At 71.6% G+C, this 54804-nt stretch carries 58 protein-coding genes, 1 tRNA gene and 1 pseudogene (1 of these 60 only partly in view); 23 read left to right on the forward strand and 37 right to left on the reverse strand.

What is annotated here, in order from left to right; all coding sequences use genetic code 11:
* Positions 1 to 491 precede the first annotated feature (491 nt).
* Complete coding sequence (locus NLX94_RS15175) at positions 492 to 1601, reverse strand: ROK family transcriptional regulator (protein ID WP_254383237.1); 1110 nt, start codon at positions 1599 to 1601, stop codon at positions 492 to 494.
* A 56-nt stretch (positions 1602 to 1657) separates the two neighbouring features.
* Between NLX94_RS15175 and NLX94_RS15180 the strand changes: the two genes are divergently transcribed.
* Complete coding sequence (locus NLX94_RS15180; protein ID WP_254383238.1) at positions 1658 to 2758, forward strand: Gfo/Idh/MocA family oxidoreductase; 1101 nt, start codon at positions 1658 to 1660, stop codon at positions 2756 to 2758.
* 109 nt (positions 2759 to 2867) lie between these two features.
* Here the strand turns inward: NLX94_RS15180 and NLX94_RS15185 are convergent, their stop codons facing one another.
* From NLX94_RS15185 to NLX94_RS15210, 6 genes are all read right to left on the reverse strand, one after another.
* Positions 2868 to 3725, reverse strand: coding sequence for a fumarylacetoacetate hydrolase family protein (locus NLX94_RS15185; protein WP_254383239.1), 858 nt, complete (start codon positions 3723 to 3725; stop codon positions 2868 to 2870).
* A 122-nt stretch (positions 3726 to 3847) separates the two neighbouring features.
* Positions 3848 to 4648 carry a YidC/Oxa1 family membrane protein insertase gene (locus NLX94_RS15190; protein ID WP_254383240.1) on the reverse strand — a complete coding sequence of 267 codons (801 nt, stop codon included), beginning with the start codon at positions 4646 to 4648 and terminating at the stop codon, positions 3848 to 3850.
* 118 nt (positions 4649 to 4766) lie between these two features.
* Complete coding sequence (locus NLX94_RS15195; RefSeq protein WP_254383241.1) at positions 4767 to 5117, reverse strand: DUF6412 domain-containing protein; 351 nt, start codon at positions 5115 to 5117, stop codon at positions 4767 to 4769.
* 50 nt (positions 5118 to 5167) lie between these two features.
* Entirely contained in the window at positions 5168 to 6724 is a 1557-nt protein-coding gene (locus NLX94_RS15200) for a sodium:solute symporter (protein ID WP_254383371.1), read from the reverse strand.
* A 38-nt stretch (positions 6725 to 6762) separates the two neighbouring features.
* Positions 6763 to 6960, reverse strand: a complete 198-nt coding sequence (locus tag NLX94_RS15205) for a DUF3311 domain-containing protein (protein WP_254383242.1) — start codon at positions 6958 to 6960, stop codon at positions 6763 to 6765.
* Positions 6961 to 7020: 60 nt separating this feature from the next.
* Positions 7021 to 7821, reverse strand: a complete 801-nt coding sequence (locus tag NLX94_RS15210; protein WP_254383243.1) for a class E sortase — start codon at positions 7819 to 7821, stop codon at positions 7021 to 7023.
* A gap of 56 nt (positions 7822 to 7877) precedes the next feature.
* Here NLX94_RS15210 and NLX94_RS15215 point away from each other — a divergent pair, with 56 nt between their 5' ends.
* The gene (locus NLX94_RS15215) at positions 7878 to 8882 is read left to right on the forward strand and encodes an SEC-C metal-binding domain-containing protein (RefSeq protein WP_254383244.1); all 1005 of its coding nucleotides are present in this window, start codon (positions 7878 to 7880) and stop codon (positions 8880 to 8882) included.
* Positions 8883 to 8896: 14 nt separating this feature from the next.
* On the opposite strand, the gene NLX94_RS15220 is transcribed toward NLX94_RS15215, so the two are convergent.
* From NLX94_RS15220 to NLX94_RS15230, 3 genes are all read right to left on the reverse strand, one after another.
* The gene (locus NLX94_RS15220) at positions 8897 to 9271 is read right to left on the reverse strand and encodes a very short patch repair endonuclease (protein ID WP_254383372.1); all 375 of its coding nucleotides are present in this window, start codon (positions 9269 to 9271) and stop codon (positions 8897 to 8899) included.
* Positions 9272 to 9398: 127 nt separating this feature from the next.
* Positions 9399 to 10493 (reverse strand): hypothetical protein, encoded by a 1095-nt coding sequence (locus NLX94_RS15225; protein ID WP_254383245.1) that lies wholly within the window; start codon positions 10491 to 10493, stop codon positions 9399 to 9401.
* Positions 10494 to 11772: 1279 nt separating this feature from the next.
* Positions 11773 to 12315: a GNAT family N-acetyltransferase gene (locus tag NLX94_RS15230; RefSeq protein WP_254383246.1), complete on the reverse strand. Its 543-nt coding sequence runs from the start codon at positions 12313 to 12315 to the stop codon at positions 11773 to 11775.
* Between the two features lie 202 nt (positions 12316 to 12517).
* On the opposite strand from NLX94_RS15230, the gene NLX94_RS15235 reads away from it, so the two are divergent.
* Positions 12518 to 12694 (forward strand): hypothetical protein, encoded by a 177-nt coding sequence (locus NLX94_RS15235; RefSeq protein ID WP_254383247.1) that lies wholly within the window; start codon positions 12518 to 12520, stop codon positions 12692 to 12694.
* A 64-nt stretch (positions 12695 to 12758) separates the two neighbouring features.
* On the forward strand, positions 12759 to 13058 hold the full coding sequence (locus NLX94_RS15240; RefSeq protein WP_254383248.1) for a hypothetical protein: 300 nt from the start codon (positions 12759 to 12761) through the stop codon (positions 13056 to 13058).
* A 187-nt stretch (positions 13059 to 13245) separates the two neighbouring features.
* Here the strand turns inward: NLX94_RS15240 and NLX94_RS15245 are convergent, their stop codons facing one another.
* The 5 genes from NLX94_RS15245 to NLX94_RS15265 all read right to left on the reverse strand — a co-directional run bounded on the left by NLX94_RS15245 (position 13246) and on the right by NLX94_RS15265 (position 18252).
* Positions 13246 to 14607: a DUF445 domain-containing protein gene (locus NLX94_RS15245; protein WP_254383249.1), complete on the reverse strand. Its 1362-nt coding sequence runs from the start codon at positions 14605 to 14607 to the stop codon at positions 13246 to 13248.
* Between the two features lie 80 nt (positions 14608 to 14687).
* Complete coding sequence (locus NLX94_RS15250; RefSeq protein WP_254383250.1) at positions 14688 to 15455, reverse strand: DUF1707 domain-containing protein; 768 nt, start codon at positions 15453 to 15455, stop codon at positions 14688 to 14690.
* A gap of 111 nt (positions 15456 to 15566) precedes the next feature.
* Positions 15567 to 16544 (reverse strand): ATP-binding cassette domain-containing protein, encoded by a 978-nt coding sequence (locus NLX94_RS15255; protein WP_254383251.1) that lies wholly within the window; start codon positions 16542 to 16544, stop codon positions 15567 to 15569.
* A gap of 6 nt (positions 16545 to 16550) precedes the next feature.
* Entirely contained in the window at positions 16551 to 17444 is an 894-nt protein-coding gene (locus NLX94_RS15260; protein WP_374683953.1) for an ABC transporter permease, read from the reverse strand.
* Positions 17437 to 18252, reverse strand: a complete 816-nt coding sequence (locus tag NLX94_RS15265; protein ID WP_254383252.1) for an ABC-2 family transporter protein — start codon at positions 18250 to 18252, stop codon at positions 17437 to 17439. The genes NLX94_RS15260 and NLX94_RS15265 overlap by 8 nt, the downstream gene beginning before the upstream one ends.
* Positions 18253 to 18480: 228 nt before the next feature.
* On the opposite strand from NLX94_RS15265, the gene NLX94_RS15270 reads away from it, so the two are divergent.
* Positions 18481 to 20919: a transglycosylase domain-containing protein gene (locus tag NLX94_RS15270; RefSeq protein ID WP_254383253.1), complete on the forward strand. Its 2439-nt coding sequence runs from the start codon at positions 18481 to 18483 to the stop codon at positions 20917 to 20919.
* 13 nt (positions 20920 to 20932) lie between these two features.
* On the opposite strand, the gene NLX94_RS15275 is transcribed toward NLX94_RS15270, so the two are convergent.
* The 3 genes from NLX94_RS15275 to NLX94_RS15285 form a co-directional block, all read right to left on the reverse strand.
* Positions 20933 to 21253, reverse strand: a complete 321-nt coding sequence (locus tag NLX94_RS15275; RefSeq protein WP_030026576.1) for a multidrug efflux SMR transporter — start codon at positions 21251 to 21253, stop codon at positions 20933 to 20935.
* 180 nt (positions 21254 to 21433) lie between these two features.
* On the reverse strand, positions 21434 to 21775 hold the full coding sequence (locus NLX94_RS15280) for a co-chaperone GroES (RefSeq protein ID WP_250741151.1): 342 nt from the start codon (positions 21773 to 21775) through the stop codon (positions 21434 to 21436).
* Positions 21776 to 21821: 46 nt separating this feature from the next.
* Positions 21822 to 22190 (reverse strand): DUF3618 domain-containing protein, encoded by a 369-nt coding sequence (locus NLX94_RS15285; protein ID WP_254383254.1) that lies wholly within the window; start codon positions 22188 to 22190, stop codon positions 21822 to 21824.
* A gap of 64 nt (positions 22191 to 22254) precedes the next feature.
* Here NLX94_RS15285 and bcp point away from each other — a divergent pair, with 64 nt between their 5' ends.
* From bcp to NLX94_RS15305, 4 genes are all read left to right on the forward strand, one after another.
* Positions 22255 to 22722, forward strand: coding sequence for a thioredoxin-dependent thiol peroxidase (gene bcp / locus NLX94_RS15290; RefSeq protein WP_250741149.1), 468 nt, complete (start codon positions 22255 to 22257; stop codon positions 22720 to 22722).
* Between the two features lie 145 nt (positions 22723 to 22867).
* Positions 22868 to 23521, forward strand: a complete 654-nt coding sequence (locus NLX94_RS15295) for an HNH endonuclease signature motif containing protein (protein ID WP_254383255.1) — start codon at positions 22868 to 22870, stop codon at positions 23519 to 23521.
* A complete protein-coding gene (locus tag NLX94_RS15300) occupies positions 23518 to 24210 on the forward strand; it encodes an HNH endonuclease (protein WP_254383256.1) in 693 nt (230 codons plus the stop codon). Before NLX94_RS15295 ends, NLX94_RS15300 begins: the two co-directional genes overlap by 4 nt.
* A 42-nt stretch (positions 24211 to 24252) precedes the next feature.
* Positions 24253 to 24336: transfer RNA gene (locus NLX94_RS15305), tRNA-Leu, on the forward strand.
* 62 nt (positions 24337 to 24398) lie between these two features.
* Here NLX94_RS15305 and rdgB read toward each other — a convergent pair.
* The 4 genes from rdgB to NLX94_RS15325 all read right to left on the reverse strand — a co-directional run bounded on the left by rdgB (position 24399) and on the right by NLX94_RS15325 (position 26740).
* Positions 24399 to 25031: an RdgB/HAM1 family non-canonical purine NTP pyrophosphatase gene (gene rdgB / locus NLX94_RS15310; protein WP_254383257.1), complete on the reverse strand. Its 633-nt coding sequence runs from the start codon at positions 25029 to 25031 to the stop codon at positions 24399 to 24401.
* 40 nt (positions 25032 to 25071) lie between these two features.
* The gene (locus tag NLX94_RS15315; RefSeq protein ID WP_308402431.1) at positions 25072 to 25524 is read right to left on the reverse strand and encodes a hypothetical protein; all 453 of its coding nucleotides are present in this window, start codon (positions 25522 to 25524) and stop codon (positions 25072 to 25074) included.
* Positions 25525 to 25571: 47 nt separating this feature from the next.
* Complete coding sequence (gene rph, locus NLX94_RS15320; protein ID WP_243337256.1) at positions 25572 to 26303, reverse strand: ribonuclease PH; 732 nt, start codon at positions 26301 to 26303, stop codon at positions 25572 to 25574.
* 116 nt (positions 26304 to 26419) lie between these two features.
* Positions 26420 to 26740: a PTS glucose/sucrose transporter subunit IIB gene (locus NLX94_RS15325; protein WP_308402432.1), complete on the reverse strand. Its 321-nt coding sequence runs from the start codon at positions 26738 to 26740 to the stop codon at positions 26420 to 26422.
* 165 nt (positions 26741 to 26905) lie between these two features.
* Here NLX94_RS15325 and NLX94_RS15330 point away from each other — a divergent pair, with 165 nt between their 5' ends.
* On the forward strand, positions 26906 to 28207 hold the full coding sequence (locus NLX94_RS15330) for a PTS transporter subunit EIIC (RefSeq protein ID WP_254383258.1): 1302 nt from the start codon (positions 26906 to 26908) through the stop codon (positions 28205 to 28207).
* A gap of 428 nt (positions 28208 to 28635) precedes the next feature.
* Positions 28636 to 29907, forward strand: a complete 1272-nt coding sequence (locus NLX94_RS15335; RefSeq protein ID WP_254383259.1) for a PTS transporter subunit EIIC — start codon at positions 28636 to 28638, stop codon at positions 29905 to 29907.
* Between the two features lie 94 nt (positions 29908 to 30001).
* On the opposite strand, the gene NLX94_RS15340 is transcribed toward NLX94_RS15335, so the two are convergent.
* Entirely contained in the window at positions 30002 to 30754 is a 753-nt protein-coding gene (locus tag NLX94_RS15340) for an MBL fold metallo-hydrolase (RefSeq protein WP_254383260.1), read from the reverse strand.
* 227 nt (positions 30755 to 30981) lie between these two features.
* Between NLX94_RS15340 and NLX94_RS15345 the strand changes: the two genes are divergently transcribed.
* Positions 30982 to 31410, forward strand: coding sequence for a hypothetical protein (locus NLX94_RS15345; RefSeq protein WP_254383261.1), 429 nt, complete (start codon positions 30982 to 30984; stop codon positions 31408 to 31410).
* A gap of 44 nt (positions 31411 to 31454) precedes the next feature.
* Positions 31455 to 31748: a DUF488 domain-containing protein gene (locus tag NLX94_RS15350; RefSeq protein ID WP_254383262.1), complete on the forward strand. Its 294-nt coding sequence runs from the start codon at positions 31455 to 31457 to the stop codon at positions 31746 to 31748.
* A gap of 384 nt (positions 31749 to 32132) precedes the next feature.
* On the opposite strand, the gene NLX94_RS15355 is transcribed toward NLX94_RS15350, so the two are convergent.
* From NLX94_RS15355 to clpS, 7 genes are all read right to left on the reverse strand, one after another.
* Positions 32133 to 33083: a PLP-dependent cysteine synthase family protein gene (locus NLX94_RS15355; protein ID WP_254383263.1), complete on the reverse strand. Its 951-nt coding sequence runs from the start codon at positions 33081 to 33083 to the stop codon at positions 32133 to 32135.
* Positions 33083 to 33370, reverse strand: a complete 288-nt coding sequence (locus NLX94_RS15360) for a MoaD/ThiS family protein (RefSeq protein ID WP_254383264.1) — start codon at positions 33368 to 33370, stop codon at positions 33083 to 33085. The genes NLX94_RS15355 and NLX94_RS15360 overlap by 1 nt, the downstream gene beginning before the upstream one ends.
* A gap of 88 nt (positions 33371 to 33458) precedes the next feature.
* Positions 33459 to 33566 carry a putative leader peptide gene (locus NLX94_RS39605; protein WP_323182362.1) on the reverse strand — a complete coding sequence of 36 codons (108 nt, stop codon included), beginning with the start codon at positions 33564 to 33566 and terminating at the stop codon, positions 33459 to 33461.
* Between the two features lie 99 nt (positions 33567 to 33665).
* Positions 33666 to 34088 carry a Mov34/MPN/PAD-1 family protein gene (locus NLX94_RS15365; RefSeq protein ID WP_254383265.1) on the reverse strand — a complete coding sequence of 141 codons (423 nt, stop codon included), beginning with the start codon at positions 34086 to 34088 and terminating at the stop codon, positions 33666 to 33668.
* 156 nt (positions 34089 to 34244) lie between these two features.
* Positions 34245 to 35666 (reverse strand): amino acid permease, encoded by a 1422-nt coding sequence (locus NLX94_RS15370; protein WP_254383266.1) that lies wholly within the window; start codon positions 35664 to 35666, stop codon positions 34245 to 34247.
* Between the two features lie 342 nt (positions 35667 to 36008).
* Positions 36009 to 36623, reverse strand: a complete 615-nt coding sequence (locus tag NLX94_RS15375) for a DUF2017 domain-containing protein (protein WP_254383267.1) — start codon at positions 36621 to 36623, stop codon at positions 36009 to 36011.
* Positions 36623 to 36937 carry an ATP-dependent Clp protease adapter ClpS gene (clpS, locus tag NLX94_RS15380; RefSeq protein WP_254383268.1) on the reverse strand — a complete coding sequence of 105 codons (315 nt, stop codon included), beginning with the start codon at positions 36935 to 36937 and terminating at the stop codon, positions 36623 to 36625. Before clpS ends, NLX94_RS15375 begins: the two co-directional genes overlap by 1 nt.
* Positions 36938 to 37018: 81 nt before the next feature.
* Here clpS and NLX94_RS15385 point away from each other — a divergent pair, with 81 nt between their 5' ends.
* Positions 37019 to 38347, forward strand: coding sequence for a nicotinate phosphoribosyltransferase (locus tag NLX94_RS15385; RefSeq protein WP_254383269.1), 1329 nt, complete (start codon positions 37019 to 37021; stop codon positions 38345 to 38347).
* Between the two features lie 259 nt (positions 38348 to 38606).
* Entirely contained in the window at positions 38607 to 39215 is a 609-nt protein-coding gene (locus NLX94_RS15390; protein ID WP_254383270.1) for an isochorismatase family protein, read from the forward strand.
* Here NLX94_RS15390 and NLX94_RS15395 read toward each other — a convergent pair.
* Together NLX94_RS15395 and NLX94_RS15400 are read right to left on the reverse strand one after the other, a co-directional pair.
* A complete protein-coding gene (locus NLX94_RS15395) occupies positions 39196 to 39519 on the reverse strand; it encodes a hypothetical protein (RefSeq protein ID WP_254383271.1) in 324 nt (107 codons plus the stop codon). The genes NLX94_RS15390 and NLX94_RS15395 overlap by 20 nt on opposite strands.
* Positions 39520 to 39630: 111 nt before the next feature.
* On the reverse strand, positions 39631 to 42036 hold the full coding sequence (locus NLX94_RS15400) for an immune inhibitor A domain-containing protein (protein WP_254383272.1): 2406 nt from the start codon (positions 42034 to 42036) through the stop codon (positions 39631 to 39633).
* Between the two features lie 544 nt (positions 42037 to 42580).
* On the opposite strand from NLX94_RS15400, the gene NLX94_RS15405 reads away from it, so the two are divergent.
* The gene (locus NLX94_RS15405; protein WP_254383273.1) at positions 42581 to 42895 is read left to right on the forward strand and encodes a hypothetical protein; all 315 of its coding nucleotides are present in this window, start codon (positions 42581 to 42583) and stop codon (positions 42893 to 42895) included.
* Positions 42896 to 42989: 94 nt separating this feature from the next.
* Here the strand turns inward: NLX94_RS15405 and NLX94_RS15410 are convergent, their stop codons facing one another.
* From NLX94_RS15410 to NLX94_RS39355, 3 genes and pseudogenes are all read right to left on the reverse strand, one after another.
* On the reverse strand, positions 42990 to 43766 hold the full coding sequence (locus NLX94_RS15410; protein WP_254383274.1) for an RDD family protein: 777 nt from the start codon (positions 43764 to 43766) through the stop codon (positions 42990 to 42992).
* 78 nt (positions 43767 to 43844) lie between these two features.
* On the reverse strand, positions 43845 to 45146 hold the full coding sequence (locus NLX94_RS39350; protein WP_254383375.1) for an RDD family protein: 1302 nt from the start codon (positions 45144 to 45146) through the stop codon (positions 43845 to 43847).
* A gap of 783 nt (positions 45147 to 45929) precedes the next feature.
* A pseudogene (locus NLX94_RS39355) lies at positions 45930 to 46064 on the reverse strand (DUF2510 domain-containing protein); the annotation flags it as partial.
* Positions 46065 to 46382: 318 nt separating this feature from the next.
* Between NLX94_RS39355 and NLX94_RS15425 the strand changes: the two are divergent.
* Positions 46383 to 46862: an SsgA family sporulation/cell division regulator gene (locus NLX94_RS15425; RefSeq protein WP_254383275.1), complete on the forward strand. Its 480-nt coding sequence runs from the start codon at positions 46383 to 46385 to the stop codon at positions 46860 to 46862.
* Between the two features lie 36 nt (positions 46863 to 46898).
* Here the strand turns inward: NLX94_RS15425 and NLX94_RS15430 are convergent, their stop codons facing one another.
* The gene (locus tag NLX94_RS15430; RefSeq protein WP_254383276.1) at positions 46899 to 48293 is read right to left on the reverse strand and encodes an FAD-binding oxidoreductase; all 1395 of its coding nucleotides are present in this window, start codon (positions 48291 to 48293) and stop codon (positions 46899 to 46901) included.
* Positions 48294 to 48389: 96 nt separating this feature from the next.
* Here NLX94_RS15430 and NLX94_RS38940 point away from each other — a divergent pair, with 96 nt between their 5' ends.
* On the forward strand, positions 48390 to 49904 hold the full coding sequence (locus NLX94_RS38940; protein ID WP_302169438.1) for a tetratricopeptide repeat protein: 1515 nt from the start codon (positions 48390 to 48392) through the stop codon (positions 49902 to 49904).
* Positions 49905 to 50024: 120 nt separating this feature from the next.
* On the opposite strand, the gene hppD is transcribed toward NLX94_RS38940, so the two are convergent.
* The gene (hppD, locus tag NLX94_RS15440; protein ID WP_254383277.1) at positions 50025 to 51176 is read right to left on the reverse strand and encodes a 4-hydroxyphenylpyruvate dioxygenase; all 1152 of its coding nucleotides are present in this window, start codon (positions 51174 to 51176) and stop codon (positions 50025 to 50027) included.
* A gap of 133 nt (positions 51177 to 51309) precedes the next feature.
* Between hppD and NLX94_RS15445 the strand changes: the two genes are divergently transcribed.
* The 5 genes in view from NLX94_RS15445 to NLX94_RS15465 are tightly spaced (at most 21 nt apart) and all read left to right on the forward strand, a layout consistent with a single transcriptional unit that may run on beyond the window.
* A complete protein-coding gene (locus NLX94_RS15445) occupies positions 51310 to 51780 on the forward strand; it encodes an Lrp/AsnC family transcriptional regulator (protein WP_112448141.1) in 471 nt (156 codons plus the stop codon).
* 21 nt (positions 51781 to 51801) lie between these two features.
* Complete coding sequence (locus NLX94_RS15450; RefSeq protein ID WP_254383278.1) at positions 51802 to 52449, forward strand: ABC transporter permease; 648 nt, start codon at positions 51802 to 51804, stop codon at positions 52447 to 52449.
* Positions 52442 to 53716 carry an ABC transporter ATP-binding protein gene (locus NLX94_RS15455; RefSeq protein ID WP_254383279.1) on the forward strand — a complete coding sequence of 425 codons (1275 nt, stop codon included), beginning with the start codon at positions 52442 to 52444 and terminating at the stop codon, positions 53714 to 53716. Before NLX94_RS15450 ends, NLX94_RS15455 begins: the two co-directional genes overlap by 8 nt.
* Entirely contained in the window at positions 53713 to 54579 is an 867-nt protein-coding gene (locus NLX94_RS15460) for an ABC transporter permease (protein WP_254383280.1), read from the forward strand. Before NLX94_RS15455 ends, NLX94_RS15460 begins: the two co-directional genes overlap by 4 nt.
* Positions 54580 to 54804, forward strand: the 5' end (the start) of a protein-coding gene (locus NLX94_RS15465) for a glycine betaine ABC transporter substrate-binding protein (RefSeq protein ID WP_254383281.1). It continues 759 nt past the right edge of the window; only the first 225 of its 984 coding nucleotides appear in the window; it begins with the start codon at positions 54580 to 54582; its stop codon lies off the right edge, out of view.

The following is a 54804-nucleotide window of genomic DNA, read 5'->3' on the forward strand; positions in this document are numbered from 1 at the left end:
GGGCTCCGGGCGCAGCCCGAAGGTCCGGGCAGAGCCCGAGCACCCTTCCAGCCGTCCGGCGCTTGAGGACCGGGGTCTGGGGCGGAGCCCCAGGGGCCACCGCCAGGCACAGCCCGCCCCCATCCCAGCCCGTCCGGCGCTTGAGGACCGGGTCCGGGCAGAGCCCGGGGAACGGGCGAAGGGCGGGTAGGGGACAGCCCCGCAGGGCCCCCGACCCTCAGCCACACCTCGGGCGGAGGCAGGCGGCGCCGCAGCACTCACGAGCCACGACTCGCCGCCGGCGAAAGCCCGAAGGCCAGGGCCGGGGCCGGGGCCAAGGGCTGCGACTGGGCCGGGGCCGGAGCCAGGACCGGGGCCGGAGCCGAGGCCGGAGCCAGGGCCAGGGCCAGGGCCGGAGCCGAGGCCGGAGCCAGGGCCAGGGCCAGGGCCGGAGCCGAGGCCGGAGCCAGGGCCAGGGCCGAGGCCGGGGCCGGAGCCAGAGCCAGGGCCCCTCAGCCGCCGCGGCCGAAGAGGGGCCCGAGGGCCAGTTCCGCCGCCCCCTCCGCCACACCCACCTCCGCGAGTTCCACCCTCACCGCACCCCCCACGAAGGACCGCGCCCCCACCACACCCCGCACCCCCTCCAGGAACACGCCCGGCGCAGCCGCCACCACCCGCCCCCCGAGCAGCACCCGGTCCACATCCAGCAGCGCGACCAGGTTCGCCGCCGCCTCCCCCACGATCCGTGCCGCTTCCTCCAGCCGGCCCCCCGCCACCGCGTCCAGGCACAGCACCTCCGCGCAGCCGCGCCCCCCGCACCGGCAGGCCGGCCCGTCCAGCCGCAGCACCTGGTGTCCGAACTCCCCCGCCGCCGAGCGCCGCCCGCGGTAGACCTCGCCGGCGCCGGCCAGCCGGAGCCCCGCTCCGAGTCCGGTGCCGACGTGGACGTACGCCACGGCCTCCCCGAAGGCCGCCACCCCGAAGCCGGCCCCCGCCGCGACGCCCGCGTTGGTGTCCTTGTCCACCCGGACGGGAACCCCCAACCGTCCCTCCAGCACCTCCCGCAACGGGAACCCCTCCCATTCCGGGAACCCCGTCACCCGCCCCAGCACCCCGGTCCGCCCGTCCAGCGGCCCCGGCGCGGCCACGCCGACGCCCAGGAGCGGCCGGTCGCCGCCCACCCGCGCGACCGCCCGTACCGCCTCCTCCACCACCGCTTCCGGACCGGCTCCGAAGTCCAGCGGGCCGCGCCCGTCGGCGACGACGCGCCCCGCCAGGTCGACCCGTACCGCCGTGAGCTCGTCCCGGTCCAGGTGCACCCCGACCGCGTACCGCGCCTCCGGGACCAGCCTCAGCAGGGTCCGCGGTTTGCCGCCCGTGGACGCCTCGCGCCCGGCGTCGGCCACCAGGCCGTCCTCCCGGAGCCGCGCCGCGATCTTGCTGACCGCCTGCGGGGTGAGCCCCGTACGGTTCGCGAGGTCACCGCGGCCGAGCCCGGCGGGGCCGGCTCCGCGCAGGAGGTCCAGTACGAGCGCGTCGTTGTGCCCGCGCAGCACCGGCAGATTCACGCCGCTGCCGCCGCCCGTGTCGCCCCTGCTCCCGCTACCGCTACCCCTGTCCACCTGGCCATTGTCCACCCTCCTTGCACTTACGCAACAGTGTTGTCAAAGTAGATCCCATGAACGCCGCCCCCACCCCCACCCCCGCCCCCGCACCTCTCCGCGTCGGACTCGTCGGCTACGGCCTGGCCGGTTCCGTCTTCCACGCCCCACTCGTCTCCGCGACCGAGGGCCTGGTCCTGGACACCGTCGTCACCTCCGACCCGGGCCGCGCCGCCCAGGCCCGCGAGGCCTACCCGGACGTCCGGATCGCCGCCACCGCCGGCGAGCTGCTCGCCCAGAGCCCCGCCCCCGACCTCATCGTCGTCGCCTCCCCGAACAAGACGCACGTCCCGCTCGCCACGGCCGCCCTCGCGGCCGGCATCCCGGTGGTCGTGGACAAGCCGCTCGCCGCCACCGCCGCGGAAGCCCGCGAGCTGGCCGCGCTCGCCGAGCGCACCGGGACCTTCCTGTCGGTGTTCCAGAACCGCCGCTGGGACAACGACTTCCTCACCCTGCGCCGCCTCCTCGCCGACGGCGAGCTGGGCGAGATCCAGCGCTTCGAGTCCCGCTTCGAGCGCTGGCGCCCGCAACTCAAGGGCGGCTGGCGCGAGTCCGGTGCCCCCGAGGAGATCGGCGGACTGCTGTACGACCTCGGCAGCCACGTGGTGGACCAGGCACTGGTGCTGTTCGGACCCGCCGTACGGGTCTACGCGGAGACCGACGTGCGCCGCCCGGGCGCCGAGGCCGACGACGACACCTTCATCGCCCTCACCCACGCGAGCGGGGTCCGCTCCCACCTGTACGTCAGCGCCACCACGGCCCAGCTGGGCCCGCGCTTCCGCGTACTGGGCTCCCGCGCGGGCTACGTCAAGTACGGACTGGACCCCCAGGAGGGGGCCCTGCGCGAGGGCCTGCGCCCCGGCGACCCCGACCGGACCTGGGGCGAGGAGCCCGAGCACCTGTGGGGCCGGCTCGGCTCCGGCGAATCGCCGCTGACGGGCGGGGGCGCGCCGGTGCGCACGACACCGGGCGACTACCCGGCGTACTACGCGGCCGTGGCGGCGGCCCTGCGCGACGGCGGCCCGGCCCCGGTCACAGCCCTGGAGGCGGCGCACTGCCTGGACGTACTGGAGGCGGCCCGCAGGTCGTCGAGGGACGGGGTGTCGGTGGACCTGTGAGCCACGGGAGCCGGGAAGAACGGGGAAGGGGCGGCGCCGTCTTCCAACGGCGCCGCCCCTTCTCTTGAGCTACGCGACTACGCGACTACGCGCCTACGCGGCTACGTGACTAGGCGTCCTTGAACTCCTGGCGCTGACGGCCGAGCCCGTCGATCTCCACCTCGACGACGTCGCCCGCCCGCAGGAACGGCTTCGGCTCCGGCTGGCCCGCGGCCACACCGCCCGGGGTGCCGGTGACGATGACGTCGCCCGGGTACAGGGTCATGAACTGGCTGACGTAGCGAACGACCTCGCCGACCGGGAAGATCTGGTCGGACGTGTTGCCGTCCTGCTTGAGCTCACCGTTGACCCACAGCTTGACGTCCAGCACCTGCGGGTCCGGGATCTCGTCCGCGGTGACCAGCCAGGGGCCGAGCGGGGTGAAGGTCTCGCAGTTCTTGCCCTTGTCCCAGGTGCCGCCGCGCTCGTTCTGGAAAGCGCGCTCGGTCACGTCGTTGACCAGCACGTACCCGCCGACGTGCGCGAGGCCCTCCTCGGGGGAGGCCAGGTAGCGGGCGGTGGCACCGATGACGACGCCGAGCTCGGCCTCCCAGTCGGTCTTGACGCTGGTGCGCGGGATCAGCACGGTGTCGTCGGGGCCGACCACGGTGTCCGGGGCCTTCAGGAACACGATCGGCTCGGCCGGCGCCTCGGCGCCCACCTCGGCCGCGTGCCCGTGGTAGTTCAGGCCGATGCCCACGACCTTGCCTATGCGGCCGACCGCGGACCCGATCCGCAGACCCTCGGCGTCGAGCACCGGGAGCTCACCGGACCCGGCCGCGTCCCGTACCCGGGACAGCACGGAGTCGTCGGCGAGCAGCGCGCCGTCCACATCCGTGATCAGGCCGGACAGGTCCCGCAGGGTCCCGTCCTGGTCGAGCAGCGCGGGGCGCTCCGACCCGACGGGTCCTACACGCAGCAGCTTCATGGGCATTCTCCCGTGGTCGAGGGTGGTCGGCCCATGGGCATGCCCCGGGCCGGACGATGGGTTGCGGCCATCGGAGGATTGGTCGATCCTCCAAGATGTTGGCCTCATCCGCAAGACCCTGTTCACATGGCGGAACGCTCAGCTCCGCTGACCGCCACCCCGGCACGCTCCGCGCGGTCCTTGCGGTACTGGAGCCAGATGCGCTCGGCGACCGACCACGCGGTGGTGGTGACCAGGTACAACCCGGCCGCCAGCGGCACCACGGCAGCCGTGATCAGCGTCCCGAAGGACAGCAGGGGCAGGACGCCGCCCAGCTTCCGCATGAGCTCCTGCTGCTCGGCGGTCACCCCGCCGGCCATGCCGGCCCCACCGACTCCACCGACTCCACCGGCGCCCGAGCCCTTGCCCGAGCCCTTCCCCCCGGCAGCCTTGGCCCTACCGGCCTTCGCCCCGCCGGAAGCCAGCACCGGCGCCACCGCTGCCGCAGCGGCAGCGGCAGCCGCAGCCGCAGCGGCCTTGCGCCCGCGCACCGCGCTCCACGCGGCCACCACCGCGACGACCGCGAACAGGCCGAGGAACACCAGCCCCGACGCACCGAAGAGGCCGCCGTCCCCGAGCGCCTCGCTCCACCGGCCCCCGAGCGGCGCGGCGAACAGCCGGTGGCCGAGCAGCTCGTTGGCGGCCCCGCCGATCTCCGCCGAGGAGAACGCGCGGTACATCAGGAAGAACACCGGCAGCTGGAGCAGCACCGGCAGGCAGCCCGCCGCCGGGGTCGCCCCGCGGAAGGCGGCCCGGCTCAGCGGATGCAGCGCGAGCCGCACGAGCACGGTGAACAGCACGATCGCGGCAGCGGTCGCGGACTCGGCCAGCACCGGCTCCAGGAGCCGGCCCAGCGCAGCAACAAGATCGATGAAAACGGACACGTGGGCCCTCCGAGGGGACTCGTCGAACGTCGAAAGGGATGCGTTTCGGCGTGACGACCCGCGAGGGGCGGCAAGGTGAGGCGATCAGAAGTGATCGGGAGGAAGGAGCTGCGCGCCCCTACGCGGCCGTCGGAAGGAGACGGCCGGGCGCCCTGGGCCGTGACCGGCCCGAAGCGTCGGGATCGCGCTGCGGCAGGAACGCCGTGCGCTGCTCGCGATCACGGATCGCGGTACGTATTCGGTGCGGCGGCACCGGCCGGACCAGCCGGGCGGCCAGGGCCGAGGCACCCACGGCGAAGGTCGTCGCGAGGACCACCACGACCGCGCCGAGCCCACCCTCCCCGGCGAACAGCCCGAGGAGCCCTCCGAGCAGTAGGAGCGAGGCCAGCAGGGCCACCAGGCGCGCGGCCGGCGCCGTGAACCGCACGGGGCGCGGCCCGCTGTGCTCTGCGATACGAACCACTGCCATACGAACCACCCCCCTCGCACTCGTACCCGTACTCGTACTTGCGATCGATACTAACCGCGTGCACTGACAACGGACGGGGCCTCGTTTTGATCCCCGTCATCTCCACGAGTTCCGGGCAGCGGATCCCGCGCCAGAACCTCCTCGTCCGGCCGGAGGTCCGGCCCCGGCCTCATCCCCTTCCCCGCCCCCGCCCCCGCCCGCTCCCGCGGGCCGAGCCAGGTCACCGTCAGCGCGACCGCCAGGTTCACCGCGAGGGCGACCATGCCCGCATTCACGCCCCCCACCGGGTCGTTGCCCGTGAAGACCAGCCCGCAGACCACCGCGACCCCCGCCGCCAGCCCGCACACCGCAGCCACCGTGGTGAGCCTGCGCCACACCAGACCCAGCAGCAGCATCGGCACCAGTTGCGCCATGCCCTCGTAGGACACGAGCGAGAGCCTGACCAGCGTGTTCGGTGCCGCGTACGTCATCACCAGCGCGATCGTCCCGGCCGCCACCACGACCACCTGCGAGGCGAGCTTCTGCCGCTCGCCCGAGCTCCAGCGCGGCAGCAGCGAGAGCACGCTGCGCCCCCACATCGTGCCGATGACCAGCATGAACACCGCCATCGGCACGATCGACGACAGGGCCGCCGCCACCCCGATCACCCCCACCGCCCAAGCCGGCAGGGAGTCCACGACCAGCTTGAACAGCGCGAGGTTGGACTCCGCGCCCGTCAGCCCCGGTACGACGAACAGCGCCGCCATGCCCAGCAGCATCGGCACGAAGAGCAGCACGTTGTAGGCGGGCAGCAGGATGGCATTGCGGCGCAGCGCGTCGGCGTTGCGCGCGCCCAGGTACCCCGCGACCGTGGTCGGGAAGATGACGACGGTCAGCGCGTTCAGCACGGTGGTGGAGGCGAACCACCCCGCCCCCAGCTCGCCCCGGCCGCCCTCGCCGCTCCCTGCGCCCGGAAGGGTCAGCCACTGCGGGCGTTCGGCCGCGAGTCGCTCGAAGAGTTCTCCGTAGCCGCCGAAGTAGTGCAGGGGAACGTAGACGGCGAGGAACCCGAGGGTGCCGATGACCAGCACGTCCTTGAGTACGGACACCCACGCGCTGCCGCGCAGCCCGCTGACGACGACGAAGCCGGTGGTGACGGCGAAGGCGATGAAGTAGGCCCATTCCAGGGAGACCGCCCCGTAGGTCACCGTCGTGACCACCACGCCCATTCCGGTGATCTGGAGCTGGATGTAGGGGAGCAGGAAGACGGTCGCGAGCACCGCGACCGCGGCGCCGAGCCAGGGGCGCCCGTACCGGTGGCTCACCATGTCGGTGATGCCGACGAGCCCGTGGCGGCGCGCGTAGTCCCACAGCATGGGCCCGACGACGTAACCGACCGCGTAGCCGCAGGACATGTACGCGACCACGTACATCACGGGGGCTCCGTAGTTGTAGCCCCAGCCGGCCGCCCCGAGATAGCTGAAGCTCGTGTACCCCTCGCCCGCCATCAACACCCAGATGAACACGGTGCCGAGCGAGCGCCCGCCCACCGACCACTCGGCGAGCCCGCCGCCGCCCCCGCCGCGCCCGCGCACGGCGAGCAGTCCGAGCGCGACGGTCGCCACCATGAACACGGCGAAGACGGTGGTCGCGACGGCTGCCGCGGTCACTTGTGATCACCGCGCCAGGTCAGCCAGACGGCGAGCGGGGTCAGGAGCGTCGCCCCGGCGAACCAGAGGAGCAGGAACGGTACGCCGCCCCACGCCGGCTCTACCCGGTTCACGAACGGCAGCACTCCGACGAACAGGACGAACGGCACGGCAAGCCACAGCAACTGCGGACGTTTCACCCATTTCTGACGCACCGCCCCACACTACGGTCCCACCGCGCGCCAGCACGTCAGGGCATCAGCACGCCCCGCAGGTCACCGCTTCAAGGTCCCCCACACCACGAGCCGGTACTTGGAGCTGTACTCGGGCGTGCAGGTGGTCAGCGTGATGTACGCGCCGGGCTCGCTGTAACCGGCCCCCGGAGAGACGATGCTGCGCGGGACAGGCGCGATCACCCCGGTGTCGCGCTCGGTCGTCTCCGCCAGCGTCTGCCCGACCAGGTACACGTACCGCTTCCCCCGCACGTCCACGATCAACTCGTCCCCGGCCCTGAGCCGGTTGATGTAACGGAAGGGCTCCCCGTGCGTGTTGCGGTGTCCGGCGAGCGCGAAGTTCCCCTCGGCCCCGGGCTGCGCGGTTCCCGCGTAGTGACCGGCGTACCCCTTGTCCAGGACGGACCGCTTGTCCACACCCTGCGCGACGGGCACGGCGACACCGAGACGCGGAATGCGCAGCACGCCGTACGCGGACGCCCGCGGCGGCGACGGTTTGACGGTGCGCGGCGGCCCTGAATTCCCCGACGACCCAGATCCACCCGACCCGCTGGACTCCCCCACGGGCTCCTCACCGGACGGCTCCCCCTCCCCCACCTCCTCGGGAACGGCGGCGGCCCACCCTCCACCTTCCTCCTCCAGCTCCCGGACCACCTCGTGCGCGGCGCGCAGCGCCTGCCGGTTGGTCCACCACACCTGGTGCACCACCAGCAACATCACCACCACGCCCACCGTGACGGCCAGTTCACCCGCCACCCAGAGCGCCCCCGCGAGACCGGCCCGGCGCGCATGCCACCTGCGCCGGCCCTTCCCCTGCACCACGACCCGCACGCGATCTCGCACGGGCGGCACCCTAAGACCTCCCCCCTCAACTGACCAGCGGCAGTACGCTGCAAACCATGCGCCCCGACACGCCTGCCGAGCACATCGCCGAAGCCGAGCGCCTCATCCGCACGGCGACCCGCTACCCCGAGGACCAGGAGCCGTTGCTCCTCCAGGCCGCGGCCCACCTCGAACTGGCCGACGAACGCGAACGGGCGAGCGCCCTCTACGACCAACTCCTGGCCGCCGACACGACGGACGACCCGTCCCTCATCAAGGCCCTCCAGGCGGCCAACCTCTGGGAGTACGGCCACGAGCCCGAGGCCCGCGCCCTCATCCAGGGCATCCGCGCGGCCGCCCCCTCGGACCCCGCCCCCTGGGAGGTCATCGCCGAGGCCCTCGAAACCCACGACGAACTCGAAGCCTCCCACGAGTGCTTCACCGAGGCGGCCACCCTCCTGGCCCCCGACAACACCCCCCTCACCCCGGCCACGACCGCGCTCCTCACGGGCCGCCACCGCGTACGCCGTCTCCTCGGACTCCCCCATGACGACTGGGACATGGTCGCGGACACCCGCCACATCGGCCCGATCCCGCTGGACGAACTCCACGACCCCAAGCGCATCTGGGCCCTCGGCTCCGACGACCCCGCCGAACTCCGCGCCGAGATCGCCCGCCTCCGCGCCGAACTGGGCGACCGCCGCGCCGCCCTCTCCCGGCCCTTCCCGGTGGCCATCCTCCACTGGCCGGCCCGCGAACTGGCAGAACTCCTCACGTCGTACCCCACCCTGTCCACGGAGTACCCCTCCCACGACGCCCACCTGGCCCAGGTCGAAGCCGCCCTCCGCACCCTGACCGCCTCGGGCACCACGAACCTGGGCATCGTCACGGCCAGCGTCCCCTCCTACGAAGCCTTCGCCGCCTCGGAGAAGACCTCCCCGTCCTCCCCGTCCCTCCTGGCGGAATACGCCACCACCCTGGCCGCCCGAGGCAAAGCCACCCCCTGGCCCCCCACCCCGACAACCCCGTGCTGGTGCACCTCAGGCAGGGCGTACGGCACCTGCCACGGATCAACAGCCTGATCTACAGGGAAAGTTCACCGACTTCCGCGCACAGCGGCGACAACCCGGGCAGCCACGGCGTCCGGCAGCTCGTGCTCCCAGAACCGCAGAACGAGCCACCCCTCGTCCTCCAGATGGGCCGTGGTCTCGAGGTCCCTGGCCCGGTTCCGCTCGAGCTTGACCCGCCACCAGTCCGAGTTCGCTTTGGGACTGGTGGCATGTTGCGGACAGCCGTGCCAGAAGCAACCGTCGATGAACACGGCGATACGACGCCCGGGGAACGCGATGTCCATCGTTCGCCGCGGCATGCCGGGCACCTTCACCTGCAACCGATAGCGCACACCGGACGCATGGAGCAATCGCCGCACGAGCATCTCCGGCGCGGTGTCCCGGCTCGCCTGCCTCCGCATGCGGCCGGAGACCGCATCACTGGAAGCCGAAATCGCTGCATTCCCACGCGCGCCACGCACTGAAGATCCTCTGCCGCACTGAACCCGCCAGAGCAATCGTCCCACGGATCCAGCGGGCGGTTTCAGATCATTGCGCCTCGAACGACGGAGCACGCCCCCACCCCGGCAACACCAGCTGCTGGTGGCCGCGGGCCAGGGCTGTGGGTGGGGTGGGGCGGGTTGTGGTCAGGGTGAGGAGGGTGCGGAGGGCTGCGATGACTTCGGACGGGGTGTCCCGGATCATCGACGGGGTGGCGCTGACCACGAGGATGCCGTGGGACTCCAGGCGGAGGCGGCGGTGGAGGGTGGCGTGCCAGGAGTCGCGGGTGTAGCGGTACTCCGCCGAGTCGATCTCCAGGGCCACGCCCTCGTCGGGCCAGTAGGCGTCCGGGCTCGCCAGGAAGACGCCGTCCGGGGTGTGGAGGCGAGCGTTCCACAGGGGGGTCGGGAGGTCCGTGGCCGAGAGGACGTCGCGGGCCTGGGCCTCGGCGACCGAGCGGACGCCGGCGAGGAGTTCCGCCGCTGCCGCGCGGATCGCGGGGCGGGTGAGGAGGCGGGCGGCGCGGAGTTCGGTGTGCAGGTCCTTCGGGTGGCACCAGCCGGACTGGACGACCTGGGCCAGGACCGAGCGGATCCGGTCCGCCGGCAGGTCGGTCCGGGCCGCGAAATCCGCTGCCGCGCGGACCGGGCGGGTGCTCGGGATGCCGGAGACGGTGATGGTGCGGGGCCAGCGGGAGGTGGGGTACGGGCGTACGTCCGGGGACCCGGCGAGCTTGCGCGGGGCGCGGATCAGGACGTCGGCGGGGGTGTACGGGGCTTCGCGGATGCCGAGGAGGGCGAGGGCCGCGCCGCCGGTGAGGGCGGCGGTGTCGCCGGAGAGCGGGTCGGAGCCGGGATCGGCGGCGTAGAGGACGGCGGCGAGGGCGCGCTGGCGGTGGTCCGGGGGGCCGGTCTGGAGGAGGTAGACCCGGGGCAACAGGCGCTGCCAGGGGCCGCCGGGGCGGGTGCGGGAGGTGATCGTGCCGGATGGGATGCCGGCGGTGGTGGTGAGTTGGTGGCGGGTGGCGAGGTTGAGCTGCCGGCGGATGGTGGGGTGCGGCGGGTTCGGGGGGTGGGGCGGGTTCGGGGGGTGGCTGGTGTGCGTCGGCTGCGGGGAGTGAGGGGTGTGCTTGGTGGGGTTCATGGGCGCGGTATGCCCCGCCAGGGGAGCGTGGACGCGTCCCGGTTGGGGTGATGTGGAGTGGTCTCCGGTGTGCGGGAGGTGTGGTCGGCGGGCCGTCGCATGTGCCCGGGGTGAGCGGGGGGGGTGGTCGGCGATGACTTGGCTGCCGCGCTCTGTTCGCCCGAGCGGGCGGCTACCGCGGCTGGAGGGAGCGGAGCGTCTCGCGCGGGATGGCTCCGGGCCTGGCCAGGGCGGGCCGTGGCGGGCCTGAGCCCGGCTGTGTGGGCCGGACTCGGCTCGTCCGCCCTGGGCAGGGCACGAGCAGAGCCAGGGGGCAGGGGTAGGCAGACGGGCCTGGCCCGGCTGGACGGGGCCAGGCCGGACAGCCTGACGGTCAGGGTGGAGCGGAGCCAGGGGGCCGGGCTCGGGCCAGGGCACGGGTCCGGAGACTGGAAAGGCGCGGGCACGACGTAGGTACGGGCACAGATGCGGATGCGGGCAAAGCCGCGACTGCGGGCCCAGATGTGGCCACGGGTCGGGCCTCGGGCACAGGTATGGGCGCGGGTGCGGGTGTGGCCACAGGCACGGGCACGCACACAACTACGGGTGCAGGCGGGCACAGATGTGGATGCGGGCATAAGCGCAGGCGGAGGCCCAGGCACGGCCATGACACAGGCACGGGTCGGGCCTCGGGCCTCGGGCCTCGGGCCTCGGGCCACAGGCACAGGCACAGGCACAGGCACGCACACAACTACGGGTGCAGGCGGGCACAGATGTGGATGCGGGCATAAGCGCAGGCGGAGGCCCAGGCACGGCCATGACACAGGCACGGGTCGGGCCTCGGGCACAGGCACGCGTACATGTGCAGGCACGGTTGCGGCCACGGGCAGACGTACAGGTGCGGGCGCAGGCACAGGTCGGGCCACGGGTACAGGAACGCCCATAGGTGCAGGCACTGGGGGTGGGCACGGGTCCGACCACGGGCAGGCGCACAGGTGCGGGCGCAGGCACAGGTCCGGCCACGCGCACAGGTGCGGGCGCAGGCACAGGTCGGGCCACGGGTACAGGCACACACATAGGTGCAGGCACGGGGGTGGGCGCGGGCGCGCGCAGGTGCGGGCACGGGTGCGGTCACAGTCACGGCCGCGCGCACAGGTGCGGGCGCGGCCATCGGTGTGGTCGAGGGGTCGGGCGGGGTTCAGTGCGCGGTGTGGGGCGGGGCAGGGGGTCTGGTTGGCCGTTTCGCGTGGGTGGGGAGGGGGTGCGGGGACGTTTCTGCCGTGGGGTGCCGTGGGTGGGGTTATGGCGTGCGGTGGGGGTGGTCCGGGGAGAGGAAGACGATGACGCCCGTCTCCGTGCCGGGCAGGGGGGTGACCTCGTGCCAGCCCAGGCGGCGGTACGTGGCCACCGTCTCCTTGGCCAGGCGGGAGGTCAGCAGCCATGCCCGGCGGTCCGGGGCGTCGGTGGTGATCTCGGTGAGGAGGGCCCGGCCGGTGCCGCGGCCGCGCGCGTAGGGGCGTACGGCGAGTTCGTCTATCTCCAGGGCTCCGGTCAGGAGTTCCTTCACCCGGGCCGGGCCCAGTTGCGCCGCGACCTGGGCGTAGGCGCGGTTCTTCGGGAAAGCCGCGGGGGTGATCCAGCCCGTGGCGAAGCCGTCGATGCCGGCGGCGGACTGGGCCAGGGCCGTACGGAAACCGCGGCGCCGGGCGTCGGCCGGGAGGCGGGCAGCGAACTGGCGAATGGTTTCTTCGTCTTCGTTCCACGGCGGGGCGGAGAAGACGTCGGCGTAGGCGTCGACCAGTTCGTCCGCGAGGTCGAGGACGGCCTGTCCGTAGCAGATCACGATGTCCTGGCTCCTGATGTGGGGTGAGGTGGATGGGGTGGGGTGGGCTGGAGGGGGTGAGGTGGTTTGCCCCTTTGGGTGGGAGATTGAATTTATGCCCATCCGGTTCCCTGGGCAGACATCGCGCGGATCCGGCGAGTGTGCGACAAATCCCCTCGACGCGGTCCGTGTCGGGCGGCCCGGCGCCCGCGTTGAGCAGCGCGTGGACAGATTGCTTCGGGCCGTCGGCAGGTGCGGGCTCGCGTTCCTGCTCGTGTTGGGCGTGGTGGCGGTGCTGCCGCGCGGTGTGCGGGACGCGGTGCCGGATCCCGTGATCGGCGGCGCCGTGCTCGTCCTGGGCGCGGTGGGGGCCCGGCGGGTGGTCAAGCAGTCGAGTTAGCCTCGGGGCGAATAGGTGTGCGCGTATGAACCGATGAACCGATGAGGTGAGGGAGTTGGACAGCATGGCACGGGTACCGAGCTCAGCAGTGGCGGCCGCCGGTCTGGTCGGGGGCTACGCCGTCGCACGGTGGACCAGGAAGCGGCCGCTCGGCGGCGTCGTGCTCGGCGCCGCGGGCATCGTGGCCGGGCGGGAGTGGCACAAGCGCGGCGGCGTCCCCGCGGCGGCCGGGCTCGGGGCGCTGTACCTCGCCGGGTTCGCCGGTGCGCACCCGCTGGCGAAGAAGGTCGGCGCCTGGCCGGCGGTCATCGGCGCCGCGGGTGTCGTGGCCGCCGCCTCCTGGGCGGTCGCCGACCGGGGCTGACGTCCCGGTCGATTGCCCGCCTGGGGCCCGGACGGGCCCGGACCGACGGGGAGGGTCCCGCCCCGGGGACGGCCCGGGGCGGGGCCTCGTAGCAGAGCCCTGGTCCTGGGTGGACCCGGCTGAAAGCCGGGAAGCGGGTCAGGGCCCGCCCGTCCCCGCGGCCAGCGTGCCGGCCCCCGCTACGCCCCTACGCCCCGAACGCCCGCGACAAGGTGTAGATCAAGAGTCCCGCCAGGGCGCCGACCACCGTGCCGTTGATGCGGATGAACTGGAGGTCGCGGCCGATGTGGGCCTCGATCTTGCGCGAGGTGTGTTCCGCGTCCCAGCCCGCCACCGTGTCCGTGATGAGGGAGGTGATCTCCGCACGGTAGGTGGTGACCACGTACACCACCGCTCCCTCGATCCAGCCCTCGACCTTGTCCTGGAGGCGGCCGTCCGTCGCCAGCCTGGCGCCCAGGGACATCAGGGAGGAACGGACCCGCAGGCGCAGCGCGCTCCGCTCGTCCTCCGCCGCCGAGATGATCATCGAGCGGACCGCCGTCCAGGTGGAGGCGATCACGTCCTGGATCTCCTCGCGCTGCAGGATCTCCGCCTTCAGGCGCTCGACCCGCGCCCGCGTCTCCGTGTCCGACTGGAGGTCCGCGGCGAAGTCCGCGAGGAAGCGGTCCACCGCCCCGCGCGCCGGGTGCTCCGGCATGTCCCGCATCTCCTGGACGAAGCGGAGCAGTTCCTTGTAGACGCGGTCGCCGATCTTGCGGTCCACGAACCTCGGGGTCCAGCCCGGCGCCCCGCCCTGGACCGCCGCCTCCACCGAATCGGCGTGCGTGACCAGCCAGTCGTACGCCCGCGCGCACACCAGGTCCACGACCCGGCGGTGGCCGCCGTCCGCGACGACCTTCTGGAGGGTCTTGCCGATGCCCGGCGCGATCTCCGCGCTCTCGGCCCGCCGGGTGATCGCCTCGCCCACGACGGCCTGTACGTCGGAGTCGCGCAGCACCGTCAGCGCCCCGCGCAGGGCCGTGGCCAGCTCCGCCGTGACCCGGTCGGCGTGCGCGGGCTCGGCCAGCCAGGCGCCGAGCCGGCCGCCGATGCCGAGGGCGTGGAGTCTCGTGCGCACCACGTCGGCGGAGAGGAAGTTCTCCCCGACGAACTCGCCGAGCGAGACCCCGAGCTGGTCCTTCTTCGTCGGGATGATCGCGGTGTGCGGGATGGGCAGGCCGAGCGGCCGCCGGAACAGGGCGGTGACGGCGAACCAGTCGGCGAGCGCACCGACCATGCCCGCCTCGGCCCCGGCCGCGACGTACCCGGCCCAGCCGCCCGCGCCCGCGTGCTCCGCCCACTTCGCCGCTACGTAGACCAGCGCGACCAGGACCAGCAGGCCGGTCGCGGTCCGCTTCATCCGGCGGACGCCGCGCCGGCGCTCCTCGTCCGCCTCGCTGAACACGAAGCCGCCCCGTGCCGCGGCCACGGCCGCAGTCGCGGCACCGGCCGTCGTCTTGCCCTGCTCCACGTGCTCCTGCCTTCCCCCGGGCGACGGTTTCGTCCGCATAGCATCCGACTCCCGGGGCGTCCGGGGAGTTCCCGGCGCGCCGTACCCGTCCCCCTTCTGTGAGCTCCCCGACAGCTCCCCTACAGCTCCTTGCGCGGCTTCTGCTTCGCGACCGCCCGCTGCTTCGGCGGTTTCACCTTCACCTCGACCCCGCCCCAGAAGGCCAGGCCCGTCACGACCACCCGCGGAGCCCCCGGCTCCACGGGGCCGGGGCTGTCGCGCTGGTCGAAGCCGCCCATCACGCCGATGCCGCGTACGTCGACCTCGACGCCCGGCGGCACGGTGATCTGGATGCCGCCCATGATGGCGACGCAGTTGATCACCACCTCCCGCTCCGCGAAGTTCGCCTCGCGCAGGTCGATGTCACCGCCGCCCCAGAACGCCACCGCGTGGAACCGGGCGGGCACGGTCCAGTTGCCCTTGCGCTGGAAGCCCGACATGACCGCCACGGCCACGGCCGGACCGCCCGCCGGCCCTCCGCCGCCCACGATCCGGGCCGGCCAGGAAGCCTCCGACCCCGCCGGCACCTCCGCCTTGGTCAGCCCGACCGGGGCGGCCGCGATCGGGGCCGTCGCGCCGGGCGCGGGCAGATCCCGCGTCAGCGGTTCGAGCTCCGCGTACGTACGGGAGCGGTAGGCCGCGTCCAGCCGCTCCTCGAACTCGTCCATGTCGAGCCGGCCCTCGGCGACGGCGTCCCGCAGCCGGTCCACCACCCGCTCCCGGTCGGCGTCCGAAGCCCGCAGCTCCGGCAGTGGGCTTGCCTGCGGCGCCTTCTCGGGCAACGACTTCCCGGACAGCGACTTCTGCGACTCCTCGGACTCCGACTTCTCGGACCGCTCATCACTCATGCGGACCAGCCTATGCAGTCACCCCGGAGAGCGGTACGGCCCGAACCCCCCTCCGGCTCAGGGTTGTCCCTGATTTATCCCCGCCAAGCCGTGCCCATCCGCCCCCGCCCCCTACCCCCGACCCGCGTACATCCGCGCGATCACGTCCTCGATGTCCGGCTCCCGCACCGACAGGTCCAGCAGCGGATACTCCGCCGCCACCGCCGCCACCAGCGGAGCCGCCGAGGCGCGCGCCGGGAACGCCAGCCACTGCCGGGCGCCCTCCACCTTCACCACCCGCGCCCCCGCCACCTCGATCGGCGGGAGCTCCCGCTCCAGGTCCACCACCAGCGTCCGCTCGCTCGCCGCCGCGCCGTCCGCGCCGCCCGCCGTGTGCAGTCCGCCCAGGGAGCCGTCGTACACCAGCCGTCCGTGGTCGATCACCATCACCCGCTCGCACAGCTGCTCGATGTCCTGGAGGTCGTGCGTGGTCAGTAGCACCGTGGTGCCGAGCTCCTCGTTCAGCTGCCGCAGGAAGCCCCGTACGCTCGCCTTGCTGACCACGTCCAGCCCGATCGTCGGCTCGTCCAGGTACAGCACGTCCGGGTCGTGCAGCAGCGCCGCCGCGATGTCCCCTCGCATCCGCTGCCCCAGCGACAGCTGCCGGACGGGTACGTCGAGCAGCTCGGCGAGGTCGAGCCGGTCCACGCAGCGCTCCATGTTCTCCGCGAACCGCGCCGGCGGGATCCGGTACATCCGCCGCATCAGCGCGTAGGAGTCCTTCAGCGGAAGGTCCCACCACAGCGTCGTGCGCTGCCCGAACACCACGCCGATCCGGTGCGCGAGGCGCATCCGCTCCCGCGCCGGGTCGATGCCGGCGACCCGCAGCCGGCCGCCGCTCGGGGTGAGGATGCCGGTCAGCATCTTGATGGTGGTCGACTTGCCGGCGCCGTTGGGCCCGATGTAGCCGACCATCTCGCCACGGGCCACCTCGAAGCTGATCCCGTCCACGGCCCTGACCCGGCGTTTCTCCCGGCGCACCAGGCCCACCCGGCGCCGTACGTCGAAGACCTTCTCGACCTCGTCCAGTGAAATCAGCGCATCACCCATGCCGGCTCAGCTCCCCGTACTGCGGTACGAACGGACCCCCGCGCGCCAGGCCAGCGACGCGGGGAGGAACACCACGAAGGCCACGAGCGGGCTCGCGTACGCCACCCACCCCGGCAGCCCCAGCGGATCGGGCCGGCCCAGCACGTACAGGGCGGGCAGCCAGTTGACGAAGGCGAGCGGCACGATGAAGGTCACCCCGCGCAGCAGGTCCTTCGCGAAGACGGTCGGCGGGTACTGGAGCATGGTGCAGCCGCCGTAGGTGAAGCTGTTCTGCACCTCCGCGGCGTCCCCGGCGAGGAACTGGAAGGACGCCCCGGCCACCATCACCGCGCCGAAGATCGCCGCCCCGGCGGTGATCATCACGGGCACCATCAGCACCTTCCCGACCGTCCAGTGCACCTGGTCCAGCTCCGAGACCGCCCACCCCAGCACCGCGAGCCCCTGCACGATCCGCCCCAGCCGGCGCAGCGCGAAGCGGTCGGCCGCCACCTGGGCGAGCACCGGGACCGGGCGGACCAGCATGGTGTCGAGGGAGCCGTCGCGGATCCGGGTGCCGATCCGGTCGGTGTTGCCGAGCAGCAGGTCGGCCAGGCCCAGGGAGGCCGAACAGGACCCGTACAGCAGGGCGATCTCGGGCAGGGTGAAGCCGCCCAGCTCGTCCACGTGCGAGAACATGATCATGATCGCGACGAAGTCGAGGAGCGTGATGGCCGCGTTGCCGAAGGTCGAGAGGAAGAAGGAGGTGCGGTACGTCATCGTCGACCGGATCCACATCGCGGCGATCAGCCCGTAGCCGCGCAGCCCTTCCAGGACCCGGCTGCGCTGCGGGACCAGGAGCTCGGCCCCCCTGCCGGCCAGGACAGCCGCTCCTTCCCTGCCCTCCGCCACCCGCTCAGCCACCCTGGACCACCACCTTCCGCGTCGCGGCCGCCTGCAGCAGCCGGCCCAGCCCGAGCAGCACCACCGCCCACGCGGCCTGGAAGCCCAGCCACCCGGCCGTACGAGCGCCCCCTCCGCCCCCGCCCAGCAGCACGTCCACCGGCACCTGGAGCATCGCCGCCCAGGGCAGCACGCGGACGAACTCCCCGAAGCCGCCCGGGAACACGGTCAGCGGCAGCAGCATCCCGGAGAAGAAGATGGAGACGACCGTCGCCATCATGTTGATCCCGGCTCCGTCCATCAGCCAGAAGGCCGCCAGCCCCAGCAGGTAGCGCAGCGCGAAGCTCACCACCAGCCCGAGGAACACGGAGACCAGGAAGAGCAGCCAGCGCAGCGGCGCGGTGGGCAGCGCCAGCTGGAAGGCGAGCCCGCCGATCACCAGCGGTACTACGCCGCGGCCCAGGAGTTGAAACGCCGCCCGGCCCAGATCACCCGCGAGCCACCACAACTGGAGATCGGCCGGACGGTACAGATCGACGGCGATATCACCCGTACGGACGCGTTCCTGGAACTCCTCCTGGAAGCCGCCGCCGATCAGCGCCCCGGCGGCGAGCAGCGCCTGACTGACCCACATGAAGGTGAGGGCCTCGGACTGGTCGTAGCCTCCGAGCCCGGGCCGCTCGTCCCAGAGCGCGATGTACGTGTAGGCCAGGATGAAACCGAAGACGGTGTTGGTGAACACCCCGGCCGCGGTGGCCGTCCCGTAGGTGGCGTACCTGCGGAAGCCCCCGGCGGCGACCGCCCCGTAGAGCCCGGCTCGTCCCCTCACCGACTGGCGCACCCCGTCCCCTCCGTTTCCCCGGTCGTCGCTGCGTCGTTCCTCTGTCGGCCAAACCTCTGTCGCCCAAAGCTCTGTCGGCCAAAGCGCGCGAGCTTAGTGCGGAGGGGCGATCCACGCGAACGAATTACGCCCGTCCGGAGCGGAAGCGGCGGCCATCGGGTAGACAGCATGAGGTACAGATGTGGATATTTCGTACGGCGCCGAGGAGTCCCGGAGATGAGCGACCCGTCACCACCGCCCGGCTGGACGCCTCGCGATCCCGACACCCCCGAAGGACAGCAGGCACCGGGCGCCGACCCGCCCCCCGCAACGCCCGAGCCGCCCCGGAACCCCAAGGAGGCCAAGCGGGCGGAGAGACAGCGGGCGAAGGCGGCGAAGAAGGCCAAGCGCAAGCGCACCGGCTGGCGCCGGCTCCTCCCGACCTGGCGCATGGTGCTGGGCGCGTTCCTGCTCGGCGCCCTGCTGCTCTGCGGCGCCCTCGTGGCCGGCTACCTGCTGGTCCACATCCCGCCCGCCAACGCGGCCGCCACCGCGCAGTCCAACGTCTACCTCTACACCGACGGCACCCAGCTCGCCCGTGACGGCGAGGTCAACCGCGTCAACGTACCGCTCTCCCAGGTCCCCCTGACGGTGCAGCAGACCGTACTGGCCGCCGAGGACCGCGACTTCTACTCCGAACGGGCGGTGGACCCCGCGGCGATGCTGCGCGCGGCCTGGAACACCGCGACCGGCAAGGGCACCCAGTCCGGCTCCACGATCACCCAGCAGTACGTCAAGAACTACTACCTGGGCCAGGAGCAGACGATCAAGCGGAAGGTGAAGGAGTTCTTCATCGCGATCAAGCTCGGTCGTGAGAAGTCGAAGAACTACATCCTCGAGGGGTACCTGAACACCAGCTACTTCGGCCGCAACGCCTACGGCATCCAGGCCGCCGCCCAGGCCTACTACGGCAAGGACGTCGGCAAACTCAACGCCGCCGAGGGCGCCTACCTCGCCACCCTCCTCAACTCCCCCAGCGCCTTCGACGTCGTCGCCCACCCCCAGGGCCGCGGCCGCGCCCTCGCCCGCTGGAACTACGTGCTCGACGGCATGGTCAAGAAGGGCTGGATGACGCCCGCCGAACGCGCGGCCACCCAGTTCCCCGAGCCCGGCAAGGTGCGCCCGGCCGCGGGCCTGTCCGGACAGCGCGGCTACCTGGTCGAAGCCATCAAGGACTACATCGTCGAGAACAAGATCCTCGACGACAAGACCCTCGCCGAGGGCGGCTACCGCATCACCACCACCATCGACAAGGCCCGCCAGACCGCCATGGTCGACGCCGTCGACGACAAGGTGGTCAGCGAGCTCGAACCCGACAAGCGCAAGGCGGACCGCGTCGTACGCACCGGAGCCGTCTCCATCGACCCGGCCACCGGCAAGGTCGTCGCCCTGTACGGCGGCATCGACTACACCAAGCAGTTCGTCAACAACGCCACCCGGCACGACTACCAAGTGGCCTCCACCTTCAAGCCGTTCGTCTTCGCCTCCGCCGTGCAGAACGACTCCCGCACCCAGGACGGCCGCACGATCACCCCGTACACGATCTACAACGGCGACAACAAGCGGCGCGTGGTCGGCACCCGCATCCCCTACATGCCCGAGAACGAGGGGCAGGTCAGCTACGGCAACATCACCGTCAACACCGCCACCGACCTCTCCGTCAACACCGTCTTCGCCCAGATGGTCGTCGACGTCGGCACCGACAAGGTCAAGCAGACCGCCATCGCCCTCGGCATCCCCGAGGACACCCCGAACTTCGACCCGGGACCGGCCATGGCCCTGGGCACCATGCAGGCCAGCGTCCTGGACATGACCCAGGCCTACGCCACCCTCGCCGCCCACGGCCGCCGCATCCCGCACACCTTCGTCGAGAAGATCACCAAGGAGGGGGACTCCGTCCCGCTCCCGGCGCGCGATCCGGCCCAGGCCATCAGTCGCGAGGCCGCCGACACCACCACGTCCATGCTGGTCAGCGTCGTGGACAACGGCACCGGTACGGCCGCCCTGGCCGCCGGCCACCCGGCCGCCGGCAAGACGGGGACCGGCGAACTGGACCGCTCGGCCTGGTTCGCGGCGTACACCCCGGACCTGGTCACGGTCGTCTCGATGATGGGCCAGGACCCGGACACCGGGTCCCTGGAATCCCTCTACGGGGCCCTGGGCGAGGCCCGCATCAGCGGTGGCGGCTACCCGGCCCGGATCTGGGCCCAGTACACGAAGACGGCCCTGGCGGACAGCGACCCCGTGGACTTCGATCTGGAGCTCATGCCGGGCGCCAACCGGCCGCCGCAGCCCCCGCCCGCGGACCCGAGCCCGGACGAGTCCCCACAGGAAACCCCGGGCGACCGCCCCACCGGACGGCCCGGCCGCCCGACCCGGACCCCGCCGACCACCGGGCAGACGAACGGGGGCCAGACCACGGGAGGCCGCACGGACGGCGGCCAGACCACCGGCGGCCGCACGGACGGCGGCCAGACCACGGGGGGCGACACCACCGGAGGCGACACCACCGGCGGCCAGACCGACGCCGGCACCACGAACGGCGCCACGACGGGCGGCGCCCAGGGCGGCGGCACCACAGAAGGCCTCCGCCCACCGGCGGACCTACTGGAGTAACCGGCTCACTGACTCAGTGACCGGAGGTCGCCTTCAGCCCCACCACGGCGACCAGCAGCAGACAGATGAAGAAGATCCGGGCGGCGGTGACGGGCTCCCCCAGCACCGCCATGCCGAGCACCGCCGCCCCGGCCGCGCCGATGCCGACCCAGACGCCGTAGGCCGTACCGATCGGCAGGGTCTTGGCGGCGTACGACAGCAGCACCATGCTCGCCACGATGCCGGCGCCCGTGAACACGCTCGGCCACAGCCGCGTGAACCCTTCGGTGAACTTCATGCCGATCGACCAGCCGACTTCGAGCAGACCGGCGAGAAGAAGCAGAACCCAGGCCATGACAGGCACCTCCGGAACGAGAGCGGAACGGGGTGCGTCGTCTTGTCATGCAGCCACTGGCCACTGGCCAAGGGCGACCCGGTACGGCGCGTCTCGTCGGGGGTTCCCCACCACCGTAGCAAAACTGAACGAAAAGGGCCGGTGACGATGGTCACCGGCCCTTCCTCAGACCACTCAGGGCTAGAGGTAAAGCCCCGTGGAGTCTTCCGACCCCAGCCGCTCGGCGGCCACGGCGTGCAGGTCCCGCTCCCGCATCAGCAGGTACGTCGCCCCGCGCACCTCCACCTCGGCCCGCTCCTCGGGGTCGTACAGGACCCGGTCCCCCGGCTCGACCGTCCGTACGTTCTGCCCGACCGCAACCACCTCGGCCCAGGCCAGCCGCTTGCCCACCGCGGCCGTCGCCGGGATCAGGATGCCGCCGCCCGAGCGGCGCTCACCCTCCGGCGAATCGGATTTCACGAGCACGCGGTCGTGGAGCATCCGGATGGGCAGCTTGTCGTGGGTGGTGGTGTTCTCGCTCACGCCCCGAACCTACCCGCCCGCACCCGCCCCGCACCCCGCAGGGTCATCAGCGCTTGCGCCGCGCCGACATCACCAGCAGGCCCACGACTCCGGCCGCGAGCAGCGCCACCGGCACGATCCGCTCGACGCGCGGAGCGCCGTCGTCGTGGCGCAGCCCGTCGCGGGCGTCGGTGACGAGGCGGTTCACCGTCGCCACCGCGCGGCCGACGACGTGGTCGATGTTGCCGACCACCTTCGCCTTGGCGTCCCCGACGATCGTCTTGGGGTGCATGCGCACCCCGATCTCGTCGAGCGCCTCGGCGAGCTGCTCGCGGCGGCGGACGATGTCCGCCTCGATCTGTGCGGGGGTCCTGGCTTCCGGCACCGCGCTGCCTCCGTCGTCGTGGTCGGTCCCACGGCGGGCGTAGCCCACCATGAACAGTCTGTCAGCAGCTTAGTCTCGACACCGTACCGATCCCCTCCCGAGGAGACTGTTGAGAATGAGCGAGCGACTTGAGCCGGGCGACATCGCCCCCGCCTTCACCCTGCCCGACGCGGACGGCAACGAGATCTCGCTCGCCGACCACAAGGGCCGCAAGGTCATCGTGTACTTCTACCCGGCCGCGCTGACGCCGGGCTGCACGAAGCAGGCCTGCGACTTCACGGACAACCTGGCGGTCCTGGCCACGGCCGGCTACGACGTCATCGGCGTCTCGCCCGACAAGCCGGAGAAGCTGGCGAAGTTCCGCGAGCAGGAGCACCTGAAGGTCACCCTGGTCGGCGACCCCTCGAAGGAGGTCCTGACGGCGTACGGGGCCTTCGGCGAGAAGAAGCTCTACGGCAAGACCGTCACCGGGGTCATCCGCTCCACGGTGATCGTCGACGAGGAGGGCAAGGTCGAACGCGCCCTCTACAACGTCAAGGCCACGGGCCACGTAGCCAAGATCATCAAGGACCTGGGCATCTGACCCCACCCCTCTCCTCGCACAGCGGCCCGCACCCACCCGGTGCGGGCCGCTCTGCTTGCCGGACGAATCCGGCCGCAACTGTCCGACCATCGGTCCGTTACTCCGTACGAGGGCCGCACGCGCGGCCGGGACGGAGGGGACGCGGATGCCGATCAGCCCGTACACGAGGGAACGCCTCGCGGAGGCGGCGGACGGGTCACGGACACTGACCGAGGCGCTGACGAAGCTGGGGGTGGACCCGAAGGGCGGGTCGCGGCGATACCTGCTCGACCGCATGCGGAAGCTGGGCGTGGACGTCTCCCACTTCGAGCGGGAGGGAGCCCTCAAGTGGACGAAGGAGATCCTGGAGGAGGCGGTCGCGTCCTCGACGAACATGTGCGAGGTCCTGAGGCACCTCGGCCTGGACGTCGTAGGCGGCCACCACACGCACATCAGCCGCCGGGTGAAGGCCTTCTGCATAGACACCTCGCATTTCAGGCTCCCCTCCCCCGCAGGCCGCCCCAAGAGCCGGCGGACGCCGGAGGCGATCCTCGTAAAGCAGCAGGACCCCCGCATCCGCCGACGCCAGGGCGAGCAGCTCAGGGGAGCACTCGCCGAGCTGGGCATCCCCGAACGCTGTGCGATGTGCGGCATCGAACCGATCTGGCAGGGGGAACCGCTCCCTCTGGAGGTCGACCACCTCGACGGCGATTGGCGAAACAACCAGGCGGCCAACCTCCGCCTCCTGTGTCCCAACTGCCACTCCACGACCGACACATACCGTGGCCGCGGCAAGCGGCGACACGGAGCGGCCGCGTGAGCGCCCTGGTGCGGCACACCCATGAATCACTGGCCGCGGCAGCTGCGGGCTGCACTTCGATGGAGGAGGTCATCGCCCGTCTCGTCGCCAAGCCGTACCCGGAGCTCGAACGCCACCTGCGGCGGCGGTTCGCCCAGCACGGGGTCGACGTCTCGCACCTCACGCGGAGCCGGCGCGGCCGCACGAGGGCATCGCGCCCGGATGGTGCCGATCTGCGCCACGCGGTCGAAGCGTCCCACTCATTGGCCGAGACACTAAGGCGCCTGGGGCTGCCCGACAGCGGCACCCAGCGCAGGAATCTGCACCGGTGGATACGGGAGGAGGACCTCTCGACCGAGCATTTCCTCGGCCAGGCCCATCAGCGCGGCAAGCCTGGCCCCACGCCGGTGAAACCGGCCGAGGAGATCCTCGTCAAGCACGAGCGGAGGCAGCGCACCCGCACACATCTGCTCCGCCGCGCCCTTCGGGAGGTGGGAGTCGAGGAATGCTGCGAAAGGTGCGGCACACCGCCCGAGTGGCACGGACGCCCGATGACGCTGGAGGTCGATCACATCAACGGCGACTGGAGCGATGACCGACGGGAGAACCTTCGACTCCTGTGCCCCAATTGCCATGCGCTGACGGACACGTGGTGTGGAAATCGCCGACACAAGTCAGTCGCACAGCCGAGCCGGACGGCCGTAGACTGACGAAGCCGAACCGGGCCGATGTCCGAATTTACCCGGTTTAGGGCGGTTGTGGCGGAATTGGCCTACGCGCAACTTTTAGGTAGTTGTGGGAGAAATCCCTTGAGGGTTCGAGTCCCTCCAGCCGCACATCGGAAGCGACGGCCCCGGTCCAGCAGCAGGGACCGGGGCCGTCGGCATTCCTGCGGGCGTCAGCCCAGCAGTTCGCGGACCGCCGGGACCAGGGCTCGGAAGGCCTGGCCTCGGTGGGAGATGGCGTTCTTTTCTGCCGGGGTGAGTTCCGCGCAGGTGCGGGACTCGCCGAGGGGCTGGAGGATCGGGTCGTAGCCGAAGCCGCCCGTGCCCGACGGGGTGTGGCGGAGGGTGCCCAGGAGGCGGCCTTCGACCACGCGTTCCGTGCCGTCGGGGAGGGCGAGGGCGGCCGCGCAGAAGAAGTGGGCGCCGCGGTGTTCGTCGTCGATGTCGCCGAGCTGCGCCAGGAGCAGGGCCAGGTTCGCGGCGTCGTCGCCGTGGGAGCCGGCCCAGCGGGCCGAGAAGATGCCCGGGGCGCCGTTCAGTACGTCCACGCAGAGGCCCGAGTCGTCCGCGACCGCCGGCAGGCCCGTGGCCTGCGCCAGGGCGTGGGCCTTGAGGAGGGCGTTCTCGGCGAAGGTGACGCCGGTCTCCTTGACGTCCGGGATCTCCGGGTACGCGTCCGCGCCGACCAGCTCGTGCGGCAGGCCGGCGGCGGACAGGATGGCGCGGAGTTCCGTGACCTTGCCCGCGTTGCGCGTGGCGAGGATCAGGCGGCTGGCAGAGCTGGGCGGAGTCGGCGTCGAGGTCATGGGGTCATTATCCCGGGCCGCGCCGGGGCCCCGGCCGGGGTCAGCCCGGGGAGCAGACCTTCGAGATCTCCTTCGCCGCGTCCGCGACCGGGGTGATGTCCGGGGCGGTGGTGCCGCTTTCGATGGAGGTGCGGACGTTCTGGACGGCCGTGTTCATCGAGGAGATGGCCTTGCTCAGGTCGGCGTTGTCGGTCTGGTCGCCGATCTTCTTGAGGTTGGCCTCGATCGCGTTGAGCGCGTTCTGGGCGTCCTGCGGGCTGTTCCCGGCCTGGGAGACCGCCTGCTGGAGGTCGTTGGCGCCGTCCGTGATGGCGACCGCCGTGCTCGCGCAGTCCATCGCCGTCGAGATGGCGTCGCAGGAGGTGATCGCGGGTATGGCGAGCGCTGCCGTCAGGGCAACGGCCGCGAGGCGGTACTTCGGCTTCACTTCGGCCCCCAGGAGGATGTGGACGTGCAGGTACGTGGACGGGCGCACGGCTTCGACGCCGTGCACCCGTATCCACACAGACGCGCGGACGGGCCGCGCGGTTGCCGCGAGCTCTAGAGCGTGAGCTCCAGGGCGCCGAGCTGGAGGGCTTCCAGGTCGGCGCAGCCGCCGGAGGCCAGGTCGAGGAGGGCGTTGAGTTCCTTGCGGTCGAAGGGCTCGCCCTCGGCCGTGCCCTGGACCTCGACAAAGCGGCCGTCGCCGGTGCAGACCACGTTCATGTCGGTCTCGGCGCGCACGTCCTCCTCGTAGCAGAGGTCGAGGAGCGGGACCCCGTCGACGATGCCGACGCTGACGGCGGCGACGGTGCCGGTGAGGGGCTTGCGGCCGGCCTTGATGAGCTTCTTGCCCTGGCCCCAGGAGATGGCGTCGGCCAGGGCCACGTAGGCGCCGGTGATGGCCGCGGTGCGGGTGCCGCCGTCGGCCTGGAGGACGTCGCAGTCCAGGACGATGGTGTTCTCGCCGAGGGCCTTGTAGTCGATGACGGCGCGCAGCGAGCGGCCGATCAGGCGGGAGATCTCGTGAGTGCGGCCGCCGATCTTGCCGCGTACGGATTCGCGGTCGCCGCGGGTGTTCGTGGCGCGGGGCAGCATCGAGTACTCGGAGGTGACCCAGCCTTCGCCGCTGCCCTTGCGCCAGCGCGGGACGCCTTCGCTGAAGGAGGCGGTGCAGAAGACCTTGGTGTCCCCGAAGGAGACGAGGACGGAGCCCTCTGCGTGCTTGCTCCATCCGCGTTCGATGGTGACCGGGCGGAGCTGTTCGGGCGTACGGCCGTCGATGCGAGACATGGCACCGAGCCTAGCCGGTGCGGAGGAACGAGAAGACCCCGTCCGGGTGCGTCCGGGCGGGGTCCTGTCGTACGTACGGGTGCGCGCGGGGGCGCGTGCGAGCCGGTGGGCTCAGCTCACATCATGTCTTCGATGTCGGCGGCGATGGGGTCGGCGTCGGTGCCGATGACGACCTGGATCGCGGTGCCCATCTTGACGACGCCGTGGGCGCCGGCGGCCTTCAGCGCGGCCTCGTCGACCTTGCTCGGGTCGATGACCTCGGTGCGCAGGCGGGTGATGCAGCCCTCGACCTCTTCGATGTTCTCGATGCCGCCGAGCCCGGCGACGATCTTCTCAGCCTTGGTGGCCATGTGTTTCTCCCTGAGTTCTACGAAGAACGAGTCCGACTGACATCCGACCGCCCCAACAGGGCGGTCCGCTTCGTCACGGTAGCCCACGTTTGGACCAGCTACGCGGGCACATGCCCGGTATCTGCCGAATGATGATGATCAGCATCAGCCTGCCCTCAAGGCGGGTGAAATGCGACCGCAACACAAGTGGTCTACACCAGTGTGCCGCAAGTGTCGCGACTGCCAAAAACGGGCCGGTCAGGGAGGACGCGGATGAGCGCGAGCAGCGCCGCAGCAGTGCCACAGCCGAAGTGGTGGAACGGCTTGTTCCAAGGGCTGCAGAAGATGGGCCGCAGCCTCCAGCTGCCGATCGCCGTCCTGCCGGCGGCGGGCATCCTGAACCGGTTCGGCCAGGACGACGTGTTCGGCAAGGACGGTCTGGGCTGGACGAACGTCGCCAAGATCATGGCCGCCGCGGGCGGCGCCCTGCTCAGCGCCGACATCGGCCTGCCGCTGCTCTTCTGCATCGGCGTCGCGATCGGCATGGCCAAGAAGGCGGACGGCTCGACGGCCCTCGCGGCGGTGGTCGGCTTCCTCGTCTACCGGAGCGTGCTGCACGCCTTCCCCAAGTCCTGCCCCGAGGGGACCAAGGACATCAAGGGGGCCTGCCTGGGGGCCGGGGACGCCCTCACCGAGTACACGTACCAGAACCCAGGGGTGTTCGGCGGCATCGTCATGGGCCTGCTGGCCTCCTGGTTCTGGCAGCGCTACCACCGCGTGAAGCTGGTCGACTGGCTCGGCTTCTTCAACGGCCGCCGCCTGGTCCCGATCATCATGACCCTCGTCGCGATCGTCTTCGCCGTGCTCTGCCTGTGGATCTGGCCGCCGATCGGCAATGCGCTGGAGAGCTTCTCGGACTGGCTGGTGGGCCTGGGATCGCTGGGCGCGGGCATCTTCGGCGTCGCGAACCGCGCGCTGCTGGTGATCGGCCTGCACCAGTTCCTGAACGTGCCGGTGTGGTTCCAGTTCGGCAGCTACACCAAGCCGGACGGGCAGACGGTCCACGGTGACATCCCGATGTTCCTCGCGGGCGACCCGAACGCCGGCCAGTTCCTCACCGGCTTCTTCCCGATCATGATGTTCGCGCTGCCCGCGGCGGCGCTGGCCATCACGCACTGTGCGAAGCCGGCCCGGCGCAAGGAGGTCGGCGGCCTGATGCTCTCGGTCGGCCTGACCTCGTTCGTCACCGGCATCACCGAGCCGCTGGAGTACTCGTTCCTCTTCCTGGCGCCGGCGCTGTACGCGGTGCACGCGGTGCTGACGGGCGTGTCGATGGCGGTGACGTGGGCCTTCGGGGTCAAGGACGGCTTCAGCTTCTCGGCCGGCCTGATCGACTACCTCATCAACTGGAGCCTGGCGACGAAGCCCTGGGCGATCATTCCGATCGGCCTCTGCTTCGCGGTCGTCTACTACGGCATCTTCCGCTTCGCGATCACCAAGTGGGACATCAAGACGCCCGGCCGGGAGTCGGACGAGGAGATCGCGGCGATGCAGGCGGAGAACACGAAGGCCTGAGCCCCGCCTTCCCCCTGCCCCGGCCCCCGCCCCGGGACTTCCGGCCCGCGCGAGCCGCGGGCCGGAGGGGGCCCGAAGCCCCGCCCGGCCGCGGCCGGCCGTCCCGCCCGGGGCCGCCGCAGGGCCCCGCCCCGGGGCGCGCACGACCCTCCCGCTTGATGCCATAAGCCCTGGTCAGGGCCCACATATACGAGACGAAGGCCTCCGGATCCACAGGGTCCGGGGGCCTTTGCCGTGTATGCCCCGGTGTGTCTTCCACCACGGAATTGGTGGGTTCCTTACGCGGACCTCACCGTGCTACAACTGGTCTACACCACTGAGTGGTGTAGACCACGTAGGCCTTTCGGCCCCGCGGTCCCCCGTTCCGAGACGCTGCCAACCCCCCGTGTTCCACGTCCTGGCAGAGCCTTGTCCACTGGAGGAAGACCATGTCCACAGCCACCGCTGCGGAAAAGAAGAAGGGCGCTGGCGTGATGGCCGTCATGCAGCGCATCGGCCGGAGCCTCATGCTCCCCGTTGCGGTGCTGCCTGCCGGCGCGCTCCTGCTCCGCCTGGGCGCGGGCGACATGCTCGGCGACAAGGACGTCTTCCCGACGTTCGTCCTCAAGATCGCCGGTTACATGGCCGCCGGTGGTGGCGCGATCCTCGACAACATGGCGCTGCTGTTCGCCGTCGGCATCGCGATCGGCTTCGCCAAGAAGTCGGACGGTTCGACCGCCCTCGCGGCCGTCACCGGTTACCTGGTCTTCCAGAAGGTGCTCGCCACCTTCACCGACAGCAACCTGCCGCAGAAGGCCACGGTCGTCGGCGACAAGATCGTCATGGTGGACGCCCCGGTCAACGCCGGTGTCCTCGGCGGTGTCGTGATGGGTGTCATCGCGGCCCTGCTCTACCAGAAGTTCTACCGGACCAAGCTGCCGGACTGGGCGGGCTTCTTCGGCGGCCGCCGCCTGGTTCCGATCCTCTCCGCCTTCGCGGGTCTGGTCACCGGCATCGTCTTCGGTCTCATCTGGCCGGTCCTCGGCTCGGGTCTGCACAACTTCGGTGAGTGGCTGACCGGCTCCGGCGCCGTCGGCGCGGGCATCTTCGGTGTCGCCAACCGTGCGCTGATCCCGATCGGCATGCACCACCTGCTGAACTCCTTCCCGTGGTTCCAGGCCGGCTCCTTCGACACCCCGACCGGTGCCGTCCACGGTGACATCGGCCGCTTCCTCGCCGGTGACCCGACCGCCGGACAGTTCATGACCGGCTTCTTCCCGATCATGATGTTCGCCCTCCCGGCCGCCTGCCTCGCGATCGTCCACTGCGCGCGCCCCGAGCGCCGCAAGGTCGTCGGCGGCATGATGTTCTCCCTCGCGCTCACCGCCTTCGTGACCGGCGTGACCGAGCCCATCGAGTTCACCTTCATGTTCATCGCCCCGGTCCTCTACGCGATCCACGCGGTCCTGACCGGTGTCTCCCTGGCGCTGACCTGGGCCCTGGGCATGCGTGACGGCTTCGGCTTCTCGGCCGGCGCGGTCGACTTCGTCCTGAACCTCGGCATCGCGAACAACCCGTGGGGCCTGGTCGGCGTCGGCCTCTGCTTCGCGGTCGTCTACTACTTCATCTTCCGCTTCGCCATCACCAAGTGGAACCTCCCGACGCCGGGCCGCGAGTCCGACGAGGAGCTCGCCGAGCTGGCCAAGGCCGAGGCCAAGTAAGCAGGTACGTACCGCACGCGGGTACGCACGAAGCCCCCGCTCTCCCGGAAGGGAGGGCGGGGGCTTTCGCGTACGGGCAGGGCCGCCAGAAGGGTCAGACCTCGTACACCGCGCCGGTGTACGCGAGCTCCACCGGGCCGTCGTAGACCGCGCGGGCGTCCGCCAGGTTGCGTTCGGCGTCCGTCCACGGCGGGATGTGGGTCAGGACGAGGCGGCCGGCGCGGCCCGCGCGGGCGAACTCGCCGGCCTCGCGGCCGTTGAGGTGGAGGTCCGGGATGTCCTCCTTGCCGTGCGTGAAGGAGGCCTCGCACAGGAACAGGTCGGTGTCCTCGGTGAGCAGCCCCAGCTCGGGGCAGACGCCGGTGTCGCCGGAGTACGTCAGCGCGCGGCCGCCGTGCTCGACGCGGATCCCATAGGACTCGACCGGGTGGCAGACCTTCTCGGTGCGGACCTGGAACGGGCCGATCTCGAAGGTGCCGGACTTCAGGGTCCGGAAGTCGAAGACCTCGCTCATGGAACGCTCGTCGGGCACGTCCTCGTAGGCGGTGGACAGCCGCTTCTCGGTGCCCTCGGGGCCGTAGACGGGGATGGTGCCGCAGCGGCCGCCCTCGTGGCGGTAGAAGCGGGCGACGAAGTACGCGCACATGTCGATGCAGTGATCGGCGTGCAGGTGGCTGAGGAAGATCGCGTCGAGATCGTAGAGCCCGATGTGCCGCTGGAGCTCCCCGAGGGAGCCGTTGCCCATGTCGAGGAGCAGCCGGAAGCCGTCGGCCTCGACGAGGTAGCTCGAACAGGCCGATTCCGCGGACGGGAACGAGCCCGAACAGCCGACGACGGTGAGCTTCATGGAGCGTGAACCTCCGTGGACGGTCCGTGGACGGAATGCGGGCCGTGCGTGGGTCGAGCGTAAGGCGCGAAACGTCCGGTCGCTCCTCCGCGGCGGGCCGTTGTGGGGCGAATCACCTGAGCTGTCACCCGGGGGAGCGACGGGGCGGCCCCGGGTTGCCGTGGGTTGCCGTGGGGAGGGCATGCCGCTGCCGTGCCGGGGGCGGCGGGCAGGACTACGGTCGGAGTATGGACACGTCCTGGTGGCCTGCGGTCGCCGCGGTGGTGATCGTGATCCTGCTGGTGCTCCTCCCCCGGCGGGCGCGGCGGGTCCGCCGGGCCCCGGACCCGCCCCACGGACCGGGACCGCTGCCGCGGCCGGAGGCCGGCGAGCTGTGGTCCCTGGAGGACGGGCGGCCCGTGCTGGTGCTGGGCGTACGGGGCCACCGGGCGCGGATCGCGCGGATCACCGGGAAGTACGACGACCGGCGCGCCGGGGTGATCCCGCTGCCGCCGGGGGTGGTCGGGGCCCGGGGCGGGTTCCTGGAGGCGGACCGGGTGGTGGAGGTGTCGGTATGGGAGTTCGCGAGGGCGCGGCGGCTGGGGACGGTGGATCCGGCGGTGTGGGACGAGGTGAAGGGGCTCGGGGGACTCGGGGGGCACGGGGCGTCCGGCTGAAGCGGGTCTACGATCCCCCCGAGCCGGGGCTGGACGGGGTCCGCGTGCTCGTGGACCGGCTGTGGCCGCGGGGGCTGTCGAAGGAGGCGGCGGGGGTCGACGAGTGGGCCAAGGCCGTTGCCCCTTCGGGGGAGCTGCGGAAGTGGTTCCACGGGGGCGGGTCCGTGGCGGAGTTCCGGGAGCGGTACGCGGTGGAGCTTCGCTCGGAGGAGGCGGTGGCGGAGTTGGCGCGGCTGCGGGTCGCTGCCGCGGGCGGGACGGTCACGCTGCTGACTGCCGTCAAGGATCCGGGGGAGAGTCACGCGGGGGTGCTGGCCGCACTGCTGGCGCCTTCTTGACGCGCCGCTCGCGCGGTGCGGCCCCTGGGGGGGGCCTTACCGGCTTCGCGCCGCTGCGCCGGACTCCGTCCGGCGGTGGCCGGTCGGCGCTGCCGCCACTGCCGTCCCGGCACTGGCCCGGTGGGCGGGTGCGGCTGGGTGGGCCCTGCGGGGCGAAGTCCCCTACCCGCCCTTCCACCGTTCCCCGGGCTTTGCCCGGACCCCAGTCCTCAAGCGCCGGACGGCTGGGTTGTCCGGACGTCCGGCGTTCACGTGCAGGCCGAGGCCGGCCAAATCCAGCCTCGCCGGCGTTTGAGGCGCAGGGGTCCGGGGACTGGTCCCCGGCAACGGCGCCGCACACAGCCCCTCCGGCGTTTGAGGAGCGGGTCCGGGGACCGGTTCGGGCTACGCCCAGAGTTGGCCCTGGAGGACTTCGATGGCTTCTTCCGTGGTGGCTGCCGTGTAGACGCCCGTCGACAGGTACTTCCAGCCGCCGTCGGCCACGACGAAGACGATGTCGGCCGATTCGCCCGCCGCCACCGCCTTGCGGCCCACGCCGATCGCCGCGTGCAGGGCCGCGCCCGTGGAGACGCCCGCGAAGATGCCCTCCTGCTGGAGGAGCTCCCGGGTGCGGGTGACCGCGTCCGCCGAGCCCACCGAGAAGCGGGTCGTCAGGACCGAGGGGTCGTACAGCTCGGGGACGAAGCCCTCGTCGAGGTTGCGCAGGCCGTAGACGAGGTCGTCGTAGCGCGGTTCCGCTGCGACGATCTTGACTCCGGGGACGTGTTCGCGCAGGTAGCGGCCCACGCCCATCAGCGTGCCCGTGGTGCCCAGGCCCGCCACGAAGTGGGTGATGGAGGGGAGGTCCGCGAGGATCTCCGGGCCCGTGGTGGCGTAGTGGGCGCCCGCGTTGTCGGGGTTGCCGTACTGGTAGAGCATCACCCAGGTGGGGTTCTGCTCGGCCAGTTCCTTCGCGACGCGGACGGCCGTGTTCGAGCCGCCCGCCGCCGGCGACGGGATGATCTCGGCTCCCCACATGGCCAGGAGGTCGCGCCGTTCCTGGGAGGTGTTCTCCGGCATGACGCACACGATCTTGTAGCCCTTGAGCTTCGCGGCCATGGCGAGGGAGATGCCCGTGTTGCCCGAGGTGGGCTCCAGGATCGTGCAGCCGGGGTACAGCCGGCCGTCCTTCTCGGCCTGCTCGACCATGTGGAGCGCGGGGCGGTCCTTGATCGAGCCGGTCGGGTTGCGGTCCTCCAGCTTCGCCCAGATGCGGACGTCGTCCGAGGGCGAGAGCCGGGGCAGGCGTACCAGCGGCGTGTTGCCGACCGCGGCCAGGGGGGAGTCGTAGCGCATTACTTCGATCCGCCGGCTACGGCCGGGAGGATGGTGACGTTGTCGCCGTCCTTGAGGGCGGTGGAGATGCCGTCGAGGAAGCGGACGTCCTCGTCGTTGAGGTAGACGTTGACGAAGCGGCGCAGCTCGCCGCCCTTGGCCTCGTCGATGATGCGCTCCTGGATGCCCTTGTGGCGGGTCTCCAGGTCGGAGAACAGCTCGGAGAGCGTCGCACCCGCGCCCGTGACGGCCTTCTCGCCGTTGGTGTAGGTGCGGAGGATGGTGGGGATGCGGACCTCGATGGCCATGGCAGGCTCCAGTCAGGATGGTGAAGGGAAGGCGGGCGAAGCGGAGCGGGCGTGAGCGCGCGGCCCCGCGAGGGGGCCGCCGTGGGGCTCAGGCGGCAGTACAGATGGCGCTGGCGAGGCGGCACAGGTCGACGTGCAGCCGCGCCACAAGCAGCAGCCTGCCGGGCGTCTCGATGCTCACGTCGTGGGAAACCATGCGGTCATGTTAACGATTCCCGACCCCTGGTTTGGAGTGTGATTCCGCATCGTGGACGGATATCGCTCACATCGTGAGAATCGGGCCGGTTCCTGATCCTCAGTAGGCCGCTACGACCTGCACTTCTTCCTCCGTGATCACGCCTTCGACGATCCGGTACGACCGGAACTGGAACTCCCCGAGGCCGTCCTTGTCCGCCGTGGAGACCAGTACGTAGTGCGCGCCGGGCTCGTTCGCGTACGTCACGTCCGTGCGCGAGGGGTAGGCCTCGGTGGCGGTGTGCGAGTGGTAGACGACGACGGGCTCCTCGTCGCGGTCGTCCAGTTCGCGGTAGAGCTTCAGCAGGTCCTTGGAGTCGAACTCGTAGAACGTGGGCGAGCGGGCCGCGTTCAGCATCGGCACGAACCGCTCCGGGCGGTCCGTGCCCGCCGGGCCGGCCACCACGCCGCAGGCCTCGTCGGGGTGGTCCTGACGGGCGTGCGCGACGATCCGGTCGTACAGGTCCTGGGTGATGGTCAGCATGAGCGACAGGATAAGCAGACGGGCCCGCCCGTACCGAGGACTGGTATGGGCGGGCCCGAATGATGGACACGGCCCGCTGTGCGCACGGGATCGCGCCGGAAAGCCGCGCGGTTCCCGGCCGTAGCAGGCGGCCGGGACCCACGGTTCGAGGAGGCCCTACGAGGCCTTGGTGAAGGCGGCGCCGCGCGGGTCGCGGGACTTCATCACCAGGTAGGAGACGCCCAGCAGCAGACCCCACAGCGGGGCGCAGTAGAGCGAGACCCGGGCGTCCTTGTCGACGCCCATCATCACGATCACCATGCCGATGAAGGCCAGGGCGAAATAGCTCGTGTACGGGGCGCCGGGGGCGCGGAACGGGGACTTGGGGAGGTCGCCGCGGTCGGAGGCTGCGCGGTAGCGGATCTGGCAGACCAGGATCATGATCCAGGCCCACATGCCGGAGATGGTGGCGAAGGAGACGACGTAGTCGAAGGCCTTGCCCGGGGCGACGTAGTTGATCCAGACGCCCACCAGCATCAGCGCCGCCGAGAAGGTGGTGCCGATCAGGGGGGTGCCGTTCTTGGTGAGCCGGGTGAAGAACTTCGGGCCCTGGCCGTTGAGGGCGAGGTCGCGCAGCATGCGGCCGGTGGAGTACATGCCCGAGTTGCAGGAGGACAGGGCCGCGGTCAGGACGACGAAGTTGACGATCGCGGCACCGACGCCGAGGCCCATCTTCTCGAAGGCGGCGACGAAGGGGCTGACGCCGGGCTGGAACTCGTGCCACGGGACGACCGACAGGATCATGATGAGCGCGCCGACGTAGAAGACGGCGATGCGCCACGGCACGGTGTTGATGGCCTTGGGCAGGGTCTTCTCGGGGTCCTTGGACTCGCCGGCGGTGACGCCGACCAGCTCGACGGCGAGGAAGGCGAACATCACGATCTGCAGGGTCATCAGCGTGCCGCCGATGCCCTTGGGGAAGAAGCCGCCGTCGTTCCACAGGTTGGAGACGGTGGCGGTGTCCGCGGCGTCGGAGAAGCCGATGGTGAGGATGCCGGCGCAGATCAGGATCATGCCGACGATGGCGGTGACCTTGACCATGGAGAACCAGAACTCCAGCTCGCCGAAGAGCTTCACGGAGATCAGGTTGGCGCCGTAGAGGATGACCGTGAAGATCAGCGCGTACGCCCATTGCGGGAAGCTGTCATGGGTCCAGTACGACATGTACTGGGCGGCGGCGGTGACTTCGGTGATGCCGGTGACCACCCAGAAGAGCCAGTAGGTCCAGCCGGTCACGTATCCCCAGAACGGGCCGAGGAATTCACGGGCGTAGTCCGAGAAGGAGCCGGACACCGGGCGGTACATGAGCAGTTCGCCCAGGGCCCGCATGATGAAGAAGATGACCAGGCCCGCGATGGCGTAGGCCAGGATCAGGCTGGGACCGGCCTTGGAGATGGCCTTGCCGGCGCCCAGGAAGAGGCCGGTGCCGATGGCGCCGCCGATCGCGATCATCTGGATCTGGCGGGCGCCGAGTGCGCGGTGGTAGCCGTCGCCCTCGGTGGTGTCGTGCTGCTGCTCGTCGACCTGTACGGAGGTCATGTCTTGGTGCGCCTTTCTCCACGCCGACCCGCGCCATGACTGGCAGCGGATCGGGTCCTCGATCCCCCCGGATACGGATGGAGTTGCACGCCGGCGGTCAGCCGGTTCAAGCAGGCCGGGGGACATGGGTGGCGCCCCGTCGGCGGCCGCGCAAGATTTATCACGCGCTTACGGGTGCAGGAGGGCAGAAATTGTGACGCAGGGCATAAAAAAATCAGGACATAGGCCCTGAAATGGATCAGATCACCACATCGTGGTGATCTGATCGTTATCCGGATTTGAGCGTCCGCTGAGCGAACGGCGGACCTACTTGAGGATCTTCAGAGGGTCCTCGAGAAGTCCTCAGAGAGTGTCCGCGAGCGTCTCGACGAGGGTCTCCTGGAGGCCGCCGAGCCAGAGGTACGCCATCACCATCGGCTTGCGCGGATCGTCGTCCGGCAGCCGGAACAGCACCGCGCTCTCGTCGTCCTCCGTGATGTCGAGGCGGGCCGCGATGGTGAGCCGCAGGTCGTTCAGGGCGCCCAGCCAGCGCAGCCGCAGTTCTCCGGCGACCTCCAGGACGGCCGCCCCGTCGCCGGCCGGGGTGAGCCCGTCCAGGCTGCGCACGACAGCCAGCGCGTCCTCCCGCTTGCGGGTGCGCAGGTCGTTCTCGGTGAAGCGGCGGAACTCGGCCGAGTGGGCCCGCAGCTCCTCCGCGTCGGCGTCGGCCGGGGTCCCCGGGCCGCCGTAGGCGTCGGGGAAGAGCCGGGCCAGGGCGGGGTCCGACGGGGGCTCGGTCGGGCCGTCGGAGGCGGCGAAGAGCGCGGCCAGCGGGTCGGCGTCCGGGTCGGGCTCGGGCTCTCCGGGGCCGATGAGCTCCAGCAGCTGCACGGCCAGGGAGCGCAGGATCGAGATCTCGATCTCGTCCAGCGCGATGGCGGCCCCGCCGGCCTTCAGGGGCTCGAACACGCCGCCCATCAGTTGCGGTCCTGGGACATGGTCGCCCAGAGGCCGTAGCCGTGCATGGCCTGCACGTCCCGTTCCATCTCCTCGCGGCTGCCGCTGGAGACGACCGCCCGGCCCTTGTGGTGGACGTCCATCATCAGCTTGTTCGCCTTGTCCTTGGAATAGCCGAAGTACGCCTGGAACACGTACGTCACGTAGCTCATGAGGTTGACCGGGTCGTTGTGCACCAGGGTCACCCACGGGACGTCGGGTTCCGGGACCGCGAAGGTCTCTTCGGCCGATTCGGTGCGTTCGATCTCAACAGGAGCAACACTCACTTGTCCCATGCTGCCACTGACAGGGGCCCGTCGCACAAACGGGTCCCTACATCTCGTCACTTTGACGAGATGTGCGCTAGCATCCGTCGCATGAACCCTGCGGACCTGGGCCTGCCGGTGGACGTGCCGTCGACAGCGCTCTTCACGGACCATTACGAGCTCACGATGCTGCAGGCCGCGCTGGCCAACGGCACGGCCGACCGCCGCTCCGTCTTCGAGGTCTTCACCCGGCGGCTGCCCGAGGGACGCCGCTACGGGGTGATCGCGGGCACCGGCCGGGTGCTCGACGCGGTGGAGAACTTCCGCTTCGACGGCGCCGTACTGGAGTTCCTGCGCGAGCGGAACGTCGTCGACGCCCGCACCCTCGACTGGCTCGCCTCGTACCGCTTCTCCGGGGACATCTGGGGCTACCCGGAGGGCGAGGTCTACTTCCCCGGCTCCCCGGTCCTGCGCGTCGAGGGCAGCTTCGCCGAGTGCGTGCTGCTGGAGACCGTGATCCTGTCGATCCTCAACCACGACTCCGCGATCGCCGCGGCCGCCTCCCGGATGGCCTCGGCCGCCGGCGGCCGGCCGCTGATCGAGATGGGCGCCCGGCGCACGCACGAGCTGGCCGCCGTCGCCTCGGCGCGCGCCGCGTACGTCGGCGGCTTCACCTCCACCTCGGACCTGGCGGCCGGATTCCGGTACGGGATCCCGACGGTCGGCACCAGCGCGCACGCCTTCACCCTGCTGCACGACGACGAGCGGGACGCCTTCACCGCCCAGGTCGCCTCGCTGGGCAGCGGCACCACCCTGCTCGTGGACACCTACGACGTGGCGGAGGCGGTCAGGACGGCCGTCGAGGTCGCCGGGACGGGCCTCGGCGCCGTCCGCATCGACTCCGGGGACCTGCTGCTGGTCGCGCACCGGGTGCGGCAGCAGCTCGACGAGCTGGGGGCCACGGGGACGAAGATCGTGGTGACCTCCGACCTCGACGAGTACGCGATCGCCTCGCTGGCGGCCGCCCCGGTGGACGCGTACGGGGTCGGCACCCAGCTGGTGACGGGCAGCGGGCACCCGACGTGCTCGATGGTCTACAAGCTGGTGGCGCGGGCCGCCTCGGCCGATCCGAAGGCACCGCTGGTCTCGGTGGCGAAGAAGTCCTCCGGGGGCAAGACCTCCGTCGGGGGGCGCAAGTGGGCGGCGCGGCGGGTCGACGCCGAGGGGGTCGCGGAGGCGGAGGTCCTGGGAACCGGGCCGGTGCCGTCCGCGCTGGCGGACCGGCAGCTGCTCGTGGAGCTGGTCAAGGGGGGTGAGGTGGTGGCCCGCGAGTCCCTGGAGGCGGCCCGCGACCGCCACCGCGAGGCCCTGGCGGGGCTCCCGCTCTCCGCGACGCAGCTCTCGCGGGGAGAGGCCGTGATCCCGACCGAGTACGCGTAGCCCCCTGGGAGGGGCGGGTGCGGGCCCTGCGGGGCTTGTCCCCTACCCGCCCTTCCACCGTTCCCTGGGCTCCGCCCAGACCCGGTCCTCAAACGCCGGACGGGCTGGATGGGGCGCGGGCGCGCAGCGCCCGTAGGGGGTCTGGGGCGGAGCCCCAGTTTCGGGAAGGGGCGGGGTGGGGGAAAGGCCCCGCAGGGCTCCCGCCGCCGCACCAGGACCGCTCCGCAGCACAGGAACACCCAACCGAAGGGCACCGGACATGCACCGCGCACTGATCGTCGTCGACGTCCAGAACGACTTCTGCGAGGGCGGCAGCCTCGCGGTCACCGGCGGGGCCGACGTCGCCGCCGCCATCACCGAGCTCATCGGCCAGGCCACCGCCGGCTACCGGCACGTCGTGGCCACCCGCGACCACCACGTCGACCCCGGGTCCCACTTCGCGCACCCCCCGGCCCAGCCGGACTACGAGACCTCCTGGCCGGTGCACTGCGTCGCCGGGACCGAGGGGGTGGGGTTCCACCCCAATTTCGCCCCGGCCGTCGCCTCGGGGGCCGTCGCGGCCGTCTTCGACAAGGGCGCGTACGAGGCCGCCTACAGCGGCTTCGAGGGCGCCGACGAGAACGGCGTCGGGCTCGCCCGGTGGCTCAGCGACCGGCAGGTCACCGAGGTCGACGTGGTCGGCATCGCCACCGACCACTGCGTGAAGGCCACCGCCCTGGACGCGGCCCGCGCGGGGTTCCGTACCCACGTGCTGCTGGACCTGACGGCCGGAGTGGCCCCGCACACCACCACCCGCGCCCTGGCCGAGCTCCGCGAGGCCGGGGTGGAGCTGAGCGGGACCCCCGTGGTCACCCCAGCAGGGCCCTGATCGGGTGCCACAGCTCGGCTGCCCGGTCGGGCGCGCAGCGCCACAGCAGGCCGTCGGGGTGGTGCAGGACGGCGGTGATCTCGTCCGGGGTGGGCGGCTGGGCGTTGCCGCGCAGGTAGACGGCGCGCATTCCGAGGTTCCGCAGCCTGGTCAGGGCGCGGGCCCGGTTCACCGCGTGCACCAGCACGCGGACGTTTCCGCCCTCGGAAGTGCCGGCGACGGCGCCTTCCAGGGGCGGTCTGGGCAGCGTGAGCGCGACGACCACGCTGCCGCCTGGCAATCGGACGAAACCTCCACCGGGCATGTCTTCATCTCCCCCGTCAATAAGAAACTCAGCCCACGCATCTAAACGCGATCGGCCGCCGCCCGCTAGAGGGCGACGGCCGATCATGTTTTGACCTGCGGTTTTACCGAATTACTTGACGGAGGGACCGACCTCGACCGTCATGACGAGACCGTCGTAGGTCTCCTTCACGATCTTGATCTTGGTGTTGGTGTCAGTGGTCTTCACCGAACCGGTCGGGTTCTCGTCGTAGTAGTACTTGCCCTTGTGGTCGTCGAAGACCAGCTGGGCGGGCTTCGGCTTCAGGAAGAGCTCCTGGCCGTTCTTGTGCAGGGTGATCGCATCCGTCTTGTAGGCGCTGAAGGCGGCGTCGTACGGCTGGATCTTGTTGCGCAGCAGGGTGCCGTCCGACCACTTCATCGGCTTGGCGTTGGCGTCGATCGGGAGGATCAGACCGGCGCCGGGGTGCTGGCTGGTGTTGTTGTCCTTCTGGGAGGTGTCCCACTGCCAGATCAGGAGACCGTCCTGGTAGGCGTAGTGCTCGACCCAGTTCGGCTTGGTGTTGGCGAAGCCGAAGTTGTACGGACCGACCTTGAGGGTCTTGTCGTACGAGACGTAGCGGCGGTTCTCGGCCAGGTAGTACTGGGCGTACTCCTTGGTGAAGCCGGCGCCGACGCGGGAGAAGCCCTTGCCGGTCCAGCCGTTGTCGCCGTTCTCGGCACCGTCGGTGAACAGCGTGGAGCCGTCCGCCGTGATGCTGAGCGCGTCGCCCGTGAAGCCCTTGCCGCCCGCGCCGCCGTCCGTCTGGTAGCGGAAGCGGAGGTCGACCTTCTTGCCCGCGTAGTTGTTCAGCGAGTAGTTCAGGTTCTTCCAGCCGCCCGAGACGCCGGTGAGCGACGGGCTGTTGGAGGCGTCGACCGGGATGGCCACGCCGTCGGCGGTGCCGGCCAGCGCGGTCCAGGTGGCGCCGCCGTCGGTGGAGACCTCCGTGTACAGGAAGTCGTACTCCGCCTCGATGTCCCACCAGCCCTTGAGCGACAGGGCCGCGGAGGACTTGCCGGTCAGGTCGACCGAGCGGGTGAGGGTGTTCTTGAGGTCGTCACCCATGTTGCTCCACCACTGCGAGGAACCCTCGGCGGGAGCGACGATCTCGGTGGTGACCTTCTTCTTCGGCAGCTCGACGACGAGCGCCTGCTTGTCCTTGGTGTTGTACGCCGACACACCCAGCTTGTGGGTGGACTTCGTCGCGGCCTTGGCCCTGTCGTAGTTCAGCCAGCCCAGCTGGAGCTTGTCCCAGGCCGTCATGTCGCCCGGGAGGTCGCCTATGGAGTCCTTGCCGGTGCCGAGCCAGGAGCCGGCCGACATCAGGGACCAGAAGCCGACCGAGTTCTCGCCGCCACCGGAGGTGTCGTAGAGGTCGGGCAGACCCAGGTCGTGGCCGTACTCGTGCGCGAAGACGCCGAGGCCGCCGTTCTCGGGCTGCATCGTGTAGTCGCCGACCCAGATGCCGGTGCTGCCGATCTGGGTGCCGCCGGCCTTGTTGTTCGCCGGGCCGGTCTTGCCCGCCTCGGTGCCGTAGGCGTACCAGCGGTGCGCCCACAGTGCGCCCGGGCCCTGCACGCCGCCGCCGGCCGACTCGTCCTCGCCCGCGTGGACGATCTGGAAGTGGTCGATGTAGCCGTCGGGCTCGTTGAAGTTGCCGTCGCCGTCGAAGTCGTAGCGGTCCCAGAGGTCGTACTGGGCCAGCTGCGCCTTGATCTGGGCGTCGGTCTTCCCGGCCTTCTTCTGGCCCTCGGCCCAGGCGGTCACGCCGTCCTTGACCGTGTCCCAGACGTTGGCGCAGTTGGACTGGCCGCAGTAGTTCGAGCCGTAACGGGCCTCGTTGTACGGGACCTTGACCCAGTCGGACACGTCGCCGTCGACCGAGTAGCGGCCCGAGGAGGTCTTCTCGTAGTAGGTCTTCAGCGAGTGCTTGCCGGCGCCGGTACCGAAGTACAGGTCCTGGAAGTACGCGCGGTTGAAGTCCTTGCGCCAGGCCGTGCTGTTGTTCGTCGAGCGGTCGGGCTGGGCGATCTGGTTGTGCAGCGGGCCGGCGTCGCCGCCGTACTTGGGCGCCGGCGGCTTGGGGCCGGGGCCGTCCGGGTCGAACATGGTGGTCTTGTCCACCTGGTCGCCGAACTCGACGAGGATCGTGAAGATCTTGTCGGTCTTCTCGCGGCCGAGCTCGACGTACTTCTTCTCGTCGAGCTTGACGACCTTGGAGGCGCCCCGCTGCTCGACGTCCTTCTTGCCGCTCAGCACCTGCTCCAGGGCGGCCTTGCGGGCCTGCTCCTGCTGCTTGCTGAACGGGCCCTCGAGGTCGTGGTCGACCTTCTCCTTGGAAGGAGCGGTCGGGTCCTGACGCTCCGCGGCAGACACCTTCGCACCCGGGTCTGCCTGAGCCATCGTGAAAGCGGCGCCGGTGGCCGCCGTCGCCGCCAGGGTCACACCGACTGCGGTCGCGCGCAGTGCTCTTCTTCTGGCCGAATTGCTGGTCACTTGATGTCGTTCCCCTCCCGCGGCCGCCCAGTGGTGCGGAACTTCTCCGAAGGAGTGGGGGGTTCCGTGCGGCGCGCGTCTCAAGTGACGACATTTGACCGGAGACTCGCAAGAAAAGACAGACCTTGACTTGTTCCTTACAACTGCACTATGCGGTCACCGAGTTCCGGTATCCGGACGTTTGACGGCCATATCGGACGAACGACGCTTCCGGTCCCTCAACGGACGTCCCGGGACCTCGACACCGGACCTCGACACCGGGTCTCGACGCCGGACCTCGACGCGGGGCCTCGACGCGGGGCCTCGACACCCGGCCTCGACACCCGGCCTCGGCCCATCGAACCCCACCGGCCCCGCACGCCCCTCACCGCCCCCCCGACCCCAGGGGTGCCCCCCGTGCGCCCCCCGTGCTCCGCTGCTTCCGGTCGCGTGGGTGAGGTCGTGCTTACCGGCAGTTCCGCTCGGGCATCCACCGTCGTAGAGTCACTCGGCGCCAGACCTGGCCGAGCCGGCTCCCCCTCCCGCTTCGAGGACGGATATCGCCATGCCGCGTCCGACTGCCGCACAGCTCGCCTACGGGTCCGCCACCGTCATCGTCTCGACGATCGCCATGCTGCTGCTCTCGCAGACGCGTACGGGACTCGGCGTCGCGGTCATCTCCGCCGCCGCCCTCGCCCTCGGGGTCCTCGTCGCCCTCACCGTCCCGCTGCCCCGGCGGCGCGGGCGGCACGCGGCGACCCGTACGAGGACCACCACCGCCTCCCCGTACCCGGCGGGCCCCGCCGCCGTGCCGCAGGGCGTGCCGGCGGGCGCCCCGGCCCCCGCCCCGGCCGCGGCCGAGCACCCCGTGCACCACTGACCCGGCCCGCGCACAGCGCGGCGCGGGCGGCCTCCCCCGTGGGGAGACCGCCCGCGCGTACCGGACCGGGTGCTTCCGGGTGCTTCTCGTACTCCTAAGTGGCTTGGACCACCACGGTCTTGCCCACCTTGTCGTGCAGGCCCTGCTTGTAGGGCTTGTCGACGAGCATGGAGATGATGAGCGCGATCGGCCACAGGCAGAAGCAGCAGATCAGCGTCGGCAGCCAGAGCACGGCGGCGCGGGAGAGCGCGGCATTGGACTGCGGGACGCTGCCGTCGTTGAGCATCGCGACGCGCAGGCCCATCCACTTCTTGCCGAGGGTCTGGCCGTTCTTCTTGACGAACCACCAGTCGTAGCCGACGTAGGCGACGATCGAGATCAGCGTCATGACCAGGCCGGTGCCGCTGTAGGACTTGGTGATGACCTCGGTGACGTCCTCGCCCTTGTTCGTCTCCACCGTGTAGCGGTTGCGGTCACCGGTCAGGAGCTGGAGGACGAACAGCGGCACGGCGACGATCAGCAGGTCGATGACGCGGGCGGCGAGCCGCTTGCCGAAGTCGGCGAGCGGCGGCATCCCGGCGAGCGGGTCGGGCATGCCGTAGCCGCCGCCACCGCCGTACGGGTCGCCACCGCCGGGGCCACCGCCGTACGGGGGCGGCGGGGGCGGGTAGCCGCCTCCCCCGGGCGGGGGCGGGGGCGGAAAGCCCCCTCCGCCTCCGGGCGGGGGAGGCGGCGGGAAGCCTCCGCCGGCACCTGCGGGCGGCGAGCCGTACGGCGAACCACCCGACGGCGGAGGCGTCGGTTCCTGGGGCTTCTTGAGGAACGGGTCGTCCTCGGGCGGCTGGCCCGGCGGCGGCTGGTCGGTGCTCATGGCCCGAGTCGAACCCGGCCCGGAGCGGCCCGCAACGGGGACGCGTCCATTCGGGGGAACCGGGGGGCGGGGGCCGGCCTAGCGGGCCACGTACGTGCGTGCGGCGCGGTCGTGGAGGGTCCGGCGGCGTCTGCGGTCCGCGAGGGCCCACAGGGCCCCGGGGAGGCCCAGGAGGGCGTACACCAGCCAGCGGCGCAGCGCGGCGCCGAAGCCGGGCGGGCGCAGCGTGGCGGTGGCCAGGACCCGTACGCCGAGCAGCTTCTTGCCCGGGGTGCGGCCCCAGCGGGCGGTGGGCAGGGCCTCGTAGAAGACGCCGAAGAGGAGGACGGCTCCCAGTACGAGGCCCAGCGAGCCCGCGGTGGTCCCGTCGAGCAGCCACACGGTGGTGGTCCGGCCGGCCGCCCGGGCGGCGTCGACCTTGGCCTGGAGGTGCGCGGTCGTCGCCGGCACGAGGGGCAGGGCCACCCCGGTCGCGACGGCGGCGTACACGAAGGAGTCCAGCAGCCGGGCCGTCGCGCGGCGCACGAGCCCGGCGGGGCGCACGGCCCGCTCCGCCATCCGCTCGAACACCGCGCGGCCGGTCCCCTCGGGACGCTGCGGGAGCTCTGCCGCCGCCGGAACCGTCGTCCGGCCCGGGGCGGGGCGCTCCCCCGGCTCCGCGTCCGGGTCCGCCGGGGCGGCGGGCCGCGCGGTGGCCTGCCCGGCGGCCGCCCGGGCCGAAGCCGCGGCCGCGGCCGCGCCGACCGGGGAGGGCGCCGACAGGATCCCGATCCCCCGGGACCCGCCGGGGGCTGCGGAACGGGTCCCTCCGGGGGCTGCGGAACCTGACGCCTGCGCGGGCAGACCGGCAGCCCCGGGGGCCGCCTGCGCCTGCGCCTGCGCCGAGCGGTGCGCCGGGGGCTGGGCTTGCGGCTGGGCCTGGCGTTGGGCCCGGTGTTGAGCCTGGGCCTGCGGCTGGGCCTGGGCCTGGTGCTGGCCCTGGGCCAGGTGTTGGGCCTGATGCCGGTCCTGGACCAGATGCTGATCCTGACCCTGGCCCTGCGCCTGCTGCTCGCCCCGGACCAGACGCTGATCCTGGTGCTGACCCTGGCCCTGCCCCTGCTGCTCGCCCAGGACCAGACGCTGGTCCTGGGCCTGCGGCCCGGGCCGAGCCTGGTGCTGATCCTGGGCCGGGCGCTGATCCCGATCCTGCGGACGGGACTGGGCCTGGTGTTGGGCCTGCATCGGCTCCGGGGCCGCGGCCGGGTGGGCCGTAGGGGCCGGGACCGGCGTGCGGGCCAGGGAGATCCCGGCGGGCCGGGCGGCGGGGCCCTCCTCGTGGCCCCAGGACACCCGGCGGTCGCGCGGCCCGCCGAACCCGGACTGCTGGAGCGGATCCACCTGCCAGCCGGCGGGCTCGGCCCCGGCCTCCGCCGCCGAAGCGGGCTCGGCGCAGGACTCGACCTCCGCCCGGGAGACGGACTCCGCCCAGGACTCGACCTCCGACGGCGGAGCGGGCTCCGCCCGGGAAGCGGCGGGCTCGGGCCAGGCCCCCGGCTGCGCACCCGAAGAGCCCCCCGCTCCGGCAGCCGCAGACTCCGACTGCCTCCGCGAAGGGGTCTCCGACCCGGCTTCCGCCGGCTCCGCCCAGGGCCCCGGCTGCGCACCCGGAACGCTCCCCTGCCCCGCAGCGGCCGGCTCCGGCCACGGCGCGGGGGCCGGAGCCGGGCTCCCGCCCGGGGACGCCGCGGAGCCAGTGGGCTCCGGCCAGGACCCCGGCTGCGCACGCGAAGAGGCCCCCACCCCGGCAGCGGCAGACTCCCCCCCAGGGGCCTCCGACCCGGCGGCGGCCGGCTCCGGCCACGGCGCGGGGGCCAGGGCCGGGCTCCCGCCCGGGGACGCCGCGGAGCCAGTGGGCTCCGGCCAGGACCCCGGCTGCGCACGCGGAGAGGTCTCCGACCCGGCTGCGGCCGACTCACGCCAAGGGGGCTGCGACCCGGCGGCGGCCGGCTCACGCCAAGGGGTCTCCGACCCGGCAGCGGCCGGCTCCGGCCACGGCGCGGGGGACGGGATCCGGGCCGGGGTCGGGGCGGGGCGGGGCACCGGGTGGCGTTCCGGGGTGCGCAGGGCCTCGTGCGCGCCCGTCTGGTCGAGGAACACCGGACCCGTCTCGTCGGCAGGGGCCGCCGGGCGGCTCGTACCGGGAACCCAGTTCAGGCCGTTCCAGAACCTGACGTACCCGGGGATGGACGGATCGGGGTAATAGCCCTCGCGGGCCGCGTGCTCGCCGTCACCAGGGGAGGCCGTCAATGTCCCCAACTCCGATCGTGGCTTGAGGCTTCTTGCAGGGGTGGACCATAGCCAAGAACCGCCCCCCGACAGGTCCGGTAACGGGAGAATCCAAGCGTTCGGGGGAACGCGGACGAACGCCGGCGAACACAGGCGATCACCGTCCCGTACGCATGATTTCGGTCAGCCGATTGATTTCGGCCAATCCTCGACGTGTCCGGCGAAGTCGCGTCATACCCCGGCACTTCGGCGCTCTCTCCGGGTGCGGGCCGCTCGAAGGCCCCGCGCACCGCCCGAACGAACACGCACCCGAACACGCACCGCACCCCGTACCGAAGTGAGGCCGCCATGCACCACCCCGTCGTCGAGCGCGAGCTGGAACTCAAGCTGGTCCTGTCCCCCGAGCGCAGCGTCCCCGTCCCCGCGCGGCTGCTGTACCTGACGGACGACCCGTACGCCGTGCACATCACCTTCCACACCGGCTCCAGCACCCCGGTCAACTGGACCTTCGCCCGCGAGCTGCTGGTCGAGGGGGTGTTCCGCCCGTGCGGCCACGGCGACGTGCGGATCTGGCCCACGAAGGTCGGCCAGCAGGCCGTCCTGTGCATGGCGCTCAGCTCGCCCGACGGCGACGCCCTGCTGGAGGCCCCCGCCGTGTCGGTGTCGGCCTGGCTGGAGCGGACCCTGCGGATCGTGCCGCCCGGCACCGAGGCCGACCGGCTCGGCCTGGACGAGGCCCTAGCCGAGCTGCTCGCCCCGACGCCGGCCGACGAGCTGTGGATGCGCGACCCGTGGCCGTCGGACGAGTCGGCCGAGGGGGACCTGTGACGGAGGGGGGACCTGTGACCGAGGGGGGCCTGTGACTCAGAAGAGCTTGCCCGGGTTGAGCAGTCCCTCCGGGTCGAAGGCCTGTTTGACGGCGCGCTGCATCTCCAGCCCCACCGGGCCGAGTTCGCGGGCGAGCCACTCCTTCTTCAGGACGCCGACCCCGTGCTCCCCCGTGATGGTCCCGCCCAGTTCGAGCCCCAGCGCCATGATCTCCTCGAAGGAGGCGCGGGCCCGCCGCGCCTCGTCCTCGTCGGCGGGGTCGAAGCAGACGATGGGGTGGGTGTTGCCGTCGCCGGCGTGCGCGCAGACCCCGATGAGCAGGTCGTGCGTACGGGCGATGGCGGCGGTCCCGTCCAGCATCTCGGCGAGCCGGGTGCGCGGTACGCACACGTCGTCGATCATCGTCGCGGGTCGCAGGGCCTCCAGGGCGGGCAGGGCCATCCGCCGGGCCTGGAGCAGCAGTTCGGACTCCGCCGCGTCCTCGGCCGGTACGACGGCACTCGCCCCGGCGGCGGTGCACAGCTCCCCCACCGCGGCCAGGTCCTCGGGGGCGTGCGGGGTGTCGAAGGCGGCGAGCAGCAGGGCCTCGGTGGTCTCCGGAAGCCCCATCTTCCCGAGCGCGTTGACGGCGCGGACGGTCGTACGGTCCATCAGTTCGAGCAGCGAGGGCGTCAGACCGGCCTCCATGACGGCGCAGACGGCTGCGCAGGCGGCCGCGGCGGAGGGGAACTCGGCGGCCAGCGCGAGTTGGCGGGGCGGGGCCGGGCGCAGGGCGAGGACGGCCCGGACGACGACGCCGAGGCTGCCCTCGGAGCCGACGAACAGGCGGGTGAGGTCGTACCCCGCGACGCCCTTGGCGGTGCGGCGGCCGGTCCGCAGGAGCCGGCCGTCGGCGAGGACCACGTCGAGGCCGAGGACGTACTCGGCGGTGACCCCGTACTTGACGCAGCACAGACCGCCGGCGGCGGTGCCGATGTTCCCGCCGATGGTGCACTGCTCCCAGCTGGAGGGGTCCGGCGGGTAGTGGAGGCCGCGCTCGGCGACGGCGCGCGAGAGGACGGCGTTGACGACGCCCGGTTCGACGACGGCGATCCGGTCGACGGTGTCGATCTCCAGGATCCGGTCCATCTTGACGAGGGACAGCACGATGCAGCCGTCGGAGGCGTTGGCCGCGCCCGACAGGCCCGTGCGGGCACCCTGCGGGACGACGGGGACGCGCAGCGCGTGGGCGGTGCGCAGGACGTGCTGGACCTGTTCGACGGTCCGGGGCAGGACCACCGCGGCCGGGGTGCCGGCGGCGCAGAAGCTCGCCATGTCGGTGGCGTAGGAGGCGGTCACCTGGGGGTCCGTCAGCAGGGCCTCGGGCGGGAGGCCTTCCAGGAGCAGCGTGCGGAGCTCGCTTGAAACGTCGTCGCCCATGTCGTCATCCATGGGGCCAGCGTGGCAGCCGGGGCCATCGGTGTGAACACGGCCGCGACGCCCTTCGGACACCTCGGCGGGCTCTTCATATTGACGCACAGTGACTTCATGGACCCTTTGCGCGACGCATCCGCCTCCCTGGAGAGGCAGGAGAGGCACCAGCAGGCTGCCCCGCCCGTGACCTTCACCGGCCGCAAGACGCTCGTGGCGGCGGCGGCCCTGGTGGTCCTGATCGCCGGGGCCCTGCTGATCCGGCCGGCCCGCACGGGCGACGACGCGCGCCCGCCGGGGCCCAGCGAGCGGGCCCGGGCGGCGGTCGGCATGGGTGCGCCGGTGGCGGCGGTGGACCTGGTGGCGCTGGTCGCGGACCGGGAGAAGTGGGTCGCGGAGCACCGGGACGACGAGGGCTCGTGGGCGGTGCTGGGATCGGCGTACCTGGAGCAGGCGCGCCGGACGGCCGATCCGGCCTGGTACCCGAAGGCGGAGGGCGCCCTGAAGCGCTCGCTGGAGCTGCGCCCTGCCGAGAAGGGCAACTTCGACGCGATGACGGGCATGGGCACGCTGGCCAACGCCCGGCGGGACTTCGGGACCGGGAAGAAGTGGGGCGAGCTCGTACGGGCGCAGGAGCCGAAGCGGTGGACGGCGTACCCGGTGCTCGTGGACGCGTACACCGGCCTCGGGGAGTACAAGGCGGCGCAGGCCGCGATGGAGCGCCTGGTGGAGCTGCGGCCGGGGCTGGCGGCCTTCATGAAGGCCTCCCAGGTGTACCGCGACCGGGGCTGGCGCGAGGACGCGGCGATGTCCATGGAGCACGCGGGCGGCGCGGCGAAGGCCCCGGCGGAGAAGGGGTACGTGCTGTTCCGGCTCGGGGAGCTGGCGTGGGAGCGCGGCGACCACACGGAGGCGCTGAAGCAGTACGAGGCGGCGCTGCGCACCGATCCGGGCCAGGCGGGCGCGCTGGGCGGGCGGGCGCGGGTGCTGGCGGCGCTGGGCCGGGGCGGGGAGGCGGTACGGGACTACCGGCTGGCGCTGGGGCGGGCCGCGGTGCCGGCGCTGGCGCTGGAACTGGGCGAGCTGCTGGAGTCCCTGGGCCGGGGCGACGAGGCGAAGGCGGTGTACGACGGGCTCCCGGCGCAGGCCGCCCGGACCGGGGTGAACGAGGAGGTCCTGCTGGGCCGGTTCGAGGCGGACCACGGCGACCCGACGGCGGCGGTGCGCCGCCTGACGGCGGAGTGGTCGCGGCACAAGAGCGTGCAGGTCGCGGACGCGCTGGGGTGGGCGCTGCACAAGTCGGGCGATGACGTGGCGGCGCTGGAGTACGCGAAGAAGGCCACGGAGCAGGGTGTGCGGCTCGCGGACTTCGCGTACCACCGGGGGCTGATCGAGCGGGGCCTCGGCGATGACGCGGCGGCGCGGCGGCACCTGGAGGAGGCCCTGCGGACGAATCCGCGGTTCTCGCCGGTGCGGGCGCCGCTGGCGAAGGAGGCCCTGGCGGCGATCGGCAAGCCCCCGGCGGGCGGCCCGGAGAACATGCAGCCCACCAAGCCGTGGGTGGCCCCCGAACTCCCGAAGGCGAAGCCTTCCCCGAAGCCGAAGCCGAAGCCGTCCCCGTCGGGCCGCTGAGCCGGGACAGGGCACCGCTGCGCGGACCCGCGCCTCAAACGCCGGCGTTTGAGGCGCGGGGTCCGGGGCGGAGCCCCGGGAGCGGGCCCGCAGGGCCCCCACCCCGGTTCCCGCAACCCGCTAGAGGTTGCCCCGCTTCTCCTGCTCCCGCTCGATCGCCTCGAACAGGGCCTTGAAGTTGCCCTTGCCGAAGCCCATCGACCCGTGGCGCTCGATCATCTCGAAGAAGACGGTCGGGCGGTCCTGGACCGGCTTGGTGAAGATCTGCAGCAGGTAGCCGTCCTCGTCGCGGTCGACCAGGATCTTCAGCTCGCGCAGGGTCTCGACGGGGACCCGGGTCTCGCCCGCCCACTCGCCGAGGGTGTCGTAGTAGGAGTCCGGGGTGTTCAGGAACTCCACGCCGGCCGCCCGCATGGCCCGTACCGTCCGGACGATGTCGTTGGTCGCGAGCGCGATGTGCTGGACGCCGGCGCCGCCGTAGAACTCCAGGTACTCGTCGATCTGCGACTTCTTCTTCGCGATCGCCGGCTCGTTGATCGGGAACTTCACCTTGAGGGTGCCGTCCGCGACGACCTTCGACATCAGCGCCGAGTACTCGGTCGCGATGTCGTCGCCCACGAACTCCTTCATGTTCGTGAAGCCCATGACCTTGTTGTAGAAGGCGACCCACTCGTTCATCCGGCCGAGCTCGACGTTGCCCACGCAGTGGTCGATGGCCTGGAAGGTGCGCTTGGCCGGGGGCTCGACCATCGGGGCGACGGAGACGAAGCCGGGCAGGTAGGGGCCGGTGTAGTCGCCGCGCTCGACCAGGGTGTGCCGGGTCTGGCCGTAGGTGGCGATGGCCGCCAGCCGCACCGTGCCGTGCTCGTCGGTCAGCTCGTACGGCTCGTCCAGGCCGCGCGCACCGTGCTCGACGGCGTAGGCGTAGGCCGCCTTCACGTCCGGGACCTCGATCGCGAGGTCGACGACGCCGTCGCCGTGGTCGGCGACGTGCTCGGCGAGGAAGCGGCCCCGGTCGGTGGAGGCCTTGATGACCGAGGTGAGGACGAACCGCGCGGCGCCGTTGGTCAGGACGTAGCTGGCCGTCTCGCGGGTGCCGTTCTCCGGTCCGGAGTAGGCGACGAGCTTCATGCCGAAGGCGGTCGAGTAGTAGTGCGCGGCCTGCTTGGCGTTGCCTACGGCGAAGACGACCGCGTCCATGCCCTTGACCGGGAAGGGATCGGCCTTGGCGGCGGTGGCGGGTGCGGCGTCGAGCGGCTGGGTCTCAGTCATGACGGCAGAGTCCCGCCGTTCCACAAGCTGCGCAATAGTTTCCATTTCTGCTGTACAGACTGACCAGTCTCAGCCCACCATGGCTGGAATATCTGTGCACTATGACCACCGACCGACCGCCCCGGAGGCACCCATGGGAATCGACGAACTCGACGGCCGGCTCATCGTCCTGCTCGCCCGGGAGCCCCGGATCGGGGTCCTGGAGGTCTCGCGCCGGCTCGGCGTGGCGCGCGGTACCGCGCAGGCCCGGCTGGACCGGCTTCAGTCGAACGGAGTCATCCGGGGGTTCGGTCCCCAGGTGGATCCGGCGGCCCTGGGGTACCCGGTGACGGCCTTCGCCACGCTGGAGATCAAGCAGGGCCAAGGGGCGGACGTACGGGCCCACTTGGACGGGGTGCCGGAGGTGCTGGAGCTGCACACGACGACCGGGCACGGGGACATGCTGTGCCGGCTCGTGGCCCGGTCCAACGCCGATCTCCAGCGGGTGATCGACCGGGTTGTCGCGTTTGATGGGATTGTTCGTGCTTCGACGGCGATTGTGATGGAAAACCCCGTACCCTTGCGGATCATCCCCCTGGTCGAACAGGCGGCCGAAGACGACTGACGACGGATGAGGTGACGCGGCATGAGCTTCTGGTCCTACCTGTCCAACCGCCACCAGCAGCTCCTCACCGACGCCTTCCAGCACGCCAGCGCCGTCTTCCAGTGCATGGTGATCGCGACCGCCCTCGGCGTCGCCATCGGCGTCCTCACCTACCGCAGCGGCTGGGCCGGGAACCTCGCGGTCACCTCCACCTCCACGGTGCTGACCGTCCCCTCCCTCGCCATGATCGGCCTGCTGATCCCGATCGTCGGCCTCGGCGTCGCGCCGACCGTGATCGCCCTGACGCTGTACGGGCTGCTGCCCATCGTCCGCAACTCCATCGTGGGACTGCGCGGGGTGGACCCGGCCCTGGTCGACGCCGCCCGGGGCATCGGGATGTCGCGCACCGCCCAGCTGCTGAAGGTGGAGCTGCCGCTCGCCTGGCCGCCGATCCTGACCGGCATCCGGGTCTCCACGCAGATGCTGATGGGCATCGCGGCCATCGCCGCCTACGCCTCCGGGCCCGGCCTGGGCAACGAGATCTTCCGCGGGATCGCCTCGCTCGGCAGCGCCAACGCCATCAACCAGGTCCTGGCCGGGACGCTCGGGGTCGTCGTCCTCGCCCTGCTCTTCGACGCCGCGTACGTCCTGCTCGGCCGTCTCACCATCCCGAGGGGAATCCGTGTCTGAGCCGACGTCCGCGCCGACGACGAGCCCGCAGCCGGCCGTCACCTCCGGCGCCCCCATCCAGCTGGAGAACCTCACCAAGCGCTACCCCGGCAACCCCAACCCCTCCGTCGACGACGTCTCGATGGAGATCAAGGCGGGCGAGCTGGTGGTCTTCGTGGGCCCCTCCGGCTGCGGGAAGTCCACCACCCTCAAGATGATCAACCGGCTGATCGAGCCCAGCTCCGGCCGGATCCGCATCGGCGACGAGGACGTCACCGACATGGATCCGGTCAAACTGCGCCGCAAGATCGGGTACGCGATCCAGTCCTCCGGGCTCTTCCCGCACATGACGGTCGCCGAGAACATCGCCCTCGTCCCGAAGATGACCGGCTGGTCCAAGTCCCGCGTCAAGGACCGGGTGGAGGAGATGCTCGACCTGGTCGGCCTGGACCCGCGCGAGTTCCACGGCCGCTACCCCCGCCAGCTCTCCGGCGGCCAGCAGCAGCGCGTGGGCGTGGCCCGGGCGCTCGCCGCCGACCCGCCCGTCCTGCTGATGGACGAGCCCTTCGGCGCCGTCGACCCCATCACCCGCGACCACCTCCAGGACGAGCTGATCCGGCTCCAGCACGAGCTGCACAAGACGATCGTCTTCGTCACCCACGACTTCGACGAGGCCATCAAGCTGGGCGACCGGATCGCCGTCCTGCGCGAGCGCTCGCACATCGCCCAGTTCGACACCCCCGAGGCGATCCTCACCAACCCCGCCGACGACTTCGTCTCCGGGTTCGTCGGCGCCGGGGCGGCCCTCAAACGGCTCAACCTCACCCGGGTGCGGGACGTGGAGATCGCCGAGTTCCCGACCGTGTCCGTGGACGACCCGCTCCAGCAGATCTTCAGCACCCTGCGCGCCGGCCAGGGCAACGAGCTGTTGATGCTGGACCGGCGCGGCCGCCCGTACAAATGGCTGCGCCGCGGCGACCTGATGCGCGCCAAGGGCTCCCTGGCCCGGGCCGGCCAGCTCGTGCACGACACGGTGACCCGGGACGCGACCCTGCACGACGCCCTGGAGGCCGTGCTCACCGACAGCGGCGGCCGGGTGGCCGTCACCGGGCGGCGCGGCGAGTACATCGGGGTCGTGGACATGGAGACCCTGATGAACTCCGTGCACGAGATGCTGGAGGCCGACCGGCTGACGGCCGCCGAGCACGCCCACGACCTGGAGGAGCTGCGCCACCACCGCGTCGAGCGGGACCTGGAGGGGCTCCGGGACGGCTCGGAGGGCTCATGAGCCCGCGCAACCCGGTCTCCCCCGAACGCCCGCCCGGCGAGCACGAGCTCAAGGGACACGTCTTCCGGGACCCCGGGGAGCCCGAGCCCGGCGAGGAGGTCATGGCCTCCACCGCGCCGCCCCGCCCCGGGCGCCGGCTCACCTGGGCCCGGCTGGTGACCCTGCCGATCGTGCTGGCGCTGGTGCTGCTGGCCACGTACCTGTGGATCACCAACGCCACCCTGGACACGATCGCCGAGAACTCCCTCAAGGACGGCAACGTCGAGCTGAGGCTGTGGCAGCACGTCCGGCTCACCGCGATCTCCACCTTCTGGGTGCTGGTCATCGCGATCCCGCTCGGCATCGCCCTCACCCGCCGCGGCCTGCGCCGGGCCGCCCCGCTGGTCACCGCCGTCGCCAACATCGGCCAGGCCACCCCGGCCATCGGCCTGCTGGCGCTGCTGGTGATCTGGCTCGGCATCGGCCCCTCGACGGCGATCATCGGCATGGTCGCCTACGCCGTCCTGCCCGTGCTGTCCAACACCGTCGCGGGGCTGCGCGGGATCGACCCGCAGCTGGTGGAGGCCTCGCGCGGGATCGGGATGTCCTCGCTGGGGACCCTGATGAAGGTGGAACTGCCACTGGCCGTCCCGCTGATCCTGGCGGGCGTACGGACGGCCCTCGTCCTCAACGTCGGCACCGCGACCCTGGCCACCTTCGGCGGCGGCGGGGGCCTCGGCGACCTCATCACCTCCGGGATCCAGACCCAGCGGATGCCCGTCCTGGTGCTGGGCTCGGTGCTGACGGTGGTGCTGGCCCTGTTCGTGGACTGGCTGGCCTCACTGGCCGAGACGGTCCTGACCCCGCGCGGGCTGGAGGCGTAGATGGGCAGGTTCGGCGTGAGGACGACTGCGGCCTGCGCGGCCCTGCTGCCCCTGCTCGCGCTCTCCGGCTGCGGGCTCAAGAGCGGGTCCCCGATGGTGGACGACGTCGTACCGGGCTCGGTCGGCCAGGGGCAGCCCCTCAAGGGCGCCTCGCTCACGGTCACCTCGAAGAACTTCAGCGAGAACATCGTGCTCGGCCAGATGATCGGCCTGATCTTCAAGGCG

Source organism: Streptomyces sp. TBY4, from assembly GCF_024213195.1.
Classification (GTDB): domain Bacteria; phylum Actinomycetota; class Actinomycetes; order Streptomycetales; family Streptomycetaceae; genus Streptomyces.

Bases quoted from the DNA above. Each gene is read 5' to 3' on its own strand.
- NLX94_RS15180 (WP_254383238.1), top strand. From the start codon at position 1,658: ATGAACGCCGCCCCCACCCCCACCCCCGCCCCCGCACCTCTCCGCGTC.
- NLX94_RS15185 (WP_254383239.1), bottom strand. From the start codon at position 3,725: ATGAAGCTGCTGCGTGTAGGACCCGTCGGGTCGGAGCGCCCCGCGCTG.
- NLX94_RS15195 (WP_254383241.1), bottom strand. From the start codon at position 5,117: ATGGCAGTGGTTCGTATCGCAGAGCACAGCGGGCCGCGCCCCGTGCGG.
- NLX94_RS15200 (WP_254383371.1), bottom strand. From the start codon at position 6,724: ATGGTGGCGACCGTCGCGCTCGGACTGCTCGCCGTGCGCGGGCGCGGC.
- NLX94_RS15215 (WP_254383244.1), top strand. From the start codon at position 7,878: ATGCGCCCCGACACGCCTGCCGAGCACATCGCCGAAGCCGAGCGCCTC.
- NLX94_RS15220 (WP_254383372.1), bottom strand. From the start codon at position 9,271: ATGCGGAGGCAGGCGAGCCGGGACACCGCGCCGGAGATGCTCGTGCGG.
- NLX94_RS15225 (WP_254383245.1), bottom strand. From the start codon at position 10,493: ATGAACCCCACCAAGCACACCCCTCACTCCCCGCAGCCGACGCACACC.
- NLX94_RS15240 (WP_254383248.1), top strand. From the start codon at position 12,759: ATGGCACGGGTACCGAGCTCAGCAGTGGCGGCCGCCGGTCTGGTCGGG.
- NLX94_RS15245 (WP_254383249.1), bottom strand. From the start codon at position 14,607: ATGCGGACGAAACCGTCGCCCGGGGGAAGGCAGGAGCACGTGGAGCAG.
- NLX94_RS15250 (WP_254383250.1), bottom strand. From the start codon at position 15,455: ATGAGTGATGAGCGGTCCGAGAAGTCGGAGTCCGAGGAGTCGCAGAAG.
- NLX94_RS15255 (WP_254383251.1), bottom strand. From the start codon at position 16,544: ATGGGTGATGCGCTGATTTCACTGGACGAGGTCGAGAAGGTCTTCGAC.
- NLX94_RS15270 (WP_254383253.1), top strand. From the start codon at position 18,481: ATGAGCGACCCGTCACCACCGCCCGGCTGGACGCCTCGCGATCCCGAC.
- NLX94_RS15275 (WP_030026576.1), bottom strand. From the start codon at position 21,253: ATGGCCTGGGTTCTGCTTCTTCTCGCCGGTCTGCTCGAAGTCGGCTGG.
- NLX94_RS15285 (WP_254383254.1), bottom strand. From the start codon at position 22,190: ATGGTGGGCTACGCCCGCCGTGGGACCGACCACGACGACGGAGGCAGC.
- bcp (WP_250741149.1), top strand. From the start codon at position 22,255: ATGAGCGAGCGACTTGAGCCGGGCGACATCGCCCCCGCCTTCACCCTG.
- NLX94_RS15295 (WP_254383255.1), top strand. From the start codon at position 22,868: ATGCCGATCAGCCCGTACACGAGGGAACGCCTCGCGGAGGCGGCGGAC.
- rdgB (WP_254383257.1), bottom strand. From the start codon at position 25,031: ATGACCTCGACGCCGACTCCGCCCAGCTCTGCCAGCCGCCTGATCCTC.
- rph (WP_243337256.1), bottom strand. From the start codon at position 26,303: ATGTCTCGCATCGACGGCCGTACGCCCGAACAGCTCCGCCCGGTCACC.
- NLX94_RS15330 (WP_254383258.1), top strand. From the start codon at position 26,906: ATGAGCGCGAGCAGCGCCGCAGCAGTGCCACAGCCGAAGTGGTGGAAC.
- NLX94_RS15335 (WP_254383259.1), top strand. From the start codon at position 28,636: ATGTCCACAGCCACCGCTGCGGAAAAGAAGAAGGGCGCTGGCGTGATG.
- NLX94_RS15340 (WP_254383260.1), bottom strand. From the start codon at position 30,754: ATGAAGCTCACCGTCGTCGGCTGTTCGGGCTCGTTCCCGTCCGCGGAA.
- NLX94_RS15345 (WP_254383261.1), top strand. From the start codon at position 30,982: ATGGACACGTCCTGGTGGCCTGCGGTCGCCGCGGTGGTGATCGTGATC.
- NLX94_RS15355 (WP_254383263.1), bottom strand. From the start codon at position 33,083: ATGCGCTACGACTCCCCCCTGGCCGCGGTCGGCAACACGCCGCTGGTA.
- NLX94_RS15360 (WP_254383264.1), bottom strand. From the start codon at position 33,370: ATGGCCATCGAGGTCCGCATCCCCACCATCCTCCGCACCTACACCAAC.
- NLX94_RS39605 (WP_323182362.1), bottom strand. From the start codon at position 33,566: ATGGTTTCCCACGACGTGAGCATCGAGACGCCCGGCAGGCTGCTGCTT.
- NLX94_RS15365 (WP_254383265.1), bottom strand. From the start codon at position 34,088: ATGCTGACCATCACCCAGGACCTGTACGACCGGATCGTCGCGCACGCC.
- NLX94_RS15370 (WP_254383266.1), bottom strand. From the start codon at position 35,666: ATGACCTCCGTACAGGTCGACGAGCAGCAGCACGACACCACCGAGGGC.
- NLX94_RS15375 (WP_254383267.1), bottom strand. From the start codon at position 36,623: ATGGGCGGCGTGTTCGAGCCCCTGAAGGCCGGCGGGGCCGCCATCGCG.
- clpS (WP_254383268.1), bottom strand. From the start codon at position 36,937: ATGGGACAAGTGAGTGTTGCTCCTGTTGAGATCGAACGCACCGAATCG.
- NLX94_RS15385 (WP_254383269.1), top strand. From the start codon at position 37,019: ATGAACCCTGCGGACCTGGGCCTGCCGGTGGACGTGCCGTCGACAGCG.
- NLX94_RS15390 (WP_254383270.1), top strand. From the start codon at position 38,607: ATGCACCGCGCACTGATCGTCGTCGACGTCCAGAACGACTTCTGCGAG.
- NLX94_RS15395 (WP_254383271.1), bottom strand. From the start codon at position 39,519: ATGCCCGGTGGAGGTTTCGTCCGATTGCCAGGCGGCAGCGTGGTCGTC.
- NLX94_RS15405 (WP_254383273.1), top strand. From the start codon at position 42,581: ATGCCGCGTCCGACTGCCGCACAGCTCGCCTACGGGTCCGCCACCGTC.
- NLX94_RS15410 (WP_254383274.1), bottom strand. From the start codon at position 43,766: ATGAGCACCGACCAGCCGCCGCCGGGCCAGCCGCCCGAGGACGACCCG.
- NLX94_RS15425 (WP_254383275.1), top strand. From the start codon at position 46,383: ATGCACCACCCCGTCGTCGAGCGCGAGCTGGAACTCAAGCTGGTCCTG.
- NLX94_RS15430 (WP_254383276.1), bottom strand. From the start codon at position 48,293: ATGGATGACGACATGGGCGACGACGTTTCAAGCGAGCTCCGCACGCTG.
- NLX94_RS38940 (WP_302169438.1), top strand. From the start codon at position 48,390: ATGGACCCTTTGCGCGACGCATCCGCCTCCCTGGAGAGGCAGGAGAGG.
- hppD (WP_254383277.1), bottom strand. From the start codon at position 51,176: ATGACTGAGACCCAGCCGCTCGACGCCGCACCCGCCACCGCCGCCAAG.
- NLX94_RS15445 (WP_112448141.1), top strand. From the start codon at position 51,310: ATGGGAATCGACGAACTCGACGGCCGGCTCATCGTCCTGCTCGCCCGG.
- NLX94_RS15450 (WP_254383278.1), top strand. From the start codon at position 51,802: ATGAGCTTCTGGTCCTACCTGTCCAACCGCCACCAGCAGCTCCTCACC.
- NLX94_RS15460 (WP_254383280.1), top strand. From the start codon at position 53,713: ATGAGCCCGCGCAACCCGGTCTCCCCCGAACGCCCGCCCGGCGAGCAC.